The 41,486-nt window shown below is 61.7% G+C and carries 39 protein-coding genes; 18 read left to right on the top strand and 21 right to left on the bottom strand.

What is annotated here, in order from left to right:
- Positions 1-98: 98 nt before the first annotated feature.
- Genes CO670_RS14385 through CO670_RS14365 form a run of 5 tightly spaced genes read right to left on the bottom strand, consistent with a single transcriptional unit; the run spans position 99 to position 5,547 of the window.
- Positions 99-1,085, bottom strand: coding sequence for an oligopeptide/dipeptide ABC transporter ATP-binding protein (locus CO670_RS14385; protein ID WP_097590841.1), 987 nt, complete (start codon positions 1,083-1,085; stop codon positions 99-101).
- Positions 1,078-2,079, bottom strand: coding sequence for an ABC transporter ATP-binding protein (locus CO670_RS14380; protein ID WP_097590840.1), 1,002 nt, complete (start codon positions 2,077-2,079; stop codon positions 1,078-1,080). The genes CO670_RS14385 and CO670_RS14380 overlap by 8 nt, the downstream gene beginning before the upstream one ends.
- A gap of 1 nt (position 2,080) precedes the next feature.
- Positions 2,081-2,998, bottom strand: a complete 918-nt coding sequence (locus CO670_RS14375) for an ABC transporter permease subunit (RefSeq protein WP_097590839.1) — start codon at positions 2,996-2,998, stop codon at positions 2,081-2,083.
- Complete coding sequence (locus tag CO670_RS14370; RefSeq protein ID WP_088673012.1) at positions 2,995-3,918, bottom strand: ABC transporter permease subunit; 924 nt, start codon at positions 3,916-3,918, stop codon at positions 2,995-2,997. Before CO670_RS14370 ends, CO670_RS14375 begins: the two co-directional genes overlap by 4 nt.
- Positions 3,919-3,966: 48 nt before the next feature.
- On the bottom strand, positions 3,967-5,547 hold the full coding sequence (locus CO670_RS14365; RefSeq protein WP_097590838.1) for a peptide ABC transporter substrate-binding protein: 1,581 nt from the start codon (positions 5,545-5,547) through the stop codon (positions 3,967-3,969).
- Between the two features lie 285 nt (positions 5,548-5,832).
- Here CO670_RS14365 and CO670_RS14360 point away from each other — a divergent pair, with 285 nt between their 5' ends.
- The 3 genes from CO670_RS14360 (at position 5,833) to CO670_RS14350 (ending at position 8,130) form a co-directional block, all read left to right on the top strand.
- Positions 5,833-7,479 carry an alpha-glucosidase gene (locus tag CO670_RS14360; protein WP_097590837.1) on the top strand — a complete coding sequence of 549 codons (1,647 nt, stop codon included), beginning with the start codon at positions 5,833-5,835 and terminating at the stop codon, positions 7,477-7,479.
- 62 nt (positions 7,480-7,541) lie between these two features.
- The gene (locus CO670_RS14355) at positions 7,542-7,847 is read left to right on the top strand and encodes a type II toxin-antitoxin system RelE/ParE family toxin (protein WP_097590836.1); all 306 of its coding nucleotides are present in this window, start codon (positions 7,542-7,544) and stop codon (positions 7,845-7,847) included.
- The gene (locus CO670_RS14350; RefSeq protein ID WP_097590835.1) at positions 7,840-8,130 is read left to right on the top strand and encodes an addiction module antidote protein; all 291 of its coding nucleotides are present in this window, start codon (positions 7,840-7,842) and stop codon (positions 8,128-8,130) included. The genes CO670_RS14355 and CO670_RS14350 overlap by 8 nt, the downstream gene beginning before the upstream one ends.
- Before the next feature lie 80 nt (positions 8,131-8,210).
- Here the strand turns inward: CO670_RS14350 and CO670_RS14345 are convergent, their stop codons facing one another.
- From CO670_RS14345 to CO670_RS14325, 4 genes are all read right to left on the bottom strand, one after another.
- Complete coding sequence (locus tag CO670_RS14345; RefSeq protein WP_097590834.1) at positions 8,211-8,465, bottom strand: hypothetical protein; 255 nt, start codon at positions 8,463-8,465, stop codon at positions 8,211-8,213.
- Positions 8,462-8,662, bottom strand: a complete 201-nt coding sequence (locus tag CO670_RS14340) for a hypothetical protein (protein ID WP_097590833.1) — start codon at positions 8,660-8,662, stop codon at positions 8,462-8,464. The genes CO670_RS14345 and CO670_RS14340 overlap by 4 nt, the downstream gene beginning before the upstream one ends.
- 58 nt (positions 8,663-8,720) lie before the next feature.
- A complete protein-coding gene (gene ade / locus CO670_RS14335) occupies positions 8,721-10,418 on the bottom strand; it encodes an adenine deaminase (RefSeq protein WP_097590832.1) in 1,698 nt (565 codons plus the stop codon).
- Positions 10,419-10,915: 497 nt separating this feature from the next.
- Positions 10,916-12,019 carry a branched-chain amino acid ABC transporter substrate-binding protein gene (locus CO670_RS14325; protein ID WP_097590830.1) on the bottom strand — a complete coding sequence of 368 codons (1,104 nt, stop codon included), beginning with the start codon at positions 12,017-12,019 and terminating at the stop codon, positions 10,916-10,918.
- A 464-nt stretch (positions 12,020-12,483) separates the two neighbouring features.
- On the opposite strand from CO670_RS14325, the gene CO670_RS14320 reads away from it, so the two are divergent.
- Positions 12,484-13,398: an HD-GYP domain-containing protein gene (locus CO670_RS14320; RefSeq protein WP_097590829.1), complete on the top strand. Its 915-nt coding sequence runs from the start codon at positions 12,484-12,486 to the stop codon at positions 13,396-13,398.
- An 81-nt stretch (positions 13,399-13,479) separates the two neighbouring features.
- On the opposite strand, the gene CO670_RS14315 is transcribed toward CO670_RS14320, so the two are convergent.
- The 6 genes from CO670_RS14315 to CO670_RS14290 all read right to left on the bottom strand — a co-directional run bounded on the left by CO670_RS14315 (position 13,480) and on the right by CO670_RS14290 (position 19,384).
- Positions 13,480-14,805, bottom strand: a complete 1,326-nt coding sequence (locus CO670_RS14315; RefSeq protein WP_088690046.1) for an aspartate aminotransferase family protein — start codon at positions 14,803-14,805, stop codon at positions 13,480-13,482.
- Between the two features lie 435 nt (positions 14,806-15,240).
- Positions 15,241-15,558 (bottom strand): metalloregulator ArsR/SmtB family transcription factor, encoded by a 318-nt coding sequence (locus CO670_RS14310; RefSeq protein WP_088673021.1) that lies wholly within the window; start codon positions 15,556-15,558, stop codon positions 15,241-15,243.
- Between the two features lie 118 nt (positions 15,559-15,676).
- Positions 15,677-16,426, bottom strand: a complete 750-nt coding sequence (locus tag CO670_RS14305; RefSeq protein ID WP_097590828.1) for a pyridoxamine 5'-phosphate oxidase family protein — start codon at positions 16,424-16,426, stop codon at positions 15,677-15,679.
- A gap of 31 nt (positions 16,427-16,457) precedes the next feature.
- Positions 16,458-17,510 carry a choline ABC transporter ATP-binding protein gene (gene choV, locus CO670_RS14300; RefSeq protein ID WP_097590827.1) on the bottom strand — a complete coding sequence of 351 codons (1,053 nt, stop codon included), beginning with the start codon at positions 17,508-17,510 and terminating at the stop codon, positions 16,458-16,460.
- Positions 17,507-18,352: a choline ABC transporter permease subunit gene (choW, locus tag CO670_RS14295; protein ID WP_088673024.1), complete on the bottom strand. Its 846-nt coding sequence runs from the start codon at positions 18,350-18,352 to the stop codon at positions 17,507-17,509. Before choW ends, choV begins: the two co-directional genes overlap by 4 nt.
- Before the next feature lie 75 nt (positions 18,353-18,427).
- Positions 18,428-19,384 carry a choline ABC transporter substrate-binding protein gene (locus CO670_RS14290; protein ID WP_097590826.1) on the bottom strand — a complete coding sequence of 319 codons (957 nt, stop codon included), beginning with the start codon at positions 19,382-19,384 and terminating at the stop codon, positions 18,428-18,430.
- Positions 19,385-19,618: 234 nt separating this feature from the next.
- Here CO670_RS14290 and CO670_RS14285 point away from each other — a divergent pair, with 234 nt between their 5' ends.
- The 3 genes from CO670_RS14285 to CO670_RS14275 all read left to right on the top strand — a co-directional run bounded on the left by CO670_RS14285 (position 19,619) and on the right by CO670_RS14275 (position 22,684).
- A complete protein-coding gene (locus CO670_RS14285; protein WP_097590825.1) occupies positions 19,619-20,221 on the top strand; it encodes a thymidine kinase in 603 nt (200 codons plus the stop codon).
- Between the two features lie 68 nt (positions 20,222-20,289).
- Positions 20,290-21,363, top strand: a complete 1,074-nt coding sequence (locus tag CO670_RS14280) for a hypothetical protein (protein WP_097590824.1) — start codon at positions 20,290-20,292, stop codon at positions 21,361-21,363.
- A 190-nt stretch (positions 21,364-21,553) separates the two neighbouring features.
- On the top strand, positions 21,554-22,684 hold the full coding sequence (locus CO670_RS14275; protein WP_097590823.1) for a DUF2333 family protein: 1,131 nt from the start codon (positions 21,554-21,556) through the stop codon (positions 22,682-22,684).
- Between the two features lie 6 nt (positions 22,685-22,690).
- Here CO670_RS14275 and CO670_RS14270 read toward each other — a convergent pair whose 3' ends face one another.
- Both CO670_RS14270 and CO670_RS14265 read right to left on the bottom strand, forming a co-directional pair.
- Entirely contained in the window at positions 22,691-23,152 is a 462-nt protein-coding gene (locus CO670_RS14270; protein WP_097590822.1) for a PAS domain-containing protein, read from the bottom strand.
- Between the two features lie 47 nt (positions 23,153-23,199).
- Positions 23,200-23,925, bottom strand: coding sequence for a helix-turn-helix transcriptional regulator (locus CO670_RS14265; RefSeq protein ID WP_097590821.1), 726 nt, complete (start codon positions 23,923-23,925; stop codon positions 23,200-23,202).
- A 332-nt stretch (positions 23,926-24,257) separates the two neighbouring features.
- Here CO670_RS14265 and CO670_RS14260 point away from each other — a divergent pair, with 332 nt between their 5' ends.
- On the top strand, positions 24,258-25,946 hold the full coding sequence (locus CO670_RS14260; RefSeq protein ID WP_097590820.1) for a hypothetical protein: 1,689 nt from the start codon (positions 24,258-24,260) through the stop codon (positions 25,944-25,946).
- A gap of 56 nt (positions 25,947-26,002) precedes the next feature.
- On the opposite strand, the gene CO670_RS14255 is transcribed toward CO670_RS14260, so the two are convergent.
- Positions 26,003-26,533 (bottom strand): TIGR00645 family protein, encoded by a 531-nt coding sequence (locus CO670_RS14255; RefSeq protein WP_088673032.1) that lies wholly within the window; start codon positions 26,531-26,533, stop codon positions 26,003-26,005.
- A gap of 154 nt (positions 26,534-26,687) precedes the next feature.
- Here CO670_RS14255 and CO670_RS14250 point away from each other — a divergent pair, with 154 nt between their 5' ends.
- On the top strand, positions 26,688-28,367 hold the full coding sequence (locus CO670_RS14250; protein ID WP_097590819.1) for a formate--tetrahydrofolate ligase: 1,680 nt from the start codon (positions 26,688-26,690) through the stop codon (positions 28,365-28,367).
- Positions 28,368-28,703: 336 nt separating this feature from the next.
- On the opposite strand, the gene CO670_RS14245 is transcribed toward CO670_RS14250, so the two are convergent.
- On the bottom strand, positions 28,704-29,705 hold the full coding sequence (locus CO670_RS14245; protein ID WP_245425816.1) for an extensin family protein: 1,002 nt from the start codon (positions 29,703-29,705) through the stop codon (positions 28,704-28,706).
- A gap of 208 nt (positions 29,706-29,913) precedes the next feature.
- Here CO670_RS14245 and CO670_RS14240 point away from each other — a divergent pair, with 208 nt between their 5' ends.
- From CO670_RS14240 to queF, 6 genes are all read left to right on the top strand, one after another.
- Positions 29,914-32,172 (top strand): TonB-dependent hemoglobin/transferrin/lactoferrin family receptor, encoded by a 2,259-nt coding sequence (locus CO670_RS14240; RefSeq protein WP_097590818.1) that lies wholly within the window; start codon positions 29,914-29,916, stop codon positions 32,170-32,172.
- Between the two features lie 268 nt (positions 32,173-32,440).
- Positions 32,441-34,630: an anthranilate synthase gene (locus CO670_RS14235; RefSeq protein ID WP_097590817.1), complete on the top strand. Its 2,190-nt coding sequence runs from the start codon at positions 32,441-32,443 to the stop codon at positions 34,628-34,630.
- A gap of 125 nt (positions 34,631-34,755) precedes the next feature.
- On the top strand, positions 34,756-34,995 hold the full coding sequence (locus CO670_RS14230) for a hypothetical protein (protein WP_039623416.1): 240 nt from the start codon (positions 34,756-34,758) through the stop codon (positions 34,993-34,995).
- Between the two features lie 14 nt (positions 34,996-35,009).
- Complete coding sequence (locus CO670_RS14225; protein WP_097590816.1) at positions 35,010-35,684, top strand: DUF2161 family putative PD-(D/E)XK-type phosphodiesterase; 675 nt, start codon at positions 35,010-35,012, stop codon at positions 35,682-35,684.
- Positions 35,685-35,899: 215 nt separating this feature from the next.
- On the top strand, positions 35,900-36,814 hold the full coding sequence (gene emfA, locus CO670_RS14220; protein ID WP_097590815.1) for a CDF family cation efflux transporter EmfA: 915 nt from the start codon (positions 35,900-35,902) through the stop codon (positions 36,812-36,814).
- A complete protein-coding gene (gene queF, locus CO670_RS14215; RefSeq protein WP_097590814.1) occupies positions 36,814-37,278 on the top strand; it encodes a preQ(1) synthase in 465 nt (154 codons plus the stop codon). The genes emfA and queF overlap by 1 nt, the downstream gene beginning before the upstream one ends.
- Before the next feature lie 192 nt (positions 37,279-37,470).
- Here the strand turns inward: queF and CO670_RS14210 are convergent, their stop codons facing one another.
- Positions 37,471-38,238, bottom strand: a complete 768-nt coding sequence (locus CO670_RS14210) for a DUF2076 domain-containing protein (RefSeq protein ID WP_097590813.1) — start codon at positions 38,236-38,238, stop codon at positions 37,471-37,473.
- A gap of 229 nt (positions 38,239-38,467) precedes the next feature.
- On the opposite strand from CO670_RS14210, the gene CO670_RS14205 reads away from it, so the two are divergent.
- A complete protein-coding gene (locus tag CO670_RS14205) occupies positions 38,468-39,052 on the top strand; it encodes an ATP-dependent Clp protease proteolytic subunit (protein WP_010029790.1) in 585 nt (194 codons plus the stop codon).
- Between the two features lie 109 nt (positions 39,053-39,161).
- Here CO670_RS14205 and CO670_RS14200 read toward each other — a convergent pair whose 3' ends face one another.
- A complete protein-coding gene (locus CO670_RS14200) occupies positions 39,162-39,953 on the bottom strand; it encodes an SDR family oxidoreductase (RefSeq protein ID WP_097590812.1) in 792 nt (263 codons plus the stop codon).
- A 152-nt stretch (positions 39,954-40,105) separates the two neighbouring features.
- On the opposite strand from CO670_RS14200, the gene CO670_RS14195 reads away from it, so the two are divergent.
- On the top strand, positions 40,106-41,305 hold the full coding sequence (locus tag CO670_RS14195) for a benzoate/H(+) symporter BenE family transporter (RefSeq protein WP_097590811.1): 1,200 nt from the start codon (positions 40,106-40,108) through the stop codon (positions 41,303-41,305).
- A gap of 51 nt (positions 41,306-41,356) precedes the next feature.
- Positions 41,357-41,482, top strand: coding sequence for a hypothetical protein (locus CO670_RS33645; protein WP_280950777.1), 126 nt, complete (start codon positions 41,357-41,359; stop codon positions 41,480-41,482).
- Positions 41,483-41,486: the final 4 nt, after the last annotated feature.

Raw genomic sequence — 41,486 nt, 5'->3', positions numbered from 1 at the left:
ATTTTAACCGGACAGCAGTGGCACAAGGCCGAGGATGGCGTGCTGGGGCCGAAATTTGTCATCAAACCGAAGGCTGCCACACTCGGCCATCGCTCCATTCATGGCCTGTCCATATGATAGCAGGCCGCCTTCTGGCCGGGACGAACCTCCTCGATCGCAGGCATCTCCGTGCGACAGATATCGGTCGCCTTCCAGCAGCGGGGGGAGAAGACGCAGCCCTTCGGCGGGTTGAGCGGCGAGGGCGGATCGCCTTGCAGGCGGATGCGGGTGCGCAGGCGCGCGAGCTTGGGATCCGGGATCGGTGCCGCGGAAAAGAGCGCCTGCGTATAGGGGTGGGCCGGATGATCGAAGACGGTGGCGCAGTCGCCGGCTTCCACCACCCTGCCGAGGTAGAGCACCAGCACATCGTCCGAAATCAGGCGGACGACGGAGAGGTCGTGGCTGATGAAGATCAGCGTCAGGCCGAATTCCTTGCGCAGCTTGCGCAGAAGCGTGATCACCTGGCCCTGGATCGAGACGTCGAGGGCCGAAACCGGCTCGTCGCAGATGATGAGCTTCGGTCTGGTGATGACGGCGCGGGCAATGCCGATGCGCTGCGCCTGACCGCCGGAGAATTCGTGCGGATAGCGGTTGATCATTTCGGGCACCAGGCCGACGGCGGCCATGATCTCGCGGACGCGCTCCAGCCGCTGGGCTTTCGAAAGCTTCGGCTCGAAGACGGTGAGCGGCTCGGCGATGATGTCTCCAACCGTCATGCGCGGGTCGAGCGAGGCGATCGGATCCTGGAAGATGATCTGCATGTCGCGGCGGGCGGCGCGCATTTCCTCGTCGCTGAGGTCGAGAAGATTGCGGCCCTGCCAGAGGATGCGGCCCTTCTGCGATTTCAACAGCCGCAGGATGGAACGGCCGAGCGTGGACTTGCCGCAGCCGGATTCGCCGACGACGCCGAGTGTGCGGCCTTCGGCGAGATCGAAGCTGACATTGTTGACGGCTGTCAGAAAGACCGGTGGCTTGAAGAGGCCTTTCGCCGGCAGTTCGAACTGGGTCGTCAGGTTTTCGACCCTCAGAAGCGATCGGTCAGCCATGGTTCAGCAACTCCTCACGACGCGGGAACGGATGGTAGCAGGCGGCGCAGTGGCGCGGCGCCAGGATTTCGAGCGCGGGCGGGCGGTCGATGCAATCGTCCTGGACCTGCGAACAGCGCGGCGAGAAATTGCAGCCTTTCGGCAGGTGCTGCAGGTTCGGCGGGCGCCCGGGAATGACGACGAGATCGTCGACATCCTGGTCCGGGCGCGGGATCGAGGCATGCAGCGCCGCCGTATAGGGATGGGCGGGATTGTCGAAGAGTTCGTCGACCGGCGCTTCCTCGACGATGCGGCCGGCATACATGACGGCGACGCGGTCGGCGAGGCCGGCGACGACGCCGAGATCATGGGTGATCATGATGAGCGCCGTGTTCATCTCCGCCGTCAGGTCGTTGAAGAGATCGAGGATCTGCGCCTGGATGGTGACGTCGAGCGCCGTCGTCGGCTCGTCGGCGATCAGGAGCTTCGGCTTGGTGAGCAGCGCCATGGCGATGACGATGCGCTGGCGCATGCCGCCTGACAGTTCGTGCGGATAGAGGTGGAAGCGCCGGGTCGGGTCGGGGATGCCGACGCGTTTGAGCATATCGAGAGCTGCCTCGGATGCGGCGCGCGCCGTCAGGCCGCGATGAACCTCCAGCTGTTCCGTCAGCTGTCTCGAAATCTTCAGCGACGGATTGAGCGCGGTCATCGGGTCCTGGAAGACCATGGCCATGTCCTTGCCGCGGATCTGGTCCAGCTCGCGCGGTTTCAGCGACAGCACGTCCTTGCCTTCGAGCAGCGCCTGTCCCGTCGTTTTGCCGTTCTTGGCGAGAAGGCCCATGATGCCGAGGAAGGTCTGGCTCTTGCCGGAGCCGGATTCGCCGACGATGGCGATGCGTTCGCCGCGCCGGACCGTGAGGTTCATGTTGGAGACCGCTTTCACCTCGCCGTCGGGCGTTGCGAAAGTGATCGAGTAATCCTTGAGTTCAAGGAGGATGTCTTTTTCCTGAGGCATTCTATCGATCCTTCGGGTCGAACGCGTCGCGCAGGCCGTCGCCGATGAAGAGCAGGCTGAGCAGCAGCGCCACGAGGAAGCTGGCCGGGAAGATCAGCAGCCACGGCATGCTTTCCATGGCGTCGGTTCCTTCGGCGATCAGCGTGCCGAGCGAGGTCAGCGGTTCCTGCACGCCGAAGCCGAGATAGGAGAGGAAGCTCTCGGTGGCGATGATTTCGGGCACGGTCAGCGCCGCGAAGATCACCACCGGGCCGACGAGGTTCGGGATGATGTGCTTGACGATGATCTTGAACGGCCGCTGCCCGGAGGCGCGGGCCGCCTCGATGAATTCGCGGTGCTTGATCGACAGCGTCTGACCGCGGACGATGCGGGCCATGGTCAGCCATTCCAGCGCGCCGATCGCGGCAAAGAGCAGGTAGACGTTGCGGCCGAAGATCACCATCAAGAGGATGACGAAGAGGATATAGGGAAGCGCATACATGATATCGACAAAGCGCATCATGATCGCATCCAGCCTGCCGCCGATATAGCCCGATATCGCGCCATAGAGTACGCCGATGACGACGGAGACGACGGTCGCCGTCAGCGCCACGGCGAGCGAGATGCGGGTGCCGTAGAGAACGCGGGCAAGGAGATCGCGGCCGTTGGGGTCCGTGCCGAAATAATGGCCGGTCTCGATCGAGGGCGGAATGCGGAAGGCGGCCCAGTCGGGATCCTCGTAGTTGAAGGGAATGAACCAGGGGCCGAGGAAGGCGGCGAGGATCAAGAGCGACAGCACGGCGATCGAGAGTACGGCCGCCTTGTTGCGCCCGAGGCGGCGCAGCGCATCCCTGGTGAGAGAGCGGCCTTCGGGCGCCAGCCCTTCGGCCTCCAGAAGCTCCTGCGCGAGCAGCTCGCGTTTTGCGGGGTTGAGGATCATCGGTTTCTCACTTTCGGATCGAGCCAGGCATAGGCGATGTCGACGAGAAGGTTCAGGAACACGATCAGCACCATGTAGAAGATGACCGTGCCGAGAACCATGCCGTAATCGCGGTTCAGGGCTGCGTTGACGAAATAGCGGCCGATGCCGGGCAATCCGAAGATGCTTTCGACGACCAGCGAGCCGGTGAGAAGGTAGCTTGCCGCCGGCCCCAGATAGGAAACGACGGGCATCATGGCCGGTTTCAGCGCATGGCGCATGACGGTCAGCCGCGGGCCGATGCCCTTGGCCTTGGCGGTGCGGATGAAGTTCTGGTTCATCACCTCGATCATCGAGCCGCGGGTGATCCGAGAGATCCGCCCCGCATGCGGCAGGGCCAGGACGACGATCGGCAGGATCAGGTATTTGATCGAGCCGTCACCCCAGCCGCCGACCGGAAACCAGGCGAGGTGGATGCCGAAAATCAATTGCAGGATCGGCGCGATCAGGAAGTTCGGCAGCACGACGCCGACCAGGATGAGCGTGCCGAGAATGTAATCCGGCGCCTTGTTCTGGTAGAGCGCCCCGAGACAGCCGACAGTCACGCCGACGATGATGGCAATCAGGAAGGCAGCCGTGCCGATGGTGAAGGTATAGGGCAGGCCGATCATGATCTGCTGGGCGACGGTGAAATCCTCGCTGGCGAAGGAGGGGCCAAGATCGCCCCGCAGCAGGTCGCCGACATAGATCAGGTACTGCTGGATCAGCGGCTTATCGAGATTGTAGTGGACCGCGAGGTTCTTCAGGATCACCGGCGGCAATGGCCTTTCGCCATCGAACGGGCCGCCGGGGGCAAGGCGCAAAACAAAAAAGCAGGCTGTGACGGCGATCCACAGAACGGGGATCGTCGATAGCAATCGACGGAGGGCGTATTTGATCATGGTCGTGGGCCGGTCCTTCCCGCGCGGGGCGGGAAGGACCGTTTTCCCTTACTCTTTCATCGACAGCCAGCGGGTGCGGTGGATGTCCTGGATGTTGTCGACGAAGCCTTCGATCTTCGGCGAGACGACGTTCTTCGAGACATAGTAGTAGATCGGCAGGGCCGCGGATTCATCAAGCGCCAGCTGCTCGGCCTTCTTGAAGATATCGGCGCGCTTGGTCAGATCCGTCTGAGCGTTGCCGTCCTTGATCAGCTTGTCATATTCAGGATTGGACCAGCGACCGTAATTCATCTGCACGCCTGTCACCAGCAGGTTCAGGAAATTGTCCGGATCGTTGTAGTCGGCGAGCCAGCCGGCACGGCCGATCTCCACCTGACCGCGCTGCATCTGGTCGTAATGCACCTTGGTTTCGGCGTTGACGAGCTCGACGTTGACGCCGAGCGGCTTCCACATGGACGCGATCGCGACGGCGATGCGCTTGTGGTTGTCGTTGGTATTGTAGCTGAGGACCGCATGGAGCGGCTTGTCGGGGCCGAATCCGGCCTCGGTGAGCAGTTTCTTGGCTTCGGCGACCTTTTCGTTATAGGGCAGGTCCTTCCAGCTGACATAGGCCGGCTCGCCGTAATTCGCCGTGCCCGGCGGAACCCAGGAATAGGCCGGCAATTCGCCGGTGCCGAGGATCTGCGGGCCGATCACTTCGCGGTTGATCGCCATGGACAGCGCCTGGCGGACGCGCTTGTCGCTGAACGGCGGCTTCTGCGAGTTGACGACGTAATAATAGAGGCCGGAGAAGGGGGCGACATGGGCCTGACCCGGCAGGTTCTTCTTCATCCACTCGTACTGGTCGGTCGGGAAGTCGGTGAGAATGTCGAATTCGCCGGCACGGTAACGTTTCAGTGCCGCTTCCTGATCCTCGAGGACGAAGAACTTGGCGCCGTCGATCTTCAGGTCCTTGGTGCCGTACCACTGGTCGTTCTTGACTGTCGTCACATGCGAGCCCGGAACCCATTCGGTCGGCTTATAGGGGCCGTTGGTGACGATGTTGCCGATCTTGACCCAATCCTGGCCCTTCGCCTCGACGACATGCTTCGGCAGCGGATAGGCCGTGTAGTGCATCAGAGCGTTGATGAAATAGGGGGTCGGATTTTCCAGGGTGATTTCGAGCGTCTTGTCGTCGATTGCCTTGACGCCGAGCTGGTTGAGATCGGTGATCTCGCCCTTGTTGATCTTTTCGGCGTTCTTGATGGTGAACTGCAGGTAGGCGTAGTCGGCGGCGTTCTTCGGGTCGACGAGGCGCTGGAAGGCGAAGACGAAGTCTCCTGCCGTTACCGGCTGGCCATCGGACCACTTGATGCCGTCGCGAAGCTTGAAGGTGTAGACCTTGCCATCCGGCGAAATGGTCCAGCTTTCAGCCTGGCCGGGAATTGGATTGTCCTTGGCATCCTCGGTGACAAGGCCTTCGAAGATGTCGCCGGCGATACGATTCTCCCAGTCGCCGGACAGTTTCTGTGGATCGAGCGACTGCGGGTCGCCACCATTGTGAATATTGATCGTCGCCGCATGGGCGGAAAACGCCAGCAATGTGCCAAGCATTGCAGAGGCGAGAAATTTTTTCGAGAATTGGTTCATGGTGGGTCCACCTTTCTAGGCTTTGCGCCTTTATTAGACATTTGTTCCCGATATTTGACCTTTTACGTGCAGGTCAGCGCGCACCTTATCGCAAAGCCTTTGCGTTGCAACCCCAAATCCGGAGGCTGGTTTTGGGTTGTGCACAAGCCTATATACGTCTCCCCCTTGCCGGATCGCGACGAAGCGTCGCGGCGGTTTCAGCGCGGGCATCGCGGCTTGATATGGTTGTCTTTTGTTTCGTCCGCTTTAGTGTGGCGAGCGCGAACAAGGCAGGAGACGTGGCCGATGGCATTGCAGGCAGGCGGGAATGCGGACTGGTGGCGCGGCGCGGTGATTTATCAGGTCTATCCGCGCTCGTTTCAGGACACGAACAGCGACGGGCTCGGCGATCTCAAGGGTATCACCCGCCGGCTGCCGCATATCGCCAGCCTCGGCGTCGACGCCATCTGGCTCTCGCCCTTCTTCAAGTCGCCGATGGCCGACATGGGCTACGACGTTTCCGACTATTGCGATGTCGACCCGATCTTCGGGACGCTCGCCGATTTCGACGAGATGATGGCCGAGGCGCACAGGCTCGGCATCAAGGTCGTCATCGACCAGGTGATTTCACATACGTCGGACAGGCATCCCTGGTTCGTCGAGAGCCGGGCGAGCCGGACCAATCCGAAGGCGGACTGGTATGTCTGGGCCGATCCGAAGCCCGATGGCACGGCGCCGAACAACTGGCTGTCGATCTTCGGCGGGCCGGGCTGGGAGTGGGACGGCGTGCGCCGGCAATATTACCAGCACAACTTTCTGACCTCGCAGCCCGATCTCAACTTCCACAGCAGGGAGGTGCAGGATGCGGTGCTGGAGACGGTGAAGTTCTGGCTCGACCGCGGCGTCGACGGCTTCCGGCTGGATACGGTCAATTATTATTTCTGCGACAAGCAGCTCAGAAGCAATCCGCCGCATGAGCCCGATGAGGATGACGCAGGCCTCGATGCGCCAGACAGCAATCCCTACGGCATGCAGAACCATCTCTACGACAAGACGCAGCCGGAAAATGTCGATTTCCTCAAGCGCTTCCGGGCGCTGCTCGACCGGTATGAGGACCGCACGACCGTCGGCGAAGTCGGCGACGGGGCGCGTTCGCTGAAGACGGTTGGCGCCTATACGAGTGGCGGCGACAAGCTGCATATGTGCTACACCTTCGACCTGCTCGGACCGGAGTTCACCGCCGCGCATATTCGCGGCTGCGTCGAAGCCTTCCAGAAGGCGGTGACCGACGGCTGGGTCTGCTGGGCCTTCTCCAATCACGACGTCATGCGCCATGTCAGCCGCTTTGCGCTGACCGAGGAGGAGCGGCCCGTTATCGCCAAGCTCGCGATCTCGGTGCTCGCGGCGCTGCGCGGTTCGATCTGCCTCTACCAGGGCGAGGAACTCGGCCTGCCGGAGGCCGAGCTTGCCTTCGAGGATCTGCGCGACCCCTACGGCATCCGCTTCTGGCCGGCCTTCAAGGGCCGCGACGGATGCCGCACGCCGATGCCCTGGGAGGCGGGCAAGGCGCATGCCGGCTTCACCTCGGCCGAGAAGAGCTGGCTGCCGGTGCCCTATGAGCAGGCCGCACTTTCCGTCGATACGCAGGAGGGGAGTGACGGCGCGGTGCTGCACCACTACCGCAGGACGCTCGCTTTCCGAAAGAGCCATCCAGCATTGATCGACGGCGAGATGACCTTCATCGGCACCAACCAGGACCTGCTCGCCTTCACCCGCGAGAAGAATGGAGAAAAACTGCTCTTCGTTTTCAACCTGACGCGCAAACCGGCGGAATTCCGCCTGCCTGAGGGCATGGTATTCGGCGAGTCGCTTGAGATGCCGGGGTACGAGGCGGTGGTTGGCGCGGAAACGGTGAAGCTTGCGGCGCTGGACGGATTCTGTGCGCGGGTTTGACGGTCTCGCTATCGCTGCGGGGATAGATTTTGACAGACTGTATTTTTTAAATTACAACTGATGTGTTCATTCTGAAGCAAACGGCCACTTTCCAGAAGTGGCACAAGAGATTGAAGGATGGAAAGGCGAAGGCGATGATTGCCCTGCGCCTCCAGCGCCTTGCGACCGGACATGCCGGCGATGCCGCGCCGGTCGGCGAAGGAGTGAGTGAACTGCGCATTCACTACGGGCCCGGCTATCGGATCTACTACCGCAAGCGGGGAGAGACCATCATCGTCCTTCTCTGCGGAGGCGATAAGAGCACGCAGGAAACCGATATAAGAACGGCAAAGAGAATTGCCATGGAATGGAGCGACGATAATGGCTGAAGAGATATTCGACTTCGATCCGGCTGAGTTGCTTGATTCCGACGAGGCTATCGAAACCTTTATTACCGAAGCACTGCAGACCGGTGACGCGAAATTCATCGCATCGGCTCTTGGCGTCGTTGCGCGCGCCAAGGGCATGAGCAAAATTGCGAGGGAAACCGGCCTTGCGCGCGAACATCTCTACAAGGCACTCAGTGAGAACGGAAATCCCACGCTTGAAACGACGCTGGCCGTTATGAAGGCAATCGGACTTGAGTTGACGACGCGGCATCATGCTTTTTAAGGCCAATTTTGGATGCAGAAATCTCGCACGCTATTGCGGCTGCGACGGCCGATGGGGATCGGGCTCGAGTATTTTTAAAGCTACTTTAGCAACTTATCATAGTCCGCATGAGAGCCGATCCAAAACCAAATGACGTCGTCTCCCTCTCTCACGGCCAGCGCTCTCCAGGAGGTGCCGACGCGTGCCGACCAGAAGCGGCCGACGCGCTTGAAATGCAGAGATGGATGTCTGGGATCTTGTTTGAGCAGGTCGAAGTTTTCGTCGGCCAGCTTCCTTATCTGTTCAGGTAAGCCGTCATAGGCCTCCCAGAAGCCGGGAGTCGCATGGTGTTTCAAAGCCGTCTTGTCTTTCCGGAACGAAAATCCGCAAGGGCCTTGTCTGCGAGATGGTCGAGCCTACCGCTTGCCGCGTCTGTTTCCAGTTGCCGATCCCAGCGCTCGGCCTGAAGGGCTTCAAACCACGCGGAGAAGGCTTCGAACTCCTGCTTGTCGAGTTCGGCCACGGATTTTTCAATCTGTTCCAGCTTGGTCATGATTTTCTCCCGCGATATCGCAAAATAGGCGCTGGTGCGGAGTTTGCCAAGGATTGCGTCACCCGATCAGCGCGAACTTGTCTACATCGACCATTCCCTTGTCCGAGATCTTCAGGTGCGGGATAACCGGCAGCGGCAGGAAGGCCAACTGGAGGAAGGGCTCTTCCAGCGTGGCGCCGAGCGCGAAGGCGGCCTTGCGCAGATGGTGCAGCGTGTCGCGGACCTTTTCGTAGGGCTCGAGGCTCATCAGGCCGGCGACGGGCAGGGCGATTTCGCCGGTGACCTTGCCATCTTCCACGACGACGAAGCCGCCCTTGATTTCGCCGAGGCGGTTTGCGGCGCGGGCCATATCGTCCTCGTCGACGCCGACGACGCAGATATTGTGGCTGTCATGGCCGACGGTTGAGGCGATGGCGCCCTTCTTCAGGCCGAAGCCCTGGACGAAGCCGTTGGCGTGGTTGCCGTTCTTGCCGTGGCGCTCGATAACGGCGACCTTGATGATGTCGTTGGAAAGATCGACCGTCGTCTCATTGCCTTTGACGGGGAGGCGGTAGCGGCGATGCTCGGTGATGATCTTGCCCGGCATGACGCCGATGACCGATGTTTCGCCCTCTCTGGCCGGCACACCGAAATGGGCAGCGTTGACCGGCCGGGCTTTGACGCTGTCGAGGCCGATGGGGGCGACCGGTTTGCGCGTGGAAAAGAGCCTATCGGTGACGCGGCGGCCGGCGGAGAAGACCATGTCGGCGCGGCAGTTTTCCAGACTGTCGAGAACCACGAGATCGGCGCGCCAGCCGGGCGCCACCAGGCCGCGGTCCCTGAGACCGAAGGCGCGGGCGGCCGAGATCGAGGCGGCGCGGTAGATCGCCAGGGGCTCGACGCCGTTGGCGATCGCCGTGCGGATCATGTGATCGAGATGGCCCTGTTCGGCGATGTCGAGCGGATTGCGGTCGTCGGTGCAGAGCGCGAGATAGGGTGAAAGCCGTTCGGTGATGATCGGCATCAGGGCGGCAAGATCCTTCGACACGGAACCTTCGCGCACGAGGATATGCATGCCCTTGCGAATCTTTTCCATCGCTTCGGCGGCACTCGTGCATTCGTGTTCGGTGCGGATGCCGGTTGCGAGATAACCGTTGAGGTCGTTGCCGGATAAAAGCGGCGCGTGGCCGTCGATATGGCCGCCCTGGAAGGCGTCGAGCTTGGCCATGCAGACGGGATCCTTGTGGATCACGCCGGGGAAATTCATGAACTCGGCAAGGCCGATGACCTTCGGATGATCGCGGAAGGGCAGGAGATGCTCGATCGGCAGGTCGGCGCCCGCAGTCTCGAGATGTGTCGCCGGAACGCAGGAGGAGAGCTGGACACGGATGTCCATGATCGTCTCCAGCGCCGATTCCAGGAAGAATTCGATGCCCTCGGTGCCGAGCACATTGGCGATCTCGTGCGGATCGCAGATGGCGGTGGTGACGCCGTAGGGCAGGACGCAGCGGTCGAATTCATGTGGCGTCACCAGCGAGGATTCGATGTGCAGATGCGTGTCGATGAAACCCGGCACCACGATCCTGCCGGATATGTCGATCTCGGTCTCACCCTTATAGCTGCCTGAAGTCCCGACGATGCGGTCGCCGCCGATGGCGATATCGGAGCGGACGATTTCGCCGGTGACGAGATCGAAGAAGCTGCCGCCCTTCAGCACGATGTCGGCGGGGATACGGCCCACACCCTGGTCGACGAGACGTTCGAGCTTGGTGGTCATGATCTACCTCTTCGACTGATTTTTGCCATTGATACCCACTGAATGCCGGAAGATATCCGGCTGCTTTCATCCTTCCGGCAGCAGTGCTAGTGAAGCGAGAATACAGATGTCAATTTCCAACTCAAGGTCATGATATGAAAGCAATTATTTCGGCGGCCTGTGCGGCTGTCGTGTTGTTGAGCGGATGTGTGAACAATTCAGCGGTACTCAAGACGGACAAGCATGGGAAGGTGAGCCAGGTCATCCTTGAAAGGTCGACGGGAAGTGTCGCTTCGGACGAAAATCTGAAGCACGTCTTGATCTCCAGCTTCTACGCGCGTGTCTCGGACCCGAGACCCAGTTGGACTTATCGTCAGCCGATGGTCCTTATCAAACATCCTACAGTGGAGAGCTATCTGCGGAAGGATAAGAGTCAGCTTGATTGAGGGGCACTTCATCCCCCAAAATACAACCGGGCGCCGCGAGGCGCCCGATCCTGCTTTTGCCTGCGCTGTCGATTACTCGGCTGCGACGATCTTGCCGCCTTCCCACTTGTAGAGCGAGAAGCTCTGCGAGGTCAGGTCGCCGGTTTCGCCGTAGGTGAGCTTGCCGATGGCGGTCGGGATTTCCATGCCGCCCTTCAGCGCGGCTGCGACGGCTTCCGCATCCTCGGCGCTGCCTGCCTTCTCGATGCCGGCCTTCAGCACTTCGACGGCGGCATAGGCGTTCAGCGTGAAGGCCTCGGCCGGAATGTTCTTGGCGGCGAGCGCATCGGCAGCCGTCTTGGAGTCGGGGCTCTTGGTGGCGTCGGACGCGTTGGTGAACAGCGTGCCTGCTGCGGCATCGGTGCCGATCGCCCAGAATTCGGTGTTGGAGAGGCCGTCGCCGCCGATGATCATCGCGTTGGCGGCGAGGTCATGCAGCTGGCGGGCGAGCAGGCCGCCTTCCGGGTGATAGCCGCCGAAATAGACGATATCGACCTTTTCGGACTTGATGCGGGTGGTGAGCGCGCTGAAGTCCTTGTCGCCGGGCGTGATCGCGTCATTGACGACTTCGGTGACGCCGCCGGCATTCAGCGTCGCCTTGAAGGCATCGGCGAGGCCCTTGCCGTAAGCGCCCTTGTCGTTGACGATGGCGATGCGCTTGTCCTTGAAGTTCTGCAGCACGTATTTGGCGGCGACTTCGGCCTGCTGGTCGTCGCGGCCGCAGGTGCGCAGCACGTTGGTCAGGCCGCGCTTGGTGAGGTCGGGCGCGGTGGCCGTCGGGGTGACCATCAGCACGCCGTTCTCAGCCAGAACGTCCGAAACCGGGATCGCAACGCCCGATGTTACCGGGCCGACGACAAAGCGGATGCCGTCGCCGACAACCTTGTTGGCGGCGGAAACGCCCTGCTTCGGTTCGCCGGCATCGTCGGCCAGTTCGAGGACGACTTTCTCGCCGAGAATGCCGCCCTTCTTGTTGATCTCGTCGACGGCGGTCTGAGCGCCGTTCTTCACCTGGTCGCCATAGGCGGCGACGGGGCCGGTCAGCGGCGCGATCAGGCCGATGGTAATATCGGCATGGGCGAGCGGCGCAAAGGCAAGCGACGCGACGAGGGTCGCCGTCAATGTCTTGAGGGTCATTGTCTGTCTCCTTGGATGGGGTCGTGGACCCACGATGATGTGCCGCGCCGGCCTTTTCGATCATTCAACGGCCTTCAGGGCCGTGCCAAGGACGATCGATAGCGGTGCGATCAGCGAACCTGCCGGCCATGTTTGACTCGGGAAGGCTCATGGCAAGATTTCTAGAAATTTTGGTACGATTGCGCAAGTTCATAACAAAATAGAAGGAAAATCCGGCCGATCTGGTCCGAAAATCGCAGCCGAGGGCCATTTTTCTTCGGGATCTCGCCATTTTTTCAGATGAGGCGGCTCTGGCGAGTGCCCTCGTCAGGGCGGAAGGCCGAGCGCATGCCGCTGTCTTTATCTTTCCCATTAACCGTTAATTTGGCCGGCGGCCGTAGTATCGCGCGATAGTCAAATGCCGCAGCAATGAAAAAGAGAACCTTACAGAAAATCGCATAGACATATCGGGAATAGAGATCTGGATGCTCAAGCGTATCGACGCCAGCCAGGTGCGCATCGGAATGTTTGTGGAAGCCATCGAGGGCCTGTGGCAGGACCCTCTCTTGTCCCGGCGCAGATTTTCCCTGCGACGCGAGACCGATGCGGCAAAAATTCGCAAATGCGGCACCGCCAGTGTGGTCATCAACACCAGCAAGGGTGTCGATACCGACGGCCTGCCGGGGCGTGACACCGAGATCGACATCAAGGCCGCGCTCGAGACGGTCCATAAATCCGTGCAGATACTGGAAGAGGTTTTCGGGAAGCTGCGGAATGGCGAGGGGATCAGCGCCGATCATGTGGCGCCGGTGATTTCCTCCGTCTCCAGGTCGATGGAAGAGAATCCTTCGGTTTTCTTGAGCGTCACGCGCCTGAAATCAAAGGACGAGGTGACCTTTCTGCATTCCATCTCGGTGAGCGCGCTGATGATCCTTTTCGGCCGCCATCTCGCTCTCGACGAGGAGACGGTGCAGATGCTCGGCACCGCCGGGTTGCTGCACGATGTCGGCAAGCTCGAAATTCCGCTTGAGGTGCTCAACAAGGAAGGGCGGCTGGAGGAGGATGAGATCACGCTGATCCGGGGGCATCCGGAGAAGGGGCACGCATTCCTGTCGCGGCAGGAGGGCATGTCGGAGATCGTTCTCGACGTCTGCCTCAATCACCACGAGCGCATGGACGGCAAGGGCTATCCGCGCAGGCTGCCCGGCAGCAAGGTGAGCCTTCACACCCGCATTGCGACGATCTGCGACGTCTATGACGCCCTGACCTCCGTGCGGCCTTACAAGGCGCGGTGGAGCGCGAACGATGCGCTGAAATGGATGCTCGGCAATGAAGGCCATTTCGACCGCCGGCTGCTGAAAAAATTCGCTCTGTGCCTTTCCGTCGCCGCCGTGAGCTGAGGTTTCCCGGTTTCGGAAACAAAAGCCCGCGGGGATCTCGTCCGCCGCGGGCCATGGTGCCGGAAGCCGTTGGACGATGCTTCAGATGTTGTTCTGCAGGATGGTCCTGAGCTTGCCGAAAAGCTCGTCGATATGCTGCTTCTCGATGATCAGCGGCGGGGAAAGCGCGATGATATCGCCGGTGGTGCGGATCAGGAGGCCGCTTTCGTAGGCCTTCAGGAAAGCGGTGAAGGCGCGCTTGGTCGGCTCGCCGGCGATCGGGTCGAGTTCGATCGCGCCGATCAGGCCGGTGTTCCTGATATCGATGACGTTGGGGCAGTCCTTGAGCGAATGCAGCGCGTCGGCCCAGTAGTCGGAGAGCTCGGCGGCGCGGGTGAGCAGGCCTTCTTCCTTATAGGTGTCGAGCGTGGCGAGGGCGGCGGCAGACGCGATCGGGTTGCCGGAATAGGTATAGCCGTGGAAGAACTCGATCATGTGCTCCGGGCCGTTCATGAAGGCGTCATGGATCTCGGAGGTGACGAAGACGGCGCCCATCGGGATGACGCCGTTGGTCAGTCCCTTGGCGGCGGTGATCATGTCGGGCTTGACGTCGTAATATTGCGCGGCGAAGGGGGCGCCGAGACGGCCGAAGCCGGTGATGACCTCGTCGAAGATCAGCAGGATGCCGTGCTTGGTGCAGATCTCCCGCAGCTTCTGCAGGTAGCCCTTCGGCGGGATCAAAACGCCGGTGGAGCCGGCCACCGGCTCGACGATCACGGCGGCGACGGTGGAGGCGTCATGCAGCGTGACGATCCGCTCCAGTTCGGTGGCGATATCGCCGCCATGCTCGGGCTCGCCGCGGGTGAAGTTGTTCTTGCCGGGCTGGTGGGTGTGCGGCATGTGATCGACGCCGGTCAGAAGCGTGCCGAACATCTTGCGGTTGGTGACGATGCCGCCGACGGAGATGCCGCCGAAATTGACGCCGTGATAGCCGCGCTCGCGGCCGATCAGGCGGAAGCGCGAACCATTGCCCTTCACGCGGTGATAGGCGAGCGCCACCTTGAGCGCGGTCTCGACGGATTCGGAGCCGGAATTGGTGTAGAGAACGTGGTTCAGACCTTCCGGGGCGATATCGACCAGGCGGTTCGCCAGTTCGAAGGCCTTGGGATGGCCGAGCTGGAAGGCCGGTGCGTAATCGAGCTCGCCGGCCTGCTCGCGGATCGCCTCGGTGATCTTCGGGCGGCAGTGGCCGGCATTGACGCACCAGAGGCCCGCCGTGCCGTCCAGCACCTGACGGCCGTCATGGGTGGTGTAATACATGTCCTTGGCGCCGACGAACAAACGCGGCTCCTTCTTGAACTGGCGATTTGCCGTAAACGGCATCCAGAAGGCGCGAAGATCGTTGGGTGCGTTGAGGCGATTGGACATGCTGTTCTCCTGGCCGCTGGCGGCCCGTTCCCGGGGCTTTACGCCCATATTTTTACTGCCCGGTCAAATTATCAAGGCTTCCCCACGCGTCAACGGGAAAAGTCCCGAAAGCTGCCCGGCGACCGGCAGTCGGAGATGAGCCCTGTCATCCATCCCTAAAGCACGTCGCGATCTTTCAGATTCGCTCCTGTGCTTTAGGTCTTTGTTTTTACGCGTGTCGTTATCGCAAAACCGCGCACACTTTTGCGCGACACGCTTTAGCGAGAAAAGAGACCGCTGATCTCGGGATGACAGGCGCTGAAAAAGGCACGACCGGCAGATCGCGAGATCTGCCGGTCGTGCCGTTAAGGTTCTGGTGCTGAAATATCGTTGCCGCGCCTCCGGGAACATCCCTTACGGACACGATATCGGCCGACACTCATGTCAGCGCTATCATCAGGCTGCGGATCTATTCCTGCTCTGAACGAGGTAGATGTCTTCGAGCGTCGCCAGGATTTTCATAACGGGCTCGGAGGTGCTGGAATAATAGATGGTCTGTGCGTCGCGGCGGGTCTTGACCAGCTTCTGCGCGCGCAGTTTCGAAAGGTGCTGGGAGAGTGCCGACTGGCTGAGGCCGACCTGCGTTGCGAGCACGCCAACGGCTACTTCGCCTTTCACCAGGCTGCACAGGATCAGCAATCGCTTCGGGTTGGCCATGGCCGACAATAAAGCTGCCGCCACATTCGTGTGGTCGGCCAAATCAGAGGTTTCCATATTGTTATCTTCCTAATGCGAAACGTACGTCATCCGTGTTGGCACAGGCCACCCAGACAGAATACCGACTAGGCGGCGAAAACTAGCAATTAGGCTCGAAGATTGTATATACCTAAATTTAAGGTATCGAGTATGCTATTTTAGATATGTTTGAACAAATGTGATCGGAATCCGCAGCCAGGGTTTCGAATTCGTATCGCAGCAAAAAATCACCCGAAATCATATCGAAGCCTGCGGGATCGATACCGCAAATGCGCCAGGAGCCCGATTCTGGGGCCTTCAACCGTGTTGCAAGCGTTTCGGCTATATCGGGGTGTCGCCCTATTAAATCTTGCACTGTTTCATCAGCTTTGGCGGCAACCTCTTCATTCGCCGGCGACTGGATGACGAGATCGCGCCCCTCCAGCAGGTAGGCGCGGCCGAAGCCGCCATTGAGGCTGGCCCGTTCCGGTTTGAGACGGAAGAAGAGAAAATCCGGGAAATCGATATAGAGTTTTGCCTTGGCATGGCGGTCGAGGAAACGCGTGCGGATGCGCTCGTGGATCGCGCTGCCGCTCTCGACGGGCTCTGCCAGGCATTGGGTCGTCAGGCGGGCGTAAGCAAGCGGATCGCCCTTGCCCGGTTCGCCGGTGAGCAGCGATGCGCGCGGGTCGCTCGCGAGCGCCTTCGTGTGGGCCGACAGCCGGGAAACGAGAATGACCGGCGTGCCGTCGATATCGGTGGCGAGGAGGACGCGGCTGGCGAAGGGAAAGCCGGTCTCGGGGTCGAGAACGGCAATCGCAGCATAGCGGGCGGAGCGCAGCAGCACACGGGCGAGCTTGCGCGCCTCCTCATCGGTTTCGCGTATGGGCGAGGGCTGATCTTTCATATCCGCTTTGTGGCAAAGCGGATTGAAAACATCAAGCGTCCTCCTTGCGGCGATGGCGGGTGAGGCCGGCGACGATATCCTGGGCCGTGATGGTGCCGATAACCGTGCCGTTTTCCACGATGCCGATGCTGCCCGGCTGGCGGGCGAGCACGTCGAGGATATCGACGAGCGGGGTCGCAGCGCGGGCCGTGGCGCTGACGCTCATGCCGGCGGCCGTCTGGCCGAGGCCGGGCTGCATGACGTCGGCGGCGGTCAGCATGTTGATCGGATTGAGGTTCTGCACGAAATCGGCGACATACTGGTCGGCGGGATTCTTGACGATGTCATGCGGCGTTCCGCACTGAATGATGCGGCCGCCCTCCATGATGGCGATACGGTTGCCGATGCGGAAGGCCTCGTCGAGATCGTGGCTGACGAAGAGAATGGTCTTCTTCAGCCGCCGCTGGAACTCCAGCAATTCGTCCTGCAGGCGGGTGCGGATCAACGGGTCGAGCGCCGAGAACGGTTCGTCCATCAGCAGGATCGGTGCGCCGGTGGCAAAGGCACGGGCGAGGCCGACACGCTGCTGCATGCCGCCCGATAGTTCGTTGACCTTGCGGTCCGCCCATTTCGTCAGGTTGACGAGTTCGAGCTGCTCGCCGACGCGCTGCTTGCGTTCGGCCTCCGGCATGCCGGCGAGTTCGAGACCGAAGCCGACATTCTCGGCGACGGTGCGCCAGGGCAGGAGCGCGAACTGCTGGAACACCATGGAGACGGTGTGGGTGCGCAGGCCGCGCAGCGTTTTGGCATTGCATTTGTAGGGGTTGACGGGGCCAGTCGACGTCGAGACCGAAACATCGCCGCGCACCACGGGAGCAAGCCCGTTGACCGCGCGCAGCAGAGTCGACTTGCCGGAGCCGGAGAGGCCCATCAGCACGAGGATCTCGCCTTCCTCGATGGTCAGCGAGGCGTTGGCGACACCGAGCACGAGGCCGGTTGCGGCGCCGATCTCGTCGCGCGTTTTGCCCTGGTCGGCCATGGCGAGGGCCGTTTCCGGCCGGTCGCCGAAGATGATGCTGACATCCTTGAAGCTTACCGCGGTCATGCGCCGTCTCCTTCATCCGCCGTGCGGAACATGCGGTCGAGAATGATCGCCAGGATGACGATGCAGAGACCAGCTTCGAAGCCCTTGGCGACATTGACGGTGTTCAGTGCGCGCACCACAGGCACGCCGAGACCGTCGGCGCCGACGAGAGCCGCAATAACCACCATCGACAGCGACAGCATGATGGTCTGGGTGAGGCCCGCCATGATCTGCGGCGCGGCGAAGGGAAGCTCGACCTTGCGTAGCACCTGCATCGGCCGAGCGCCGAAGGCGACAGCCGCTTCGACGAGCGACGGCGGCGTCGAGATGATGCCGAGGCGCGTCAGCCGGATGGGGGCGGGGATCGCGAAGATGACGGTCGCGATAAGGCCCGGCACCATGCCGAGACCGAAGAGGATCAGCGCCGGGATCAGATAGACGAATGTGGGGATCGTCTGCATCAGATCGAGCGCGGGGCGCATGGCGGCATAGATCCAGGCGCGGCGGGCCGCCGCGATGCCGAGCGGAATGCCGATCACCATGCTGACGAAGGTGGAGGCGAGCACGAGGGCAAGCGTCTCCGTCGTCTCCTTCCAGTAGCCCTGGTTCATGATGAGCAGCAGCCCAAGACAGGTGAAGAGCGTGACCGCGATCGACCGGCGCAGCCAGAAGGCGATGGCCGTGATGATGGCGATGACGATCAGCGGATGGGGCGTCTGCAACACGAAGAGCAGGCCGTCGATGACGTGCGAGAGCAGCGAGGCGAGCTGGTCGAAGAACCATGCGCCGTTCGAGGTCAGCCAGTCGACGAAGGCTTTGGCCCATGAGCCGATGGGAATCTTAAAGTCGGTGATCCAATTCAAGGGGGCGCGCCTATCCAGAAAAAATCAACAATCGGACAAAATGAAACGGGGCGGCAAGCCGCCCCACTCACATCATCAAAGGCCGAGGCCGGCCTTGGCGGCCGCCAGCGCGTCGCCATTGCCGTCGCGGGACTTGACGCCAGCAAGCCAGGGCTCGAGCGCGGCGGGATTGGCCTTCAGCCATTCGGTCGCCGCCGCTTCCGGCTCCTTGCCGTCGTCGAGGATTTTGCCCATGATCTGGTTCTCCATGTCGAGGGAGAACGTCAGGTTCTTCAGCATTGCGCCGACATTCGGGCATTCGTCGAGATAACCGGCGCGGACATTGGTGTAGACCTTGGCACCGCCGAAATCAGGTCCGAAGACGTCGTCGCCGCCGGTGAGGTAGGTCAGCTTGAAGTTGGTGTTCATCGGATGGGGTTCCCAGCCGAGGAAGACGACGGGCTTGCCCGCCTTCTCGGCACGGGCGACCTGGGCGAGCATGCCCTGTTCGGAGGATTCGACGACTTCCATGTCCTTCATGCCGAAGGTGTTCTTTTCGATCAGGTCCATGACGAGGCGATTGCCGTCATTGCCCGGCTCGATGCCATAGATCTTGCCGTCGAGATCGTCCTTGTGGGCAGCGATGTCCTTGAAGTCCTTGATGCCGAGTTCCGCGCCCTTGGCGTTGGTGGCGAGTGTGTACTTGGCGCCGACGAGGTTGGGGCCGAAGGATTCGACCGACTTGTCGTCGATATAGGGGCGGACGTCCTTTTCCTGTGTCGGCATCCAGTTGCCGAGGAAGATGTCGATATCCTTGTTCTTCAACGAGGTATAGGTGACCGGCACCGAGAGAACCTTGACGTCGGTCTGATAGCCGATGCTCTTCAGGACGACGGATGCGGTGGCGGTGGTGGCGGTGATGTCAGTCCAGCCGACATCCGAGAAGCGGACGGTGGAGCAGCTGTCAGGGTCTGCGGCGAAGGCTGCGGTCGCAACGGAGAGGGCGGCGACGGCGGTTGCGGTGACGAGTTTGAATGTGCTTGTTGTTTTCATTTTAGACTCCCAGTCTTTAGGTCCCCAAGCCAATCACCAATAGCCCAGTTTGACAAGCGACCTCAGTGTGTTTGCGTCGTATCGGCGGGTGCGATTGCGACGTTTGCAGATTTTTCGCGGTCGCCGGTTTTCGCGACTGAGGGCGGCCTTTAGGCGTCGATTCCTGTGATTATTGCCGTCACGGGTCTTTTCTTTGCCGGTGCGAGCTTTCAATAACCGATCAAGGAGACATCGATGGCAAAGCTCTATTTCAACTATTCGACGATGAACGCCGGCAAATCGACCATGCTGCTGCAGGCCTCCTATAATTATCAGGAGCGCGGCATGCGCACGGTCCAGCTGATCGCGGCCTTCGACGAGCGCGCCGGCCGGGGCGTCATCGGCTCCAGGATCGGGCTGGAGTCGAGCGCCATTCCCTTCGAGCCGGACGAGGATCTGTTCCAGCTGATCATGGCGCTGAGCGGCGAAGGGGCGCCGATCTCCTGCATCTTCGTCGACGAGGCGCATTTCATGACGCCCCTCCATGTCTGGCAACTCGCCCGCATCGTCGACAGGCTCGGCATCCCCGTCATGGTCTACGGGCTCAGAACCGATTTTCAGGGCAAGCTGTTTCCGGCCTCGCAGGAGCTTCTGGCGATCGCCGACGAAATGCGCGAGGTGCGCACGATCTGCCATTGCGGGCGCAAGGCGACGATGGTGGTGCGGCTCGACGCGCAGGGCAAGGTGCTGCACGAAGGCGCGCAGATCGACGTCGGCGGCAACGAGAAATATGTCTCGCTTTGCCGCAGGCACTGGGACGACGAGATGAACGGCGCCTGGATCGCCGAGCCTGTCTGAAGCCGTCTGTTTTCTTTGGCGCGATAAGCGACTAGCTTACCGGGCAGGAGATTCCCTGGAGAGATCAGGTGCGCAAGCCCCCGCCATTCGACAGCCAGTACGAGGCCGCAGGCGGCCTTGCCGAAAAGATCGCGGCCGAGGGAGCCTATTGCGCAGGCTGCATCCGTGCCTTCAACAGCGATGAAGCCCATTCGGCCGACGAGGCCTTCCTCGAGCAGAATGCCCGCTTCCAGGCCCATATCGCCGATAGCGCCGCTCTCGATGCGCTGCTTGCCGAGTTGGTCTTTTCGCTCGACCATATGACGGCGGAGGTTTCGGCCGATCTCGACAGTTTCCGCGGATTGACGCTGCGCGAGAAAATGGCCGGCTGGACGTCGCGCCAGCGGATGTGGCGCATGTATACCGAGCGCGTGCGCGAGGCGCCTGTCATCGATCGGCTGCTCGACCTCCTGACGAAATCGGATGCGCTCGCGAGGCTGATCGCCAGCCAGCGCGCCGCGATCATCGAACTGCACAAGGCCGCCGAACACAGCCTCGTCTCGATCGTCGAGCACCGGCGCCGGCTGGTCGATTCCATCGATATCGCCCGCCTGAAAATGAAGGAGCTGAACGCCAAGGCGCTGACGACGCAGGGCCGTATCGGCGTCTACGGCAACCGGGCGCATTGGGAGCAGATGGAGGCGGAGCGGCGGGCGCTGAAGGCGGAGGCGGAGCGCATTTCCGCCGAAGAGCACGTGATGCGGGACGACAGCCAGCGGCGCGAGCGCTTCATCACGCTGTTCCAGGCCTTCGTCGATTCACTGAACGGCCGGATCGGCGCCTGCAACGTGCTGCTGCGCAAGCTGATGATCGATGTCGAGGAACGGCTGCTCATCTATCAGGCGCAGGTCGATACCGACCGGCCGGGCATGAAGGTCAGGATCAAGCCGGAATTCTTTCCCGATATCGCATCCCCCATCCGGCTGTTCGAGAAGGGCATGCTGGTCGCTCAAGATCTGGAACGGCGCAAGAGCCGCGCCGACCTCGAAGCGGCAGGAAAGTTTCCCGCTTATGCCGAGCCGTCGCCGGGAACTCCGGGAGCGCCGCTCATCGATACGGCTCGCAGGTCCTTCCGCTTCAGCCTGCCTTTCCTGCGCTCCTGAGCCGTGAAGCGCGCGATCCGCGCTGCTTTCATTCGCAAAAATCGAGCGGCTCGTGTTGTGCTCGGCCCATCGAGCGCATATGTGGATGCAACGGGGCGGCGATGTCCTACCCAAAGTGCTACGGCGTCCTTAGCGCGTCTAAAAAGACGCGCGGCGCTGTAGTGTTCGCCTCGCCTGACAGGAGACGACGATGCTTGACCGGATAGCCGGTTTTTTCAGGCTGATCGGCCAGACGGTCGGCCGCTGGGCCCGCCTCTTTTTCGCCTGGGCCTTCTGGCCCTTCCTCGCCGCGCATGGCTGGTATCAGCGCCGGAGCTGGATGATCCGCTTGCCGATCATCGCATTCGTCGCGCTCTTCGTCGTGCTATACGGCTATTTCTTCTGGCAGACGCAGGTCTGGACGAATTTCAACACCGCCTTCGTCGATCAATATCGGCTTTCCGAACGCAAGGTTCCCGCCGGGCAGGAGCTGCCGGTTGCCGAGGGGAGCGGCGCCGGCGCCGCCAAGACCTGCCAGCGCTCGGCCATCGTCGACGTCACGGCCGACCTGACCGATTTCAACGTCAACCAGAACGCATGGATTTCCTCCATGCTGCTCTACAAGATGGGCTTCTTCGGCATCGACTGGGATCATACGCCCTTCCTCGATAACAAGGCCTCCTTCCAGCGCGGCATCAACCAGGCGGTTCGCCGGACCTCGGCGGAGCTCGTCGATACGCTCGGGCGCGTGCGCGGCACGTCGGGCATCAACAACGATCTGCAGCGCGCGCGCGGCAATCTGCAATTCGACGAATACAGCTGGTATTTCGGCCTCAATCCTTTCGGGCCGAAGACGCCGACGCCGTCCTACTACCGCACGGCAATCGGAGACCTGCGCAAGTTCAACACCGATCTTGCTGCCTGCAATGCCATTTTCGACGGCCGCGCCGACAATCTGATGCAGTTCATCGACCGCATCGCCAACGATCTCGGCAGCACCTCCGACATCCTCGCCGAGCGCTCGGAACACCACAATCGCGGCTGGTTCGACACGCGTGCCGACGACCGGTTCTGGTTCGCCTACGGCCAGCTCTATGCCTATTACGCCATCCTGACCGCAGCGCAGGCGGATTTCTCGCAGGTGGTTCAGGAGCGTAATCTCGGCGCGATCTGGGGCGGCACGACGCGGCAGTTCCAGGCGGCGCTGCGCATCCAGCCGGCGATCATCTCGAACGGGCGCGAGGACGGCTGGATCATGCCGAGCCATCTCGCCACCATGGGCTTCTATATTCTCAGGGTGCGCTCGAACCTCGTCGAGATCCGGTCTGTGCTCGACCGGTAAAATGTTTCAGCGGGGCCGCGCATCGTCCTCGAAGCCGACGACGCGCAGTTTCTCGACGAATTCATAGGTGACGCCGACGATGCCGCCGCCGCTTGCATCGTCGCGGAAGCGGCCGACGCTGCGCACCAGCTTGTAGCCGCCGAGCCGGTTGTCGACGCGATAGACGAAATGGAAGCCGGTGCCGTGAAGGCTCGCCTGCTCGAAGGTTTCGGCGATCAGGCTGCGGTCCTCCGCGTGGATGCGCGACATCAGCTCGGCGAGATTGACCGGGCCGTCGCTATAGGGGAGGTCGAAGATCGTGTGCACATCCTCGCTCGCGAAGAAATGTCCCGTTTCGATGTCGATGCGCCAGAAGCCGAAAAGGCGATAGGCCGCGAGCATCTGGACGATTTCCGCGTCGGTGATGCCGATATGGGCGCGGGATTGCGCAATCTTGTCGATGACAGACTGTTCGAAGCGCAGAGGCACGTTTTCCCCCAGGTCACGGGACGACGTGCTGACTCTCTTCTGATTCCTCAGCTGATCAGCTTCAATCGGATGGCTTTTGCTACCAACTGGGTGCGGTTGACGCAATCGAGTTTTTTGATCGCGTTGGTCATGTAGGCGTTCACCGTATGATCCGACAGCGTCAGGATCTGGCCGATCTCGATCGAGGTCTTGCCCTGCGCCGTCCAGCGGACAACCTCCAGTTCGCGCGCCGACAGCGCGTTGTGCGCGCTTTCTTCGTTGCGCCTGACGGCATTATACGCATCGAGGGCGTGAAGCGTGATCATCGCCAGCTCGTTGACCTCGCTCTGGCTGAGGGCCGCACGCTCGCCGCAGAACCAGAAGACCAGGCGCTGGCCGTCGGCGGCGATGGCCGGCATGGCAAAGCCGGCCGGTATGGCATGGCGCAGCATCAGGGCGCGCAGCTCGGCCGGAAAGGCCTGGCCATTGACCGCATCGTTCAGGTGCCAGGCCTGCGGCGCGGCCGACTCCCGCAGCCGCAGGCCGAAAGGGCAGCCGCGCATCATATGCGTGCGGTCGAAATCCCTGACATAGCCGGCAGGAAGCGAACTCTCGATCAGCAGGGGTTTCAGGAGCAGGTCTTCCGGCGAGGGGGCGTGCATCACCGTCGCATTCGAGAGCCCGAAGGCTGCCGATATTCTGCCGAGCGCCTGTGCAAACAGACCGCGCGTTCGCGCCGCCGCAAGTTCCGCCGAAAGCATTGACTGTCTTTCAGAGGTAGTCATGTAAGACATTTAAACGCCCCCAGCCAGCCTAATGTTACCGCTATCAAATACAGAAACGCGGCCGGATGCTAGTCCCAATTGCCTTTGCAGAAGGCGATTAATTCAAATTGTGAAAAATTAGTCACAACTGCGCCCGTCTCGGTTGAGCTGCCGCTTACGTAAGTAGCGTTGTGGTATCTTTGACTTCTTCCGTGAAGGGATTGCCGCGATCCTGCCCATGCCGGCCAGGAAGAGAATCAGATGAGGGAGGGGCCGGGCGGCAAGCCATGTTGAAATCCGGCTTGCTGGAAATCGATGCAATTGCTAAGCGTATCGTCATGTATAATTGAGGCGATTTAATCGTGCGTGGTGCGAATTCTTTTTTCGTGAAGTATCTGTTTTCGCTGTTATTACTTGTTCTGTTGTTTCTGACCTTGCCGACCGGAGCCGCCTCGCTGGCTGCCGAGAAGAAGAAGTCCGCGGGGCAGCCGCCGATGCGGTTCATTCTCGTGCACCATCCTCTCTGCGTGGAAGACTGTCCGGGGTGGATATCGGCAGAGGGGCGGATAACCGCCGATACGCCGGCTCAGCTCAGGAAAATCCTGAAGAAGATCGGCGGCAGAAAACCGCCGGTGGTTTTCCGTTCCGAAGGCGGTGACGTCGATGCGGCCTATGCGATGGGCCGGATGATCCGCAAGGCGGGTCTCGAAACGGCGGTCGGCGGCACGCGGCTGAAGGGCTGCCCGGCGGACGATATGCGTTGCGATGCCGCCATCGCAAAGGATGGGACCGCGATCGGCAACACCTATTCGGACGGCGCCTACTGCTTTTCCGCCTGTCCGCTGGCGTTCGCCGGCGGTACGTCGCGCGTCGCGTCGCAATGGGCTCTCATCGGCGTCCACCAGATCACGACGGTCTATAGCCGGGTGCGTGTCTCCTACCGCATCGAATACAAGATCGTGAACGGCAAGAAGAAGGAAATCTCCCGCAAGGAAGTCGGGCGCAAGTCAGCTGGCAAGAGCAGTTCCACGAAGCTCGGCAAAAAGGCCAGCGCCGCACTGACGGCCTATTTGAAGGAAATGGGCGTCGATCAGGATCTGGTCGATCTGCTGATGAGCGCCACGCCCGACAGCATCAAGATCGTGCCGCCCGCAGAGGCAATGCGCATAGGCCTGATGACCGACATGCTGTCCTACAATGAGTGGCCGGGCATGCCGCTCTGCGCGGCGGATGCAGCCGCCGAGGCCGTCTGCCACGGCCGGCGGGACGTCGGGACGCCTTCGGTTAATGCACCGGTACTTGACAGTCCGCCCCAGAATGCGTCCGGAGCGACGAGCGAGAGCCTGCCGAAAACCGGCCCCATGGATTTCCTGCTGATGTCCGATGGCAATTGCCAGGAAGAATGCAGGCAGTGGATTTCCGCTGATGGAGACATCACGCCGGATACCCCGGCTCAGCTCGAAGCGATCTTGAAGACGCTCGGTGGAAGAAAGCTGCCGATCGTCCTTCAGTCCTTTGGTGGCGACGTGGATGCGGCTTTTGTGATGGGGCGCATGATCCGTACCGCAGGCCTGGAAACCTCCGTTGGCAGAACGCGGTTGCCGAATTGCCCGATGCAGGATCCGCGCTGCAAGGCGAGCATGGCCAAGAGCGGGCCGACCGAGGGCGAGGTTTTTGCCGGCGGCGCGTACTGCTTTTCGAGCTGCAGCTTTGTGCTGATGGGTGGAACGCCGCGGCTCGTGGGAAATTCCGCCATCGGCCTCAATCAACCTGGGAAGAGCGAGCTAACAAAGGCTGAGCGTGAGAAATTTCTCGCCTATTTCCAAGAGATGGGCGTGAGTGCCGAGGCATTCGACACGATGATGATCACGCCACCCAGCGGCAGAGGCGATCTTCTTGATTCCCAAGCGATGGCGCTCGGTATCATCAACGGCGTTATCCCTTATGAGGAAGAGCCCGGCTTGCATGTCTGTGGACCGCAGGCGAAGGAAAGTCTCCAATGCCCCAGGAATCAAAAGGCTGAAATCGCTCCTACCGCCCTGGCGAACTGATATCGGACTGCGAAAGTGCTCTCGCCACCCGCCTGAAGCCGTCTTCGTGCGGCTCGTCAGTCCTTATCCTTCAGATCATTTTTCGACGTGACACTCATCAGCTTCTCGAGGAAGCCGAGCATGACGGCGGAGGCGACGAAGGCGAGGTGCATCAGCGTCAGCCACATGATCTTGCCATCCTCGTATTTGTCGGCATTGAGGAAGACCTGCAGCAGGTGAATGGAGGAGATGGCAACGATCGAGGAGGCGACCTTGATCTTGAGGCTGCCTGAATCGAGCTTGCCGAGGAAGGAGACCTCGTTGTCGGCGCCGTCGGCCTCGTCGAAGCGGCTGACGAAATTCTCGTAGCCCGAAATCATCACCATGACGATCAGGCTTGCGACGAGGGCCGCATCGATCAGGCTCAGCATGGCAAGGATCATCTGGGCTTCGTCGAGCATGAAGACGCCGGCGGCGATCTTCAGAAGCTTGTAGCCGAAGGACACGGCATAGACGGCGAGCGCCAGCACCAGGCCCAGATAAAAGGCGACGAGGATCCAGCGGCTCGACAGGATGATACGCTCGACGAAGATTTCCAGTGCTTTCATGACTTCACCTTGAGATGCCGCGGCCGTTGACCGCACATAAACATCCAGCGTGGCGGCCGCAAGGCGAGCGCTATTCACACCCCGCCGATATTTCGCTATCCGATAGGGAGAAAAAGCGCCTCCGCTCTCGCGCAGGCCGGGACGGGGAGCATCCATGCCATCGATCAAATCCGATATCGAAATCGCCCGCGCCGCGGCCAAGAAGCCGATCCTCGAGATCGGCGCGAAACTCGGTATCCCGGCCGAGCAGCTCGTCCCCTATGGCCACGACAAGGCGAAGATCAGCGCCGAGTTCATCGCCGGCCAGGCGGGCAAGAAGGACGGCAAACTGATCCTCGTCACCGCGATCAATCCGACGCCGGCGGGCGAGGGCAAGACGACGACGACCGTCGGCCTCGGCGACGGGCTGAACCGGATCGGCAGGAAGGCGATCGTCTGCGTGCGCGAGGCTTCGCTCGGCCCCTGCTTCGGCGTCAAGGGCGGCGCGGCCGGCGGCGGTTATGCGCAGGTCGTGCCGATGGAGGACATCAACCTGCATTTCACCGGCGACTTCCATGCGATCACCTCGGCGCACAATCTGCTGGCGGCGATGATCGACAACCATATCTACTGGGGCAACGAAGAGAATATCGACATCCGCCGCATCACCTGGCGGCGGGTGATGGATATGAACGACCGGGCGCTGAGGAGCATGGTTTCCTCGCTCGGCGGCGTCGCCAACGGCTTTCCGCGCCAGGGCGGCTTCGACATCACCGTCGCGTCGGAAGTGATGGCGATCCTCTGCCTTGCCACAGACCTCAAGGATCTGGAGCGGCGGCTCGGCGACATCATCGTCGGCTATCGCTTCGACAGGACGCCGGTGCATGCGCGCGACCTGAAAGCCGACGGCGCCATGGCCGTGCTTTTGAAAGATGCGATGCAGCCGAACCTCGTGCAGACGCTGGAGAACAATCCGGCCTTCGTGCATGGCGGCCCTTTCGCCAATATCGCCCATGGCTGCAATTCGGTGACGGCGACCAAGACGGCGCTGAAGCTTGCCGATTACGTCGTGACGGAGGCGGGCTTCGGGGCCGATCTCGGCGCCGAGAAATTCTTCAACATCAAATGCCGCAAAGCCGGACTAAAGCCGGATGCGGCCGTCATCGTGGCGACCGTCAGGGCGCTGAAGATGAATGGCGGGGTGAAGAAGGAGGATCTCGGCACGGAGGATGTCGCGGCACTGAAGAAAGGCTGCGCCAATCTCGGCCGGCATGTCGCCAATGTGCGCCGCTTCGGCGTGCCCGTGGTCGTCGCGATCAATCATTTCGTTTCGGATACCGATGCCGAGATCGCGGCGGTGAAGGAATTCGTTTCGCGGCTCGGCGCCGAAGCGATCCTTTGCCAGCACTGGGCGAAAGGTTCGGCCGGCATCGAGGAACTGGCGCACAAGGTGGTGGAGCTCGCCGAATCCGGCCAGGCGAAATTCCAGCCGCTTTATGGCGACGATATTTCGCTGTTCGAGAAGATCGAGATCGTCGCCTCGAAGATCTACCATGCCGGCGAGGTGACGGCCGACAAGGCGGTGCGCGACCAGTTGCAGACATGGGAAGAGCAGGGTTACGGCAAGCTGCCGGTCTGCATGGCGAAGACGCAATATTCCTTCTCCACCGACCCGAACCTGCGCGGCGCGCCGGAGGGCCATATCGTCTCGGTGCGGGAGGTGCGGCTTTCGGCGGGCGCCGGCTTCGTCGTCGCCATTACCGGCGAAATCATGACGATGCCCGGCCTGCCGAAAACACCCTCGGCGGAGCGGATTTTCCTGAACGACCAGGGTTATATCGAGGGGTTGTTCTGATTGGGCGTGGTGAGGGGATGGGGCGCGGCCTCTCGATTCCCTCTTCTCCCCAGCGGGGAGAAGGTGCCCGTAGGGCGGATGAGGGGGCCGCGAAAACGGCGTCTCAAGAACGTCCATGCGGGCTTCGACCGTGCTGGTATCGTTTCGGCGTGTTTGGGGCGCTGGAGACGGCGTTGCCAGCGTTGTGCTGTGTAGACTATTACTGAAGGTGTTGCGTGTGGCCCCCTCATCCGACCCTTCGGGCCACCTTCTCCCCGCTGGGGAGAAGGGGTATGTCGCGCTGTCTCCGTTCCTCGCCGAATCTTGCTTGATGACGGGATTCTAGCGCTTCAACCATCAATGACAATAACGATAGCCCCCCTTCCGCTCGATCACGTCGAGATGAAAATGGGTCTCGTGGGCAGCGTCGCTTTCGGGGTCGAGGACAGTGGTGAAATAGAGGCAGCCGGCGGCGCTGACGGTGCGCTGGAAGGCGCCGGTCAGTGTGGAGTCCTCACGGCGGGAGCGGACGGTGACTTCCTCGCCTTTTTCGAAATGGAAGCTTGCAATATCGATGGCGTTGCCGCGGGCATGTTCGGAGATCTTGCCGGTTCCGGCGCCGTTGCGCAGGCGGCACATATAGGACGTCGCCTGGTTGACTGTGGTGATGCGGCCCTGTTCCGGCAGGGCGGCGGAGGCGGCGGGGATGACGCTTTCCTTCATCCAGCGGGCAAGCGCCAGGGCGGCCGGACAGCGCATCGTCGCCTCCGGCTTCAGCGCAATGCCCGGCAGGGCTTCGGAAACGATGATCGGTTTGTCGATGCCGCAGCCATTGCCGTCGTCGATGCGCGGCGTTTCCTTGAAGACGACGCCCAGAGCCTGAAGGGCGGCGGTGCATTCGGCATATTCGGCCTCGCTTTCGGGCTCGATCGTCAGATGCTGCTCTTCGAGCGTCTGTTCGGCGGGCGGCTTGGGCGTCTGCGGGCTTTCGGCGGTGCCCGGCGGCAACGGCGGACCCTGCATCGGTTCTGCCGGCTCCGGCTTTGCCGGGGCGGCCTGCGGCGCGGGCGTCTGGCTCGCTGCCGGCGCCTCCGGCTCCTTCACGTCGGGTTTCGGCTGAGGGGCGGGAACTTCTTCAGGCGCGGGTGGTTCCGCCTCTTTCGAGGAGGGGGCGTCGGGGCTGGTCACTGGAGCAGCGTCGGGCCTGGGCTGGGGCAAGGGACCTTGCGGAGGCAGGCGGGCGCCGGCAAGAAACGCAGTGGCGGCGAGAAGGATCGCCAATGTCGAAAGTTTTCTCAATGCGTCCAGTTCCTCGTATTCGTGGCTAGAGACAACGCATGAGAGCGTTTTTCGTTGCAATTGTGCAACGTCCGAGAAGATCGCTAAAACTTGATGAGAATATTCAACATAAGGCGACTGCTTATGTTGACAATCTTCGTCATGTTTTTTATGCGGCGAAAAGAAGGCGGAATTCTGCTTCGCCTTTATCCGCAAAGCCCAGCCAGCCCATCGAGCGTTCGACGCGCCACGACCAGCCAGCCCGGTAATCATCATGAGAGGGTAGGTTATGATCGTCCGGCATTGGCGCTCGGTTCTATTGGTCTGCACGGCAGTTGCAGCTGTTCTTCCTGTTTCGCAGTCTTTCGCGCAAAGCGCTCCGGCCACCACGCCGGAAGTCGCGGCCGATGACAGTACCGTGCTGCAGAAGATCGTCGTCAAGGGCAAGCGCGTGGCGCCGGGCAGTGTCGCCGATACGCCGCTCGCGACCGAGATCACCCAGAAGCAGCTGGAAGAGAAGCAGGTCACCAATTACGACGACATCGGCCGCAGCGTCGATGCAGGCGTGAACTATTCGCGCGCCGATGCGGGCTTCAACCTGCGCGGCCTTTCCGGTCCTCGCATCCTGACGACGATCGACGGCATTCCGATCCCTTACATCTCGAACAGCTCGCGCCAGGGGGCTTTTGCGCCTGCCAACGCCAATGGCGGCGGCGATACGTTCGATTTCGATTCGCTGTCCTCGCTCGATATCGTGCGCGGCGCGGACTCGAGCAAGGGCGGTTCGGGCATGCTCGGCGGCGCCATCGTTCTCAATACGCTGGAGCCGGAAGATCTGATCCCTGAGGGTCGTGACTGGGGCGCGATCGTCAAGTCGACCTATGACAGCGAAGACCGCAGCCTCTCCGGCTCGGCCGCCGCTGCCAAGAAGATCGGCGGCACCTCGATCCTGTTCCAGGGCGGCTACCGCAAAGGCCATGAGCGGGCAAACATGGGCAACAATGACGTTTACGGTGCTCTTCGCACCGAGGCGAACCCGGCTGATTTCGACCAGAACAACCTGCTCTTCAAACTGCGCCAGGAGCTGGAAGGCGGTCATCGCATCGGCTTGACGGCGGAACGCTTCCGCCGCGACCTGGAAACCGACCTGCGCCATCTTCAGGGGGGAGCCAGCCCGCGCAACTTCATGATCGACAATTATGACGGTCGCGAACAGCGTGACCGCGACCGCGTATCGCTCGATTATGATTATGAAGCGCAGTCTTCCGACGCGTTCTTCAGCAGTGCGCGCGCCACGCTTTACTGGCAGGATTTGAAGAAGGAAGCCGGCAGCGGGGGCCGTACGACCGCCAATGTTGCCTATGGCCGCAACAACGAGGTCGAAAACGAAACCTGGGGCTTCAGCGGCACGGCGACGAAGGACTTCGAATATTCCGGCCTCAGCCACTCCGTTCGCGTCGGCCTCGACGTCGGCGTCTCCAGCTGGAGCCAATATAGCTGGGCCTTGTGCCCCACGTCGACGACTTGCCCGTCGCTGAACAACCAGGCGGAAGTTCCCAATGTGGACAGCCAGACCCTTGGGCTTGTCGTCGAAGACAAGATCGAGATCGGCAATACCGGCTTTACGCTGACGCCCGGCTTCCGCTTCGACTGGTTCAACTACGATCCCTCGACCGGCGGCGGTTTTGCCAACAATACCGGCCTTACCCGTTTTGGCGATCTTCGCGACCGGACGGAAGCCGCCATGTCGCCGAAGATCCTTGCAACATACGACCTGACGCCTGATGTAGAGCTCTATATGCAGCTGGCGGTCGGCTTCCGTGCGCCCACCGTCGACGAGCTTTACAGCCGCTTCTACAATCCCACGGGTCGCTACGCCCAGCTCGGCAATCCTGATCTGGAACCGGAAATCGGCCGCGGCGTCGAGGTCGGCGCCAATTTCGACACGGGCGATTTTACCGGCAGGGTCGCGGCTTTCCATACCCGTTATCAGAACTTCATCGAGACGGTGACGAGCGTCGACGCGACCGGCTTTACTGAGTTCAATTACACGAACGTGGCTGCGGCCACGATCTCCGGCGTTGAAGTCAGTGCGGCAAAGACGTTCAACAACGGCATCAATCTGCATGCTTCGCTTGCCTATGCCTATGGCAGGAACGAGGAGACCACGCAGCGCCTGCGCTCTGTGGCGCCGTTCAAGGCGATCGTCGGCGGCGGCTGGAGCAATGAGACTTTCGGCTTCGATCTTTCCTCGACGCTTTCGTCCGGCATGCTGACCGACCATCTCGATACACCAATCACCAACACCGCCGACACGACCTTCGATGCGCCTGGTTATGCCATCGTCGATTTGACCGGCTGGTGGACGCCGGAACAGCTGCCGGGCCTGCGCGTTCAAGCCGGTGTCTACAACATCTTCGACCAGGAGCACTACAACGCGCTCGCCGTGCGCGACGTCAATCTCAGCTCGGCGACGGCGTCGCAGCCGCGGGAATGGTATTCCGAGCCGGGCCGCACGTTCAAGGTCTCGCTCACCAAGACCTTTTGAGCCGGTCATGCCTTCAAGGCTGGGGGAGGGGCGGCTTTCGGGCCGCCCTTTTCATTCGCGCAATCGCCTCTTGCGCGGCGGCTGATCTCAGGCTAACAATTTTTCCCATGATCAAGTCTTTGAACATCGCTGTTTGGTGGTGGGCTCGCTGAGGCGGCCTCGACCAATCGTGTCCAAAGACGACGACGAGTGAGCCGCCCGAAACTTCGAGGCGGCTTTTTTGTTTTATCGCCGCCTGTCGTCCGGGCCCCGATAACGGAGTGGAATTATGGTAACGATCCTGCGGGATGATGGTGCGGAAATCTACGAGACCAAGGGCGGCATCACCGTGACGCGGCAGCGCCGGGCGATCCCCTACGGCGACGCGGTCTCTTCCTATATCGACAAGCTCGACGAGCGCCGCGGCGCGGTGTTCTCGTCGAACTACGAATATCCGGGCCGCTATACGCGCTGGGATACCGCCGTGGTCGACCCGCCGCTCGGCATCTCCTCCTTCGGGCGCGACGTCTGGATCGAAGCCTATAACGAACGCGGCGAGGTGCTTCTCGGCTTCGTGACCGAGCGGCTGCAGACGGTGCCCGACCTCGTGCTCGGCGCGTCCTCGGCCCGCCGCCTCGATCTCTCCGTCAAAGCGCCGGATCGGGTGTTTACCGAGGAAGAGCGCTCGAAGATGCCGACGGTCTTCACCGTGCTGCGCGCCGTGACCGACCTCTTTTATTCGCAGGCGGATGCGAGCCTCGGGCTCTACGGCGCCTTCGGCTACGACATCGCCTTCCAGTTCGACGCGATCGATCTGAAGCTGACGCGGCCCTCCGACCAGCGCGATATGGTGCTCTATCTGCCGGACGAGATCCTGGTCGTCGATAACTATGCCGCCAAAGCCTGGATCGACCGCTACGATTTCGAGAAAGGCGGCGTGACAACCGAGGGCAAGGCCGAGCAGATCGCGCCGGAACCCTTCAAGCAGACGGACGCCATTCCGCCGAAGAGCGACCACCGGCCGGGCGAATATGCCGAACTCGTCGTCAAGGCGAAGGAGAGCTTCCGCAAGGGCGATCTCTTCGAGGTGGTGCCGGGGCAGAAATTCATGGAGCGCTGCGAAAGCAAGCCTTCTGACATTTCCAAGCGGCTGAAGGCGATCAATCCGTCGCCCTATTCCTTCTTCATCAATCTCGGCAATCAGGAATATCTGGTCGGCGCCTCGCCCGAGATGTTCGTGCGTGTCTCCGGCCGCCGTATCGAGACCTGCCCGATCTCGGGCACGATCAAGCGCGGTGACGATCCGATCGCCGACAGCGAACAGATCCTGAAGCTTCTGAATTCCAAGAAGGACGAGTCCGAGCTGACCATGTGCTCGGACGTCGACCGCAACGACAAGAGCCGTGTGTGCGAACCGGGCTCGGTCAAGGTGATCGGCCGCCGGCAGATCGAGATGTATTCGCGCCTCATCCACACGGTCGACCATATCGAAGGGCGGCTGCGCGACGACATGGATGCCTTCGACGGGTTCCTGAGCCATGCTTGGGCGGTGACCGTCACCGGCGCGCCGAAGCTCTGGGCGATGCGCTTCATCGAGAGCCATGAAAAGAGCCCGCGCGCATGGTATGGTGGGGCAATCGGCATGGTCGGCTTCAATGGCGACATGAATACCGGCCTGACGCTGCGCACCGTGCGCATCAAGGACGGTATCGCCGAAGTGCGCGCCGGCGCAACGCTGCTCAACGATTCCATTCCCGAGGAAGAGGAAGCCGAAACCGAATTGAAGGCCTCTGCCATGCTTTCCGCCATCCGAGACGCCAAGACCGGCAATTCCGGCAAGATCCAGCGCGACGTCGCCAGCGTCGGCAAGGGCGTCAGCATCCTGCTCGTCGACCATGAAGACAGCTTCGTCCACACGCTCGCCAATTATTTCCGCCAGACCGGAGCAACGGTTTCGACCGTGCGCACGCCGGTGCCGGAGGAGATTTTCGACCGGCTGAACCCGGATCTGGTCGTGCTGTCGCCCGGGCCTGGAACGCCCAAGGATTTCGACTGCAAGGCGACGATCAAGAAGGCACGGGCGCGCAACCTACCGATCTTCGGCGTCTGCCTCGGCCTGCAGGCGCTCGCCGAAGCCTATGGCGGGGAACTGCGTCATCTGGCGCTGCCGATGCACGGCAAGCCCTCGCGCATCCGCGTGTTGGAACCCGGCATCGTCTTCTCCGGCCTTGCCAAGGAAGTGACGGTCGGCCGCTACCACTCGATCTTCGCCGATCCCTCGACCCTGCCGCGCGAATTCATCATCACGGCGGAAAGCGAGGACGGCACGATCATGGGCATCGAACATGCCAAGGAGCCGATCGCCGCGGTGCAGTTCCATCCCGAATCGATCATGACGCTCGGCGGCGATGCCGGCATGCGGATGATCGAGAATGTCGTGGCGCATCTGGCGCGCAAGGTGAAGACGAAGGCTGCCTAAGCGCAACGCGATTTCGCCCTTCCTGCTTGCGGGAAGGGCGGGGCGGGCATTCCGATGGGGGAGCCTGGTTGACTTTATCGGGCAAATCAGAACATTTCCGGAACGATCAACCGGGAATTATCGCCGTGGCCAATGCTGAAAAGTTCATCGTTCTTCCTTACCGCAAGAACCGCGGCAATCTGGTGCCGGGCGAAATGCGGCAGGCCTCGAACGCCGTCAGCGCGGAAAAGATCGCCTCGGCGATGGCCGAGCGTTTCGTCGGTGTTGCGGCCTATGCTGTGATGGTCGACGAGGAGACCGGGGACATGACCTCGCCGCGACTGCTCGCACGCTATGGCGAGATTGCCGATCTCAACGCTGCCTGAGGCGCGATTTTCTGATGGAGACGTCGCTCTACCTGCCGGTCAAAGCCTTCCTGGAGGCGGCCGGTTATGTGGTCAAGGGTGAGGTCGGCGGATGCGATCTCGTGGGTTTAAGCGACGGTGAGCCGCCTGTTGTGGTGGTGTGCGAACTCAAGCTCTCCTTCAATCTTGAACTGCTCCTGCAGGCGGTCGATCGCGCTGCGATGAGCGATGAAGTCTGGATCGCGGCGCGCGTTTCGGCCAAGGGGCGCGGGCGGGAAGCCGACAAACGCTACCGCGACCTCTGCCGGCGGCTCGGGATCGGCATGCTCGGCGTTTCCGATGGCGGCGAGGTCAGCATCATCGTCAGTTCGGTCTCGCCGATGCCGCGCACCAATCCGAAAAGGCGCACCCGCCTCGTCAAGGAACACCAGCGCCGCCGCGGCGATCCTGCCGTCGGCGGCGGCTCGCGGGCGCCGATCATGACCGCTTATCGGCAGCAGGCGCTGCTCTGCGCGGCTGCACTCGAGCGGGGAGTTGTGCGCCCGCGGGATATGAAGGCGCTGACGCCAAAGGCAGGTCCGATCCTGCGCGACAATGTCTACGGATGGTTCGAGCGCCAGGAAAAAGGCGTCTACGCCCTGACGCCGGCAGGCCAGGCCGCGCTTCTGCGCTGGCCGCAGCCTGTCTCCGATCCCGTTCCCCAGAGCTGACGCCGGATCGCGCGACGCTCGCTGCTTTTGCCTTCCAGTTGGGGCGGCAGGAACTATGAAGGACGCGTCAGTCTCTTTGACAAATCCTCTTTGACAAATCCTCGGGCATCGCCCATATCACCCTCAACTGGACCGCCTGCGCGACATTCGCGTGGGCGGTTTTGCATTTCAATGGCTTGGACCCTGCAATTCATTCGCAACCGCAGGAGGACGATATGAGCAACGACGGCGATCTTACGGTTCGGAAGCTGGCGATGTGGGGCATCCCGCTGTCGCTCGGCGTCATGGGATTGAAGATGGTGGCCTGGTGGGTGACCGGCTCGGTGGCGCTGCTGTCGGACGGGCTCGAATCGACGGTCAACGTCGTTGCCGCCTTCATCGCCTTCTTCGTCATCCGCTATGCGCAGAAGCCTGCCGATCACGACCATCCCTTCGGCCATCACAAGGCGGAATATCTGTCTGCCGTCACCGAGGGCGTGCTGATCGTCGTCGCCGCGCTGCTGATCGTCAACGAGGCGATCGGCTATCTCGCCGAGCCGCGTATGCTCGACGCGCCGGTGCTCGGCCTTGCGATCAATTTTGCGGCCGGCATCATCAATGCGGTCTGGGCGCGGCTTTTGATCCGGACCGGCCGCAAGCATCGCTCGGCGGCGCTTGCCGCGGACGGCCAGCATATCATGTCTGACGTGGTGACTTCCGTCGGCGTGCTCGCCGGCCTGCTGCTGGCGCTCGCGACCGGCTATGCGATCTTCGACCCGGTGCTTGCCATCCTCGTTGCCGTCAACATTCTCTACCAGGGCTGGAAGGTGATCTCGCAATCGATCGGCGGGCTGATGGACCAGGCGGTCGATCCCCTGGAGGAGGAGGCGATCAAGCAGGCGATCGCCACCCATGCGGCAGGCTCGATCGGCGTGCATGACCTGAAAACGCGGCGGGCCGGCACCGTCACCTTCATCGATTTTCACATGGTGGTGCCGGGCACTATGTCCGTGCGGCAGGCGCATGATATATGCGACCGCCTTGAGGATGCCATCAGTGCAGTGCACGAGGGCGCCAAAATAGCCATTCACGTGGAGCCGGAAGGCGAAAAGGCTCATGGCATCCGCGTCAAAGTCGTCAAGGAGGCATGATGCCGAATACAGATGTTTCCAGCCTGTCGATGCTGGGCCAGCAAACCGAAACCGCGAAATCGCCGGAAGAGGCCGTGCTCGAAAAAGTGCCGTCCAACCATGCCGGCACGGACTACGTGGTGCGCTTCACCGCGCCGGAGTTCACCTCGCTCTGCCCGATGACCGGCCAGCCGGATTTCGCCCATATCGTCATCGATTACATTCCGGGTGAATGGCTGGTGGAATCGAAGTCGCTGAAGCTCTTCCTGCATTCCTTCCGCAATCACGGCGCCTTCCATGAGGATTGCTCTATCTATATCGCCAAACGCATCGTCGAGCTGCTCGACCCGAAATGGCTCCGGATCGGCGCCTACTGGTATCCGCGCGGCGGCATCCCGATCGACGTCTTCTGGCAGACGGGCAAGCCGCCGGAAGGCGTGTGGCTGCCGGATCAAGGTGTCGCCACCTATCGCGGACGTGGGTGAGCTGCGGTCGGGCAAAGCCCGAGCAATCGATAGCTTTTCTCTCAACGCAATTCCGGACGAAAAACCGCTGCGCACTTTTTCTGGAATTGCTCTGAATCGATTGCAGCAGCGAACGCCCTGAGCCCAAGCGAAGGGCCGGGCGAGGGTGCGGCAATCGAATACCAATTGCCACCCATCCTTGGCGCTTAGATCTCACACATCCGTCACATCATTCCCTGACGAGTCATCGCTGAAATCGTCCCCATCGTCGTAATCGGCCTGCTGCAGATTATCGTCGTTGTTATCGGACGCCTGGCGGGTGTCGTCATTGCTGAAATAGTTGTTGATGACGGTTTCCTCGGTGGGCGCGCTGGCATTGCCGAAAGGGTTGGCGCCGAAGGGCGAGCCCCAGCCGAGCGAGGACATGTGATTGCCGAAAATGCCGCTCAGCGAATTGGCAAGCAGCATGCCGCCGGCAACGCCCGCTGCCGTGCCGAGCGCGCCGCGCAGGAAGCTGCCGCCGGCCGACGGCGCAGAGGCCTGCTGGCTCCAGGGGCCGCTCGGTTGCTGCGGCATCTGGCGGGCGCCGCTGTCATAACCGCGAGGTTCGTCATAGGCGCGGGAGGGCTGGCCCCAGGGACCGGGATTGGCGGGGCTGGACGGAACCGGAGCGGGCTGCTGCGTCTGGGTGTTGCCGAAGATCGAGCTCAGGAAGCCGCCGCCCTGTTCGGCCTGGCGGTGGTCGCTCGCGCCGGCTTCAAGCTGCCGGACGTGTTCCTCGAGTTCCTTGATGTGATTGGCGGCCGCCTCCAGTCCTTTTTCCTGAACGATGACGGCCTGCGCGAGATAGTAGGTGGCGGAGGGCTGCGCGCGCGTCGCCTGGTCGATCAAGGCTTCGGCCTCGCGGTCGCGGGGTGTCGCTTCGGCCGTGCGCACGCGGTCGAAAAGGGCGGTCAGCAATTGGCGTTCTTCCGGTGACATGTCCTGCCTCCTGTTTATCTCATGCGGCGTTGCCGCGTGAGGTTGAGGTAGGAATCGATTTTGTCTTTTCAAAGCCTTTTCCGGTTACATTTCAGTAAGGCTTGCGCAACGGTGTGCGGCTTCTTAAGGATATCTCCACCGCTTCGGTGCCTTGTGTTTTTCCCACATTGTTTTAGGCATTGAGTCGCACTATGTGCGAGGAACCCGAATTCATCTCCGAGAGGTTCGCATGAACGACGAAGAACAGGACGACAAGACGAAGGAACTGCCGCTCGGCAAGGAAACGGAGGCGAATCTTTTCAAGTCGCGTTCGATCTTCATCTATGGACCGATCAATCAGGAACTGGCGCAGAAGGTCTGCTCGCAGCTCGTGGCGCTTGCCGCAGCCAGCGACGAAGACATCCGCATCTATGTCAATTCGCCCGGCGGCCATGTCGAATCCGGCGATTCCATCCATGACATGGTCAAGTTCATCAAGCCGAAGGTCTGGATGATCGGCACGGGCTGGGTCGCCTCGGCCGGCGCGCTGATCTATGTCGCGGCTCCGAAGGAGCGGCGCATCTGCCTGCCGAACACGCGCTTCCTGCTGCATCAACCGTCGGGCGGCACGCGCGGCATGGCATCCGACATCGAGATCCAGGCACGCGAGATCATCAAGATGAACGAGCGCCTGAACAAGATCATGGCGGCGGCCACCGGCCAGCCGCTCGACAAGATCGCCAAGGATACGGATCGCGACTACTGGCTTTCTGCCGAAGAGGCGAAGGACTATGGCCTCGTCTCGCGGATCGTCACGTCGCAGGCCGACATCTAAGTTTTCGCGGCCAAAACGATCAGGAGATGCCCTTGCCTGTAGACAGCAGGCGAGGGCATTTCATTTTTACGGGCGGATTCGGGCCGGGAGAATATCCCTGCTGCGGCTCTCAATACGAGCGTGTGAAACCGCCGTCGTGCATGATGTTGAGCCCGGTCATATGGTCGGAGAAGCGCGACAGGAGGCCTTCGACGGCGATGGCGACCTCGTCCGGTTCTCCATATTTTCCCAAGGGTACGTTTGCTGTTTCCTCGGCAAGACGTTGTTCGAACGTCAAGCCGGCGGCAGCGGCCCGTGTCTCGATGGCTTCGCGATACCAGGGTGAGAGCGTGCCCCCGAGGGATAGCGTGTTGACATGAATACCGCGGGCACCGAGCGCAAAAGCCAATGTTTTCGCCTCGCCGATCCACGCACAGCGCAGAACGTTTGAGGTGGCGTAGTGTCCGAGTACCTGCGCAGACGATATGCCCGAAATGATGACGATCTTTGCCCGACGTCCGTTGACGGGATCGGGGTTCATCCGGCCGATCGCCGTTTTCAGGGCTTCCAAAGGCCCGATGAAGCAATTCTGGAACAGCGTGCGCCATGCCTCGCCGGCCGGCATCGGATCATTCGTGCTGTGTGCTTGCGGCGGCATCAGAACGACCCCGTCAAGAACGATATGTCTTGAGGTCAGCTGCTCGCCGAATTGACGAATCGACTGGTCGCTCGTCATGTCCAAGGGCAGCCAGACCGGACGATCGCGGGTGCCGGCCAATTCATCGGAAAGTGACTTGAGCTTGGCCTCATTGCGCGCGGCCAGAACGAGCGAATGACCGCTGCGGGCGAGTTGACGGCAGACTGCCGTACCAATGCCTCCGGTTGCCCCTGTAACCAGAATCTTCCGCGTTTCGCTGGCCATTCGATTATCCCCAAGGTCGCAGATCACTCTAATCGCGCGCTGCCGGCAGGGAAAGGCGTTGTCTGGTGAATACCGAACGAAAGGGCCGAATCTGGACTTGCATGCGCGCCAACCGTCGTGCTCCATGCCATTTCCGCTGTCCGAGTCCTGTTATGTTCAAAGATTTTTCCGTCCAGGCCCTGTTCATGGGGCTGCTGACCGCCTTTGTCGGTTCCGCCAGCTCCTTCGCCGTCGTGCTGCATGGATTGCAGGCTGTCGGCGCGACAGAGGTTCAGGCGGCTTCGGGGCTGATGGCCTTGTCGATCTCCATGGGCGTCTGCGCGATCGTGCTCAGCGCCGTGACGCGACTGCCGATCAGCATCGCCTGGTCGACGCCCGGCGCGGCGCTGCTGGCAAGCACCGGCGCGATCGAGGGCGGCTTCAATGCGGCGGTCGGGGCGTTTCTCATCTGCGCGGCGCTGATCGTCATTGCCGGGCTGTTCAAGCCGCTCGGCCGGGCTGTTGCCGCCATTCCCGCACCGCTTGCCAATGCCATGCTTGCGGGCGTGCTGATCGGCCTCTGCTTTGCGCCGGTGAAGGCGATCGGTTTCAATCCGCTGTTCGGTCTGCCGATCGTCATCGCCTGGATCGTCGTCGGCGCCTTCAAGCGGCTCTGGGCGGTGCCGGCCGCACTCGCAGCCTTCGTGCTGGTGCTCGCCTTCGGCGTCGATATTCCGGACGGCGCGCTCGGTTCGCTCGAGCGGTCGCTGGTGCCGACGGCGGAATTCGTCCGGCCGGTGTTCAATCTTGCCGCTTTCATCTCGATCGCGCTGCCGCTCTTCATCGTCACCATGGCCTCGCAGAACATTCCCGGCATCGCGGTGCTGAAGGTCAATCACTACGATCCGAAGCCCGGCCCGCTCTTTGCCGTCACCGGCTTCTTCTCGCTGCTGTCGGCGCCTTTCGGCGGCCATGCCGTCAACCTGGCGGCGATCACCGCGGCGATGTGTGCCGGGCAGGACGCGCATGCCGATCCGAAGCGGCGCTATTGGGCCTCGCTGATCGCCGGCATCGGCTACGTCATCCTCGGGCTGCTCGCCGGCGCTGTGACGGCTTTCGTCGCGCTGGCGCCTCCGATCCTCATCGAGGCGGTGGCGGGGCTGGCGCTGGTCGGCGCCTTTTCGTCTTCGGCGATGTCGGCTTTCCAGGCGCAGGAATCGCGCGAGGCGGCGGCGATCACCTTCCTCGTCACGGCATCCGGCGTGTCCTTCGGCGGCATTTCCGGCGCCTTCTGGGGATTGATCGCCGGCGGGCTGATGCTCGCGCTGTCGCAGTTGGTGAAGGCTTGGAAAGACCGGCCTCAACCGAGATAATGCAGGGGCGAGGCCTTGCCAGCTCTGCCGCCCGAGGCTATAAGCGCGGCTATGAAGACCACAGGCGCCAAGATTTCCGACACGATTGCACGCGGCCGCATCGCCCTGCGTGACGTCTCGCGCGCCTTGACCTCGCTTCTTCTCCTCGGCCTTACGCGCGGTTGCCGGGTCCTTTGAGGAG

Origin of the sequence: Rhizobium sp. J15, from assembly GCF_002531825.1 — a bacterium.
GTDB lineage: Bacteria > Pseudomonadota > Alphaproteobacteria > Rhizobiales > Rhizobiaceae > Rhizobium.
The sequence above is the reverse complement of the archived record's forward strand: the minus strand, read 5'-3'. Positions and strand labels throughout refer to the sequence as shown.

What these genes read in the sequence shown, in the direction of transcription:
- CO670_RS14235 (WP_097590817.1), top strand. Translation starts at nt 32,441, where the DNA reads ATGGTAACGATCCTGCGGGATGATGGTGCGGAAATCTACGAGACCAAG.
- CO670_RS14385 (WP_097590841.1), bottom strand. Translation starts at nt 1,085, where the DNA reads ATGGCTGACCGATCGCTTCTGAGGGTCGAAAACCTGACGACCCAGTTC.
- CO670_RS14325 (WP_097590830.1), bottom strand. Translation starts at nt 12,019, where the DNA reads ATGACCCTCAAGACATTGACGGCGACCCTCGTCGCGTCGCTTGCCTTT.
- CO670_RS14250 (WP_097590819.1), top strand. Translation starts at nt 26,688, where the DNA reads ATGCCATCGATCAAATCCGATATCGAAATCGCCCGCGCCGCGGCCAAG.
- CO670_RS14305 (WP_097590828.1), bottom strand. Translation starts at nt 16,426, where the DNA reads ATGAAAGATCAGCCCTCGCCCATACGCGAAACCGATGAGGAGGCGCGC.
- CO670_RS14375 (WP_097590839.1), bottom strand. Translation starts at nt 2,998, where the DNA reads ATGATCCTCAACCCCGCAAAACGCGAGCTGCTCGCGCAGGAGCTTCTG.
- CO670_RS14340 (WP_097590833.1), bottom strand. Translation starts at nt 8,662, where the DNA reads ATGACCAAGCTGGAACAGATTGAAAAATCCGTGGCCGAACTCGACAAG.
- CO670_RS14315 (WP_088690046.1), bottom strand. Translation starts at nt 14,805, where the DNA reads ATGTCCAATCGCCTCAACGCACCCAACGATCTTCGCGCCTTCTGGATG.
- queF (WP_097590814.1), top strand. Translation starts at nt 36,814, where the DNA reads ATGCCGAATACAGATGTTTCCAGCCTGTCGATGCTGGGCCAGCAAACC.
- CO670_RS33645 (WP_280950777.1), top strand. Translation starts at nt 41,357, where the DNA reads ATGAAGACCACAGGCGCCAAGATTTCCGACACGATTGCACGCGGCCGC.
- choV (WP_097590827.1), bottom strand. Translation starts at nt 17,510, where the DNA reads ATGACCGCGGTAAGCTTCAAGGATGTCAGCATCATCTTCGGCGACCGG.
- CO670_RS14205 (WP_010029790.1), top strand. Translation starts at nt 38,468, where the DNA reads ATGAACGACGAAGAACAGGACGACAAGACGAAGGAACTGCCGCTCGGC.
- CO670_RS14255 (WP_088673032.1), bottom strand. Translation starts at nt 26,533, where the DNA reads ATGAAAGCACTGGAAATCTTCGTCGAGCGTATCATCCTGTCGAGCCGC.
- CO670_RS14290 (WP_097590826.1), bottom strand. Translation starts at nt 19,384, where the DNA reads ATGAAAACAACAAGCACATTCAAACTCGTCACCGCAACCGCCGTCGCC.
- CO670_RS14265 (WP_097590821.1), bottom strand. Translation starts at nt 23,925, where the DNA reads ATGTCTTACATGACTACCTCTGAAAGACAGTCAATGCTTTCGGCGGAA.
- emfA (WP_097590815.1), top strand. Translation starts at nt 35,900, where the DNA reads ATGAGCAACGACGGCGATCTTACGGTTCGGAAGCTGGCGATGTGGGGC.
- CO670_RS14275 (WP_097590823.1), top strand. Translation starts at nt 21,554, where the DNA reads ATGCTTGACCGGATAGCCGGTTTTTTCAGGCTGATCGGCCAGACGGTC.
- CO670_RS14320 (WP_097590829.1), top strand. Translation starts at nt 12,484, where the DNA reads ATGCTCAAGCGTATCGACGCCAGCCAGGTGCGCATCGGAATGTTTGTG.
- CO670_RS14240 (WP_097590818.1), top strand. Translation starts at nt 29,914, where the DNA reads ATGATCGTCCGGCATTGGCGCTCGGTTCTATTGGTCTGCACGGCAGTT.
- CO670_RS14360 (WP_097590837.1), top strand. Translation starts at nt 5,833, where the DNA reads ATGGCATTGCAGGCAGGCGGGAATGCGGACTGGTGGCGCGGCGCGGTG.
- CO670_RS14310 (WP_088673021.1), bottom strand. Translation starts at nt 15,558, where the DNA reads ATGGAAACCTCTGATTTGGCCGACCACACGAATGTGGCGGCAGCTTTA.
- CO670_RS14225 (WP_097590816.1), top strand. Translation starts at nt 35,010, where the DNA reads ATGGAGACGTCGCTCTACCTGCCGGTCAAAGCCTTCCTGGAGGCGGCC.
- CO670_RS14200 (WP_097590812.1), bottom strand. Translation starts at nt 39,953, where the DNA reads ATGGCCAGCGAAACGCGGAAGATTCTGGTTACAGGGGCAACCGGAGGC.
- CO670_RS14350 (WP_097590835.1), top strand. Translation starts at nt 7,840, where the DNA reads ATGGCTGAAGAGATATTCGACTTCGATCCGGCTGAGTTGCTTGATTCC.
- CO670_RS14370 (WP_088673012.1), bottom strand. Translation starts at nt 3,918, where the DNA reads ATGATCAAATACGCCCTCCGTCGATTGCTATCGACGATCCCCGTTCTG.
- ade (WP_097590832.1), bottom strand. Translation starts at nt 10,418, where the DNA reads ATGACCACCAAGCTCGAACGTCTCGTCGACCAGGGTGTGGGCCGTATC.
- CO670_RS14380 (WP_097590840.1), bottom strand. Translation starts at nt 2,079, where the DNA reads ATGCCTCAGGAAAAAGACATCCTCCTTGAACTCAAGGATTACTCGATC.
- CO670_RS14365 (WP_097590838.1), bottom strand. Translation starts at nt 5,547, where the DNA reads ATGAACCAATTCTCGAAAAAATTTCTCGCCTCTGCAATGCTTGGCACA.
- CO670_RS14195 (WP_097590811.1), top strand. Translation starts at nt 40,106, where the DNA reads ATGTTCAAAGATTTTTCCGTCCAGGCCCTGTTCATGGGGCTGCTGACC.
- CO670_RS14285 (WP_097590825.1), top strand. Translation starts at nt 19,619, where the DNA reads ATGGCAAAGCTCTATTTCAACTATTCGACGATGAACGCCGGCAAATCG.
- CO670_RS14210 (WP_097590813.1), bottom strand. Translation starts at nt 38,238, where the DNA reads ATGTCACCGGAAGAACGCCAATTGCTGACCGCCCTTTTCGACCGCGTG.